The sequence below is a fragment of the Francisella salina genome (assembly GCF_000219045.1).
In the GTDB taxonomy this organism is placed as follows: Bacteria; Pseudomonadota; Gammaproteobacteria; order Francisellales; family Francisellaceae; genus Francisella; species Francisella salimarina.
In genome coordinates, this window is record NC_015696.1 from 1,153,433 (window position 1) to 1,211,103 (window position 57,671).

A 57,671-nucleotide genomic window follows, 5' to 3' on the forward strand; every position below is an offset into this window, starting at 1 on the left:
TTTTATTTGGGGTATTTAGTCATGAGGTTCTTGAACTGTGGGGATGGAGAGTGGGTTATGTTATTGGGCTTGTTCTAGCATTACTTGCTTTAGTAATGAGATTGCTTATACCCGAAAGTAATTCTTTTGAAGAGTTAGAGGCTCAAGGTGATATTTCAGTAAAGCCTGTTAGGGAAATGTTTAGTATTCAAAAGAAACCTCTCTTTTTTGCAATTGCTTTGTCTGCGTATGCGAACATTATGTATTACTTGGTTCTATCTTATTTGAGTAATTACTTTGTTGAATTAAATTATTCTGAATTTTTCTCTTTAGCTGTGGTAACCATATTTAGTTTGATATTCTCTTTTTCTGCACCTTTATGGGGATACTTGAGTGATCGTTTAGGCAGGAAGCCATTGGTCAAATTTTCTATTATAGTTTATTTATTTTTTTCATATCCTAGTTTCATGATTATGGGTACAGGAATTGCAGCACTTGTACTTTCAATGATTGTTTTGAGTGTACCGTTAATGGCTGTATGGGGAGCTTATGGTGCAGCGGCGCCAGAGTTATTTAGTACGAAGTATCGTTATAGTGGTAATGGTCTAAGTTACAATATTGGTAATTCATTTTTTGGAGGTACAATCCCATTTATTGCAACGTCGCTAGTTGTGTCTACAGGAAGTTTATTAGCTCCGGCATGGCTTTTGATTGTGGCTTCAATATGTATGATACCTGTAGTATATCTCATGCCTGAAACAAGGCATGTGGAAGTTTAGTGAAAAATAAATTTAGTTTTCTCGTGCTGTATATTTATTAATCATAGTGTTATAATTATTTTTGAATTTTGTTATATACGGAGTAAATGCTTTGGATTTTTGGTTAATTATAATAGTATTCATAATTTTATGTTTGTATCTGATAATAGAGAATATTGTACATAATGCTAGTATCAAAAGCATTCCAATTAGAATTCATGTGAATGGAACCAGAGGTAAATCAAGTGTTGCAAGGTTAATTGCTGCTGGAGTTAGGGCTGGAGGATATAGAACTGTAGCAAAAACTACCGGTACATTGGCTAGATATATAGATGTTGATGGATCTGAGACGCCAGTTTTTAGGATTGGTTTCAGTAATATTGCTGAACAGGTTAAAATTATGTTTAAAGCAAGACGTGCGAAAGCAGATGCTATAATAATTGAATGTATGGCTCTTCAACCATTACTTCAATCGTTATGTGAATTGAAATTGATTAAAGCAACTCATGGTGTTTTGACTAATGCTCGCCCAGATCATTTAGATGTTATGGGTCCAACTGAAAGAGATGTAGCGAAAGCTTTAGCTGGAACAGTTCCGGTAAAGTCTAAGTACTTTACAGCAGAAGACGTGCATATTGATTTTTTTGAGTATGCTTGTAAAGATAGAGATACAGAGCTTGTTGTAGCTACAGCAGATGATGCTGAGTTAATTTCAGAAGAAGAAATCAATAAGTTTGTTTATTCTGAATTTAAAATTAATGTTGCTTTAGCTTTAAAAATAACTGATGATCTAGGGATTCCTAGAGATGTCGCACTTAAAGGTATGTGGGAGGCTACTCCAGATCCTGGTGCTATGACGGAGTATAATTTTGATATTAAAGATTCCGAAATGAATTTTGCTAATGCTTTTGCTGCGAATGATCCTGTCTCAACTAAAATGCTTTGGGATAAACTTTATGAAAAGTATAAAGAGTGTGATAAAAAAGTTTTAGTTGTAAACTGTAGAGCTGATAGAGAAGATAGATCTAAGCAAATTGCAGAAGCTATACTAAATTGGGAAAAACCAGACTTAGTTACTCTTATAGGTACTGGTACAGATGTATTTGTTTCCTTTTATAAAAAATACTCTAAATCTTTGGGTATTAAGCCTGCTCAAGTTACTGTGTGTGAATATATGCAGCCTCTAGAGATTTTGGAAAAGATTAATGCCACACAACCAGCGGGCTCATATATGCTTGTGGGAGTTGGTAATATTAAAGATATTGGTATGAGCTTAGTTGATTATTGTGATCAGAGTCATAAGCAAAAGCATAATTTATAATTTTTTAAAATAAACAGGAGAAAATATGGATCCATTAACGCTCTCGATAGGTATTGGTCTTATTGTTGGTTTAGTTTTTGTATCGCTTTTAGGTTTATCTACAGGTGGTATGGTTGTACCAGGTTACTTTGCACTAGAGATGGGTGCTCCTGACAGAGTTATAGTAACTATTATTATATCAATCATAATCTTTGGTATAGTTAGATTTATGTCAAAATTCATGATTATTTATGGTAGAAGAAGAATTGCTATAACAGTCCTTTTATCATTTATACTGGGCACAATTTTTAATATATTGTTCTCACAATATCTGACAACGAGTTTTTATTCAAATCAGATTCAGGTTATAGGATATATTATTCCAGGACTTATAACTTTATCAATAGATAGACAGGGTCTTATCGAAACAATAGGATCTTTATTGATTGCTTCTATTATTATACGTTTGTTATTAATAGTTTTAATTGGACCTCAAATAGTAGGAATATAATATGAAAACGATGTATTGGCACCGTAAATTTTTATCTAGGTATATCATCTTATTTTTAAGTATTTTTATGATTATATCTTTATACATAGTTGAGAAAAACCTAGTTGTTGAAACTAAGGGTTACACTCAAAAATTGCAAGCAGCAGAATTGACAGAGAAAGCATTTAATTTGACTCAAAGATATTTTATGTCAAAAGGGTATCTATGTAGAACGATGGGTGATGTCTCTTGTACAGGACTTATAGGTTTGTCTATGACCGAGATTACTACAGATTCTGGTGATTTGTATGCAAAAAGATCTTCTGTCAATCCTAATATGGCTGCTATTTTTGTTAGTTGGTTAAGCCAGCTCAATCTAAAAGAAGGCGATACAGTTGCGTTACAAGAAACAGGATCGTACCCTGCATTAGATATAGCTATGTTATCAGCTATTAAGACATTGAAGCTTAAGCCTTTAATTATATTTTCAGCTGGAGCATCGCAGTTCGGTGCAAATAGACCAGGATTTACATGGCCTGACATATACAAGAACTTAGTTGAAAAAGGAGTTTTTGATTATGATGTTATAGGTATTACTTTGGGAGGTTCTCATGATAATGGTTATGGAATGACTCCTGGTGCTATACTTAAATTAAATGATGCGATAAAAAGAAATGACTTTAAGGTAATTAATATTCCATATAAAGATTCTACAAACACTTCTGTTGCAAAGCGTCTTGAAATGTACAAAGAAGCTGCAGGCGAGAATAGTATAAAAGCTTACGTAAATGTAGGTGGTAATATGGCTTCTATTGGTTTGAAGCAGCCAAAAGTAAAAGTTGAAGACTCTGATAAGAAGTCAAAGAAAGATAAAAAAGCGACTACTAAAAGTTCTGATGAGCAAATTATTAAACTACATAGTTTCCCTACAGGAGTAACTACTAAGCTTCCTCCTGAATATAATACAGTGAACTCTGTAGCTGTTAATTTTTTGAAAGATGATATACCTGTAGTAAATGTTAGAGATATAAACTCTAGTATCATTAAAACATATGGTATGACTTATAATCCAACTACTGTAGTTCCACCTGGACAGGGGGCTGTGTTCTCGCAGAAAAAATATAATACTACATTAGCAGCAGCATTACTTATTATTGATATTGCATTGATAGCCTTTATGGCATTTATTTCAAGAAAATATTTAATTTCTTTCAAATCAAAGTAGTTATAAATTGCTTTGGCCTTTAATTCAATTTATCATTTAATTAGATATTATTAAAAAATATTGGTTAAATATGTTTTCTTTTTATAGCCTAAACCATTTAATTTCTAAATATCTTCCTATTGAAGAAAGAGTTAAGATAGCTAGAGCATATATATTCGGTGCTGATGCTCATGAAACTCAAGTAAGAAGTTCAGGAGAGCCTTATTTTACTCACCCTGTAGCTGTAGCTTGTATACTTGCTGAACTTCATATGGATGTTGACACTATTATAGCCGCATTGCTACACGATGTAGTTGAAGATACTGATCATACAGCAGAGGATATTGCTAACTTATTTGGAGATAAAGTAGCAGAACTGGTTGAAGGAGTAACTAAGCTTACACAAATTAGGCATAAAAACAAAATAGAGCAGCAAGCAGAAAATTTTCGTAAAATGCTGCTTTCGGTCACTAAAGATGTAAGAGTCATTTTTATTAAACTTGCTGATAGATTGCATAATATGAGAACATTGGCTCCACTAAAGCCAGAGAAAAAGCGTAGGATATCTAAAGAGACTTTAGATGTATTCGCTCCTCTAGCTCATAGGCTAGGTATCAACACTCTTAAAGAGCAGTTAGAAACTCTTGCATTCGAAGGGATGAATCCATACCGTTACCATATATTAGAAGAAAAAGTAAAAAAAGTAGAAAAAAATAAGGAAAAAGTTTTTCAGCAAGTTAAGGATGCATTGGTTGATAAGCTAAGTGGTATTGTTATCGATGATGGTATCAAAGCACGTAAAAAAACCTTGTATAGCATTTATAATAAAATGCGTAAAAAAGGTATCTCATTTGATGAGATTATGGATATGTATGCTTATAAAGTTATTGTTCCTAATAGAATTGATTGTTATGTTGCTCTTGGTAAAGTTCATGAGCTATATAAGCCTATTCCTCAAAGGTTTAAAGATTATATTGCTACACCAAAAGCTAATGGCTATCGTTCTATACATACAGTTGTTTTAGGGCCATATAACATACCTTTAGAGATACAGATAAAAACAAATAATATGGATCGTCAAGCGGAGTACGGTATCGCAGCTCATTGGAGCTATAAAATAGGCGAGAAAACTGACAAAGCATTGCAAAGATGGCTTAAAAAGATATCAGATATAAATGTTTATACAGCTAGCTCAGTTGAATTCTTAGAAAATGTCAAATCGGATATATTTAGTAATGATGTGTTTGTATTTACTCCTCAAGGAGATATCGTTGAGTTACCTATTAATTCTACATGTATAGATTTCGCTTACTTTATTCATACAGATATTGGTAATAAATCTATATCTGCTAGAGTAAATAGAAAGCCAGTACCTCTAAATTATCGCTTAAAACAAGGTGACAATATTGAAATTGTAACCTCAGCTGTTGCTGATCCTAACCCTGCTTGGTTGGAGTTTGCAGAAACTAGTAGGGCGAAATCAGCTATAAAAGATTTCTTGAAGCAACAATATAAAAATATAGATTATATTCGAGGAAAAGATATTGTAGAAGGGGAGCTTAGATTACTTGGTGTAGACTTAAGAGAGGTTCCTAATGAAATTGTAGATGGAGCTTTATTTAATTATGAAGGAATAGATACTATAAATCGTTTTTATTTAGATACGGGGCTTGGCTTAATTGATCCTAATAATTTTATTGATTTTATTGTTAAAAACTTCAATGATATGCGTAGTGCTTATAAGAAATCATCTATGTCTAAAATACAAATTCGCTATGGAGATGATTCACGTATAGCAGATTGTTGCTTACCATTACCAAATGATGAAATAATCGGTATTGTTAACGATGATGGCAATGTTGAGGTGCATAGAAAAAGCTGTAATGAACTTTACTCTAAAACTAAAGATGGGCAAGTAAAACAAATCAATGCTGACTGGTTTACAAATGCTGATGATGATCCTAGTTTTAGAGCTAGACTTTCTATTACTCTCAAAAACATTCCAGGAGCTATAGCTAAGATAACGGCTACTTTTGCAAGAGAAGGAGTGAATATTAGAAGCTTTGATATGATGTTTGTTGACAAAAAGCATGCGAAACTTGCTTGTGTAGTAGTTGTCAGGAACAGAAGAGAGTTATATTTACTAATCCGTTTAGTAAGAAAAATAGATGTTTGTGCGGATATCGAGAGAATCTTGAATAAATAAATTTTATTTAAATGTTAGTCCTAGCATTAAAAGCATGGATTAATGTTTGTTGGTCTAAGTATTCTAATTCACCACCAAAAGGGACACCAAATCCAATTCTAGAGATTTTTATACTTTTATCAATCATTTGGGAAATAAAGTGAGCTGTTGTCTCTCCCTCTACGGTAGGACTAATTGCCAAGATGATTTCACTGATATCTCTATCGGTAATAATTTGCTCTAAGATATCAAGTTTGAGCTCGTTTGGTCCGATACCATCAAGAGGAGATATTCTACCATTTAGTACAAAGTACTTCCCTTTGAAAAAACCAGCTTCTTCGATAGCAATCAGGTCTAGCATACTCTCAATAATACATAATTTAGATTCATCTCTACTTTGGCTACTACAAATCTGACAAATGTCTTCTTCTGTAAGAGATTGGCAATATTTACATTTTTTGATGTTTTCAGCCGCATCTAAGAGTGAGTTAGCAATTGCAACAGCCGTTTCTGGAGACTTATCAAGCAGGTGTAAAGTGAGTCTTTGTGATGATTTTTTACCAATAGTTGGTAATTTACGTAAAGACTCCATTACAGCAGTGATTTTAGGAGAGAATATCTTACTGTCCATTATTTAAAAGGGAAGTTAAATCCATTAGGTAAATCTATACCGGCATCCTTTGCCATTTTACCAATATCTGCAGAAGATGAGTCACTTTCTACTTTTTTCACTGCACTATTTATCGCTGCTGCGATTAGGTCTTCTAGCATTTCTTTATCTTCCGACAGTAGAGAGTCATCTATAGCGACTTTTTTAACATCATACTTACCAGTCATTATTATGCTAACAAGTCCAGCTCCAGATTCACCAGTTACTTCCATATTTTCACGCTCTTCTTGAGCTTTTTTCATTTGTTCTTGCATTTTTTGAGCTTGCTGCATTAGCTTTGACATATCAAAGTTCATTTTTAATCCTTATTTTTTATTCAAAATTTCTTCTACAGATCTTAATATCTGTTCACTAGAGTCTTTTATCAATGTTTTTTTTGCTTTTTCTGATAATTCTTGGAGTTTATTTTTATCATCATAAAGTGGCTTTATTATATCTATTAAATTCTCTAAAGTCATTTGATCTTGTCTGAGACAGAATCCTGCGTGATTCTTTACCATAGTTTGAGCATTAAAAAACTGGTGATCATCTACAGCTGATGGTAATGGTATAAATATTGCGGGGACGCCAGCTATAGCAGATTCTGAAACAGTTAGGGCTCCTGCTCGACAAATTAGCATATCAGCCCACTCATAAGCTTCGGTCATATTTGTTATATATGCAGATATATCCTTAATATGACCTTGAGGTACTTTGTCATAGCTCTTTTTAGTTGCTTCAAAAGATAGCTTACCTGTTTGGTGCCATACATTTATGTTTATCTTTTGTTTAGCAGCATTTATAATTAGCTCTGGTATAATCTCATTTATACTTTTAGCTCCTTGACTGCCTCCTAAAATAAGAAGATTTAATTCACTGTTTTTAGTTATATTTTTTACTTTACTATTAAGATTAACAATATCGTCTCTAACAGGGTTACCAACAATCTTTGTTTTTGCCATCTGTTTAGAATTAAGTCGTTGATGTATATCCTGTATCTCGAAGGCTAAGCATATTTTTGTTGCAAGTTTAGCTAGTATTCTGTTGGTTAAGCCAATTTTTGCATTTTGTTCATGTATTATTATAGGAATATTTTTTTGTGCAGCAGCTAGGCATATAGGCCCAGATACATAACCTCCAAAACCTATAACTAAGTCTATTTTTAGTTTTTTGAGTATCTTACGTGCTTTTAGAGTGCTTGATATAAGTTTAAATGGAAAAGTTATTTTTCTTATAATCCCTTTGCCTCTCACTCCAGAAGATTTAATATGTTGCATGTTAAAGTGTGTAGGTACAATTTCTGCCTCCATACTATTAGGAGTTCCAACCCATATCACATTAGCTTCGTATTTTCTTAATAGTTCAGCTACTGCAAGAGCTGGATATATATGTCCACCGGTACCGCCAGCGGTAATAATTATGTTTTTGTTTTTCAAGCTCATAAATACCTACAAATTAACTTTTGATTTTCAAATTAATTTTAAAGGATTTTTATGTTATTATCATCTATTAGCTAAAATATAAAGATGTTTTGTTAAAGAGGAATTATGGCTGAAATAAATCAAAACTACTTATACACAGACTCTAACTTATGGGTTGAAATCAGGGGTAATACTGCAAGAGTAGGAATAGATGATTATTCTCAAAATGAGTTTGGAGAAATCGTTTATGTTGATTTGCCTAAATTAGGTAATCAATATTCAAAAGATGATGAAATTTGTGTAATAGAATCTGTTAAAACGGCATCAGATATTTATACACCTCTATCAGGGAAGATTATAAGTATAAATAAAGAGTTGATAGATAATCCAAAGTTGATTAACCAATCGTGCTATATAAAGGGATGGTTGTTTGAAATTGAGATGTCTCAACCTGGAGAGGCTGAAGAATTATTACTCCCTGAAGATTACAGGAGTCATGTTGAATAAACTCTTTTTATTTATTTCTATATTTTTACTTATATCATCTGGTCAAGCTAGTGATGAATACCTTAATTATTGCAAAATATATAATCCTAAAAAAGGTATAGAGTATGAAACTCATACCAAAATATCTTTAGACTTTTGTCTTTACTATTTAGATAAGTGTAACAAGAAATATAATAATAAGTGCAATGCAAAAATGAATGGTTATCAGGGTCTATATAATACGAATAATGCATTGGCAACAATGCACCTTATATATCGTGATAATCTAGATAATCATAATAGCTAATAAGAGCTATGTGAATATGAATAATTTTATATGTGGTTACAAAGATCTAAGAATTATTTTATTACACAAGATATGTTGTTTAAGTCACCACTGACCAGATATATAACACTTGTTTGGTTGTTTGTAGGTAATGGACATTTTATGTATGCAGAGCTGTCATTACCTTTAGATGCAGTAGTTTTATTCCAAGGGGTAATGGTTATCTGATTATTAGCTAGATTTATATTTCCTAGGCCGCTAGACCATGCTCGTGCAGTTACAGTATCATCTGAATTAACTTGATAGAAAGGAGTATTCGCGTTGATAGTGACATTTATTTCTTTGTCGACTACAGGAGGTGTATCTCCTGAGTCTTCTGAATTTGTTACTTTAATATCGAGATCTTTCTGCCAAGCTTCGGCCCCAGGTATTTCACTAGAAATAACAATTTTATAATTTCCAGCTTTAATATTGTCTATTTGTAGTGCTAAGTTATATGTATCCATTGGAGATATTTCAATATCTGATTTCCTATAAACTTGATTACCATTTTGATCTTGCAATACAACAGATACATTTGTATTAGTTGAACTGTGAGACATTATTTTGGCATTTATATATAGTTTATTGTCAGATCCAACGCTATATTCACTATTGAAGTCCATCAAATGCAGTTCATTTTTAACATTTTGATCTGCTTGCTGATAGTAGAAACTAATTTGACTATATGGCTTGTTAGCAGTTTGATAAACATAAACAGCGTTATTGTTTGGAACAACATCATTGTTTTCATTTTTAACACCTGCGATAACATGATTATCTAAGTCAGTAGCGCTAAGAGTATTTATCTTATTTGTTAGCTGTGTAAATAAATCACTTGTGCTCATAGCTTTTGGTACCGTTAGCAAAGGATATTCATACATAGTACCATCTTTGAACAGTTGTAAAGTGATCTTATCGCCTTCTTTAATATTTAAAGGGTTGATGGTGAATTTAGTTGCCTCTATTGGAAACTTATCTGTAGGATCATTTTGTTGTTCATGCTCTCTAACGTATTCCCATGGTCCCCACTGTCCAGCACCAGGCTTTTGCCCAGGATTTACATACCATTTGTTTTGATATATTTTATTTTCAAAGATGACCTCTGTTCCTGGTGTTGGATAAGATTTAGCAGGATCGTATATAGGAATACTAGATTCACCTGAATTATCATCAGGGTTGGTAGTATCACCATTTGGTAAGATAACAGATCCAGCAGGCTTGTCGTTTGTAAAGTCTAAGTCTAATAAATTGTAAAAACTCATTCTCGTGTCATCTACATCCCATTCAGCCATTATAATTTGATAACCTGATCTACTAGGTAGTGTACAAGTAAATGTTAGACCCTCCTGAGGTGGCTGGTTAGGAGCTATCCATGTTGGTTGTGGGTTGTAGCAATTTAGAGGTTGCTCTTCAAAACTGTCACGTGTAAGTAATTTGTCTGGATTCCAATTAGGCTTAGTTATATAGAATTTGAAATGCTTAGATTTGTGATTAGCTGTAAAGAACCATTTTATTTGTAGTGGTTGTCCTGGACGCACTACAGTTTTTGCCCAGCGACTTTGCTCTTGCTCATCTAATGGCTCAAAACCTGCCACATCAGCACTACCTATATTATTATCTAAAGCACCTAAGTTGAATAATCCATCTGCTTGTTCAATTGACTGAGGTTCGTACTGAGCACGAGCTCCACAATTTTTATTTTTCCCTTCTTTGCATAACAGCGCACGAGAAGCTGGACTTTCAACATATCCGTGTGAGTAAGCTTGTGTGCTTGCTAATAAAATTAGCCCGGTAGTCAAAGTGATTTTATTAAGTTTCATAATAAGACTCCTTATCTACATTATCTAATAACACAGATATCAATAAAATACCTGCATTTCTATATTATCAATTACTAAAAGTAAATTGAAATGCCTGTGTATTAATACTTTCGGGTTACAGAAAATTAATAAAAAGGACTTTTAAATTAAAAATTAATGAATATTGTGACTAGTTAATTTATAACTTTAATTTTTATTTAATAAAGTGGGATTTTATAAAATATCAATTGACTTGAGGTTAAAAAATTAAACTTTTTATAAATTTATATTATGGCTTTAGGTATGTTGATAATATTATTATATGTTGAAATTGTTAGAGTAGACTTGTGTCAAATTATATTCCATGAATTGATTATTAATTTACATAGCAAAGCCTATAACATATAATAAACGCTATAAAATTTTCGATAACTTTATTAAACAGATAAGACTTAGTAGATATGATAAATATTAAATTTCCTGATGGCTCGATAAGAGAGTTTGAAAAAGGCGTTAATTCATTACAAGTTGCAAAATCTATTTCTCCAGGTTTGGCTAAAGTAACTGTGGGAGTATACATAAATGGTCAGTTAACAGATGCTAAAGATATTATTGAGAATGATTGTGAATTAAGGCTTATCACAACAAAAGATTCTGAAGGCTTAGAAATTTTACGCCATTCATGTGCGCATCTTTTAGCTCATGCAGTCAAAGAGTTGTATCCAAATACAGAAGTTACGATTGGACCTGTTGTTGACAATGGATTTTATTATGATTTTTCTTTCAAAGAAGCTATTGGTGAGGCAGATTTGCCGAAGATCGAAAAGAAAATGAAAGAGCTTGCTAAGAAAGGGACCCCTGTAAGTTATAAAGTTGTTTCTAAAGACGCGGCTATAGAGTTTTTTAAAGCTCAAGGTGAGAATTATAAAGTTGATATAATAGATAGTATTCCAGCAGATCAACAAATTAAGATTTACACTCAAGGGGAGTTTAGTGATCTTTGTCGTGGTCCACATATACCAAGCACATCTGTTATCAAAGCTTTTAAGCTTACTAAGTTAGCAGGAGCATATTGGAGAGGTGATTCTAATAATGAAATGTTGACTCGTATCTATGGAACGTGTTGGGCGACTAAAGAAGATTTAGATCAGTACTTAAATATGTTAGAAGAAGCAGAAAAGCGCGATCATAGAAAAATTGGTAAAGCTTTGGATTTATTTCACTTTCAAGAAGATTCACCAGGCATTGCTTTTTGGCATGATAATGGTGTTAGAATTTGGCGTGAAGTAGAGGATTACATGCGTGCTTCAAATAAAAAATATGGGTGTAGTGAAATAAGGACTCCTTTGATAGCAGATTTTAGTCTGTGGGAAAAGTCAGGACATGCTTCAAAATATGCTGAGAATATGTTTGCAACAAAATCTGAAAATAGAGATTTTGCAATTAGACCGATGAACTGTCCAACTTGTGTACAAGTTTATAATACAAAGCTTCACAGTTATAGGGATCTGCCTATTAGAATGGCTGAGTTCGGAATAGTGCATAGGAATGAACCATCGGGGTCTTTGCATGGATTATTAAGGGTACGCAGTTTTACTCAAGATGATGGCCATGTCTTTTGTGCTCCAGAACAAGTTGAAGAAGAAGTGATCTTAATGGTTAAACAATGTTTTGAGGTTTATCAAGATTTTGGGTTCAATGATTTTACAGTCAAGATTGCACTTAGACCAGATAAGAGAATAGGTGATGATGAGACTTGGGATAAGTCTGAGCAAATGCTAAAAAATGCTCTTGATGCTCATAATGTGAATTATGAGCTATTGCCAGGTGAAGGTGCATTTTATGGCCCTAAGATTGAGTTTCATTTAAAAGATGCTATTGGTAGAAGTTGGCAGTGCGGAACAATACAGTTGGATTTCTCTATGCCTGATAGACTTGGAGCTACATATATTGACAAAAATGGTAATAAGCAAGTTCCTGTAATGTTACATAGAGCTATTGTGGGATCTTTAGAAAGATTTATTGGAATGTTGATAGAGCATTATGCAGGGAATATGCCGTTATGGTTAACACCTGTGCAAGTGGCTGTCATGGGTATCAGTAATCATCAAGATGAATATTGTCAAGAAGTCTTTGAAACCTTAGAAAAAAATGGTGTTCGAGCGAAATTAGACTTGAGAAATGAAAAAATAGGGTTTAAAATACGTGAGCATACTCTTTTGCGTGTTCCATACCTTGTTATATTGGGTAAAAACGAGCAAGAGCAAAAGATTGTTACTATAAGAAAGCATAACGGTGAAGATCTTGGGCAGATGTCTACAGGAGATTTTTGCACTTTCTTAAGTGAGCAAATTAAAGCAAAAAAATAATAATTTCTGTGGAGGAAAAAAGTTATTAAAACGGATAAAAAAGCACCTATAAATGAGCAAATCAGAGCAAAAGAGGTGCGTTTAGTTGGTGTTGATGGAGAGCAAATAGGAATTGTATCTATCAATGAGGCTTTAACATTAGCTGAAGAAGCTAATGTTGATTTGGTTGAAATGGTAGCTAATGCTAATCCACCAGTTTGTCGTTTGATGGACTATGGTAAGTACTTATTCGAACAGGGTAAGAAAAAAGCACAAGCTAAAAAGAACCAAAAGCAGACACAGGTAAAAGAAGTAAAGCTTAGACCTGTGACTGATGTAGGGGACTATCAGGTAAAACTACGCAACCTGATAAAGTTTCTAGAAAAGGGCGATAAAGTAAAAGTCACACTTAGATTCAGAGGTAGAGAAATGTCACATAAAGAGCTAGGCATGGAAATGCTTAAGCGTATGGCAAACGATGCTGCTGAATACGGTGCGGTGGAACACCAACCTAAAATGGAAGGTCGCCAAATGATTATGGTTTTAGGACCTAAGAAAAAGTAGTAAATCAATAATAACAATTAATACAATGCGGAGTATTTAAAATGCCTAAGTTAAAAACTAAGAGTGGTGCTGCTAAGCGCTTTAAAAAGACTGGTAAGGGTGGTTTCAAACACCGTTGTGCAAATCGTGCTCATATCAACACTAAGATGACTACTAAAAGAAAGCGTCATTTAAGAGGTATGAATCAAGTAGCTAAAGTTGATCAAGCTAGCCTAGTTCAACAGATGCCATACGCATAAGTTTGTTTATCAATTTTTAAAGTGGAGACTAAATAATGTCAAGAGTAAAAAGAGGCGTAACAGCACGCGCACGTCATAAGAAGATTTTAAATCAAGCTAAAGGTTACTATGGTGCTCGTTCAAGAGTATATAGAGTAGCTAAGCAAGCTGTAATTAAAGCTGGTCAATACGCTTATAGAGATCGCAAAGTTAAAAAAAGAACGTTCAGATCTCTTTGGATTGTTCGTATTAATGCTGCTGCTAGACAACACGATATTAGCTATAGCCAATTGATCAATGGCTTAAACAAAGCTGGTGTTGAGCTAGATAGAAAAGCATTGGCTGAATTAGCTGTATACAACAAAGATGCTTTCGCTGCTGTTGTTGAAAAAGCAAAAGCTGCTTTAGCTTAATTGAGTATTCTAATCAAATTTTTTCTTTATAAAATCTTGTGAAATTCATAAATCCCTTACTTGTTAAAAGGCTTATTTTAGTCTTTTTTTTAAGTATAGGTGTTTTTTTGTTCTTAATTTTCAATGGCTATAAATATTTAGATTTAGATAAGATCAACTTTGCTTACGAGAGAGCTAATTCTTACATAGATAATCATACAATACTAGCCTCTTTTAGTTATGCTTGCATATACATTTTGACAGTATTCTTTTCTGTTCCAATCAAACCATTCTTAAAAATACTTGCCGGACTTTTATTTGGGCTCGTGTTGGGTTTTTTTATTTGTTTATTCTCAGCCACGTTGGGAGCCATGTTAGCTTTTTTGATTATTAAATATAATTGGGGAGAGGTGCAAGCAAATCCAAGATTTAAGATCATTTCAAGATTTAAATTGTTGGTAGAAAATTATCCTGTGTCTATATTGTTGATTTCTAGAATTTTACCAATTCCTTTTTTTGTTCCAAATATTTTGGCAGGAATTTTAAAAGTTAAAAACAGTATCTTCTTTTTGACTACTTTGATTGGTATTATTCCTATAACATTTATATATGTATGGTTTGGTGTTCATTTTAAAAACTCTCAATTAGATTATACTAAATTGTTCGATTATAAGTTTGTATTAGCTGTTGTAATTCTGCTGTTGTTGACACTACTTCCTTTTATTTTCAAATTGATTTTGCGATGGAAGAAGAGTGCTTAGATAAGATTATATTTCTATAGACTTAAGCATGTTTCTTTAGGCCTTTTATTTTATAGACTTTAAGCTTAATATAGCGAACAAGTGAACGGTCCTGTATATGCAGAACCTCTTTAGCATTACGTGGATGAACTTTTTCGATATCAATAATTGACTTATTGAGCATTAGTCCGTGTGTATGGGTTAAAAGTTTATTTTTATTTGCAAAAGGATTGTGATACAACACGGATGATAGTTCTTGATTGATTTTCTCTAACTTTTTATCGTTTGGGTTGCTTACAACACCCATAATAGCAAAGTTTACATCGGTATCTTCATATTTTTTTTCATCATAGTAGTTTTGACTATTTGTGAAAATATTTTCTCTATTTATGGGTGCTTTAGTGATAGCTTCAGCATTTACTGCTGAAAACTGTACACATCCAACAATGGCAAAAGGAGATTTGATTTGATTGTAAATCTGTCGATATATATCAGCTAGTGTACTTTCTTTATCAAAAGAAAAATATTTAGCTATATAGTTTACAGGAGTGTTTTTAGGAATAAGAAATATCCCAGTTGTTACGAATTCTGGTCCCCACATCAGGGGATCTCTTTCTGTTCTGCTAACATCTGTTCTTGAAGAATAAATCATATCATTAAGCAAAATGCATTCACCAAGGTTATAAATACTTTGAGGTGAGCCTAATTCAAAACCATAATCAAAATTACTCGCAAGGAAACGTTTATATTTTAACTCTTCAGGAACTATGCCTTGGATGACATTATCAACATGGCCTATATATGATAGAGTTTCAGAATTATCATTTTGTTTTTCTAGAAAAATCATTAGGAGCGAGTCCTTATTTTGTAAAAGATGAAATTGTCAAAAATTATTATAAAGTTACAATGCTCCCATCATTCTTTGCCATAATTACTTGATTAGCAGGTTTTAATGCAAAAATTCCATTTGTTACAACTCCAGTGATTTGGTTTAGCTCTGTTTCAAGCTTTAGCGGATTATCTATTTTTAGGTTGTAGATATCTAGAATGACATTGCCATTATCAGTAGTCGTCTGCTCTCTATATACAGGTTGACCGCCTAATTTAATTATTTCTCTAGCTACATAACTTCTTGCCATTGGGATAACTTCTACAGGAAGAGGAAACTCTCCTAGAGTATTCACTTTTTTAGATTCATCAATAATACAAATAAATTTTTTTGCTGCTGCGACACATATTTTCTCACGTGTAAGTGCTGCACCACCACCTTTGATAAGTTCTTTATGGCTATTACACTCATCAGCACCATCAATATACAAGTCTATATTTCCAGCATAATTTAAATCTACTACTTCAAACCCTAGTGCTTTAAGTTTTTTTGTGGAGTCTTCTGAGCTTGACACTATAGCTTTTATTTTATCTCTATAGTTAGCTAGCTCTTCGATTAAAAAGGCTACTGTGCTACCAGTGCCAACACCTAAGGTTATTTCTGATGTAATATGTTTAGCAGCCTCGCTAGCGGCTAATTTTTTTAGCTCATCTTGTTTACTTTTTTTATTAAAAAACATTTTAAAACTTTCTCTTGTTAAATATTTTACTGAAAATACTTCCTTTGATTATATATATGGTAATCAATACTATTGTTGCTATAAATTGCCACATAATAGACATATGTATGAATATATAGCCAATAGCAATAATAATGCATATAAACGGTATAATTATTCTTAGGGCTATATTGAATATTGGTGATAGTTTAGTATTTGTGCTTTTAAGTATTTCATAACTAAGCTTTTGAGCATCATAAATCCAACCTATAATGAATACGTCAAATAAGAAGATAAATATGATGACTATATGAAGAGCGCTCATATTAGAGAAATCAACGTAAGCGATACCAGATTTGATAAAAAATATAGTTATAATAAAGGGAATTAATAGAGCTAGCAGTTTAGTATATAATTTCGTTCCAATTTGAAAAATATACTTCAATGATGTAACAAAAACTACTAGGTTTAGTGTTGTGAATATCACCTCAAGTAATAAGTAATACATTGGATAATTTGTTTTTACTATTTTAAAAATAGTTGTAATTTGTATACTCTCTGTTGGTTGTAGGTAGCTTCTGTAGTCACCTAATATGGCATATATAGTTATACAAATCATAAACGAAAAAATTATATTATAAAATATACTTTTAAATGCACTCGTCTTAAGCTTATTAAAGTTATTGTCACCAATATTTATAATGTTTTTATAAAATGCTATTGATATAAAATTGCTTAATATTGCGTAAACTAAAGCCAATCCAAACATACAACGAAGTTGTTCAGCCTTTTGATAGTTTATGCCAAAAAGGAAATCTTTTATTCCAATTATCCCTTGCGGGGTATATATGACTATTAACATTAATACAGTCACTAAATATAGAGATATGTGAGCTGTAGTCTTAAGCGTCTCATTTAAGTTTATTTTTTTCTTATCAGCAAGTATAAACATTAAAAGGATCGTAATGAATATTGCTAATAGAGATGTGTATATTGGGAAGTTGTTACTAAATTTTAAGCTTTGATTACTCAGTCTATCAATAGCTGGAATATTATCAAAAAAATCTAAAACATAAGTTGACATGTTAAACATAATAAGAGCAACAAAGATAATCATTATTCCAGTTAATAATATACTAACAGGTTTAAACTTATTGCTGCCTGTGATTCTATAGACTAATTTATTATGAGAATTTAAGTCAGGGAAAGCTTTTTGGAAATATATTGCTATGAGGTTCATTGGATAGCATAATAAAACCAGAAAAGCGATATAAGCGTAGAAAAATTCTAGTCCGTTATATTTGAAAACATTTGAAAAGAATCCGAAGCTAAAGCATATAGATGCAGACACTAGCCCTGTAATCAAAGGTGTCGAAGTTTGTTTAATATTCATTAAATTTCCCTGTCATGTACTAATTAATAGCGCAGTAATTACCGCGGAATGTTATGTTTACAATTAGCTTAGTACTTTTGTTGTATGAAACCCAAGTTGTACACATTAAAGCACCAAACTGTACAAAGTGAGGATTTCTATTTGCCATAATTAAGCTATTCATTGGATTGCCAGCAAAAGCAGGAGTATTTGGATTTACTGCTTTTCTGACATATACATAAGTTTCAATATTAGGATCTGGAGATACTTGTATAACATCGTTGGGCATACCGAACTCTTTAGTATAAGAATAGATGTTTTTGCCAATCCATGCTTTTTGTTGTTCTATATACTTTTGTTTAGTAGCACATGAAAAAAGTGCTAATGCTAGTACTATTAAAGCTATTATTTTAAAAGAGTTTTTTTTCATATATTTTCTTCCTATTTTATAAAGCCAGTTTTTTTCATGTATATAGTAAGTAATGATACTGCAGCAGGGGTTATGCCAGGTATACGAGATACTTCTCCTAATGTTGTGGGCTTTTGTTCAGTTAGTTTCTGAAGAACTTCATTTGAAAGGCCTTTGACTTGAGAGTAGTCAAAGTTCTCAGGTATTGCTTTTAGTTCAAGAGTCGATATTTTTTCGATATCTTTATTTTGACGCTCTATGTAACCAGAATATTTAGCAGAGATCTCTATCTGTTCAATCACAGCCTCATCATTCAGTTTTAAGTTAACATCAGGAATTTGTTGTAATTTTTTATAGTCTAACTCTGGACGTTTTAGTAAGTCAAAAAGAGTGCTTTCACGAGTCATTTTTTTATCTAAATACTTTTCTAAGTCACGAGCTTTTTGGGTTTGAGGACCAATCCAAGTATTTTTCATCATAGCTATATTTTCATCTATAGCAGTTTTTTTATTGATAAAAAACTCTTGATCTTGTTTGTTTAGCAATCCTAATTCACAGGCTTTATCGGATAGTCTTAAATCTGCATTATCTTCACGTAAAATTAGTCTATACTCTGCACGGGATGTAAACATGCGGTAAGGCTCTTTAGTACCTTTGGTTATCAAGTCATCTATCAATACACCCATATAGCTATTAGAACGAGTTGGATACCATGATTTATCACTGTCTAGACTAATGGCAGCATTTATACCAGCGACTAAACCTTGAGCTCCAGCTTCTTCATACCCTGTGGTTCCATTAATTTGTCCAGCAAAGAATAAATTTTTAATATGCTTAGTTTCAAGGGTTGGTTTAAGGTCTCTAGGATCAAAGAAGTCGTATTCAATTGCATAGCCTGGACGCATGATAAAAGCATTTTCAAAACCCTTAATTGAGCGTATATACTCACACTGTACTTCAAATGGTAAGCTAGTTGATAGACCATTAGGGTACAGCTCAATACTGTTTAAACCCTCAGGTTCAACAAAGATTTGATGTCTGTCTTTCTCTGCAAATCTTACAATCTTATCTTCAATAGAAGGGCAGTAACGTGGTCCTATACCTTCTATAAGTCCACTGTACATTGCTGATTTGTCAAGATTGTTTGTGATAATCTCATGAGTTTTTGTGTTAGTGTAAGTTATATGGCAAGGTATTTGTCTTGGATGTTCAATTTTTCCTTTTGAGAAAAATGAAAAGTGTGGTGTTGGGGTGTCACCGTGTTGTACATCCATAACACTAAAATCGACACTTCGACAATCTATACGTGGAGGAGTGCCTGTTTTGAGTCTATCCACTCTAAATGGTAATGCTCTTAAGCGAGCAGCTAATGCGTTTGATGGTTGATCTCCCGCTCGACCTCCAGCTTTAGAAACTTTGCCTATATGTATTTTACCTCCTAAAAATGTCCCAACTGTAAGAACAACTTTTTTTGACTTGAAAGTTATTCCTGTTTTTGTGATAGCTCCATATACAATTCCATTTTCGACTACTAAATCATCTACAGAATCTTGGAAAATATCTAAATTTTCTTGACCATTAAGTAAAGAATTAATAGCCTTTTTATATAAAACTCTATCTGCTTGAGCTCTTGTTGCTCTAACAGCTGGGCCTTTTCGAGAATTAAGGATTCTAAATTGAATACCTGCCATATCAATGGCTTTTGCCATAATACCGCCCATGGCATCTATTTCTTTGACCAAGTGACCCTTGCCAATTCCACCAATGGCTGGGTTACAGGACATTTGTCCAATTGTGTCAATATTGTGAGTAAGTAGTAGAGTTTTTGCGCCTATACGTGCTGAAGCAGCAGCAGCTTCAACGCCTGCATGACCGCCCCCAACAACAATAACATCATAAGTATTGTTATAAATCATAAAGATAAATGTGTATTTTATTTTAATGCTATTAAATTTTACTATATTTTAAAACAAAAATAACTATTCTAGTGATATTAATTAAGTAACTTTTGCAATATAATTCCTAAAATGTTTTTACTACTAAAAGTAGATTTGTAAATGCTTAGTATTAGTGAGATATATCATAAATATGTTGATCAAGACCCTATGAAAGTATTTCAAGATGGAGCTATCAAATCTGCAATTATACTTTTTTCATTTTTAGGTCTCGCAGCATTTTTAAATATTGATAAAAATCTTACTATTATAATTATATTATTTATGGCTAATTTGGCTGGAAGTATTCTGCTGGGGAGTATACAAGCTAAACGTTTGGCTTTTGCATTATATATGATTATAGCCATAATTATCGTTAATATATCTCCATATGTTCACCCTTTGTTTGAAACTAATTTTATGCTAATAGTGTTTGTCGCTTTTATAGCATTTTGGTTTAGAAGGTTTGGAGAGGCTTTTACTATATTTCCGATGATGATTGTAGTCATTACTTGTATTTGTTTTGTGCGCTATCCATTGGAGAAGGACAATCATTTACATTTTACTCTTACAGCTATTTTGATTGGTTTGATTGTTTATCTGGTGATTATTAGAAACTACAAACTAATGAAGGCTAATGATGTTAGTAAAGTATTTAATGAGTTTTTAAAAAATTTTGTGCGTAACTATATTGATACATTTGAAAAGGCAAAATATAGAAGGTTTACACAATCAAATGTTGTTGAAGTAAGTAATTTAAAGTACCAAAATATAAACTCGTTTAAAAATCATGGCTTAATGTTCTTACGTAAAAGCCATCAAGAGCAATGGCGATATTTAAGTCATAACTTAGTGGTTTTTAATCGCTTAACATCAAAATTTCTACTGGTTTATAAAAAACTTACTATTGATTATGTTCGTTTAGGTTTTGAAGAAAGTGAAGCAAAAAAATTATCACAAGATTTAGAAAAAATTTATAAAAACACAATGTTTTTGATGTTATATATACAAAAATCTGCTGAAGTTTTTGAAAAAAAATCTGAGGATATATCTCATTTGAAATATAAGTTTGAAATGAACTATATCCATAAATATCAAAGAGATAAACAAAAAAGAAAACTTTTATTTAGTAGTTTATTATTTTTGGATGATATGTTTATTGGTTTAGAAAATATCAGAGAGGCGTATTATGATCTTATTTAAGGATAGATATGTAGATAAGCTTTCTGATACTACATTATTAGCCATAAGGGTTCTTATAGCATCGATAGTTGGATTAGTAATTTGTTATTTGATATTTAGTTTAAGTGGTGATGATGACTTTAGAGATAGGATATATTGGGTGGTTATAGCAGTAGTTAGTGTTGCAGCTAGTACCAGTACAAGTGTTGTTTACACTAGAGCTAAAGCGATTGTTATTTTCTCATTGCTGGGTACTTCAATAGGGTCTATAGTATTGTTACTAATCCAAAAAAATATACCTCATAATTTTACATTGGTTGCTGCACTGTGTTGTTTTGCTTTAGCATTGTATGTATATACGATGTTTTTAAACTATGCAACTAGTGTTTTTTTTATACATGTATATTTAGTAATGTACTTTGGATTATTTATTGGTTGGGACAAAGAATTATTTTTTGTTAGGGTTACATGTGTAGCAATAGGAACATTAAGTATAGTTTTGATAACTTTCCTTACTAGAGGGCGAAAGAATAGAGTGCTTTTTAACAGAGATATGTATAGGATCTATTCTGAGCTTAAGGATCTTGTTAATAAAGTTGACTGTAGTGTTGAGAATAGGAAGATTATTTCATTGATAGAAAAAAGTATTAAGCTTAATGAAACTTTAGTAAATGCTAAATATGAGTTTTCTGATACAAAAAAATATTATGAATATAAGAAAGTATTGATACTTATAGATGAATTGTTGATTAATCTAAGGACATATAGAACTTTATTTATGCAACAAAAAAAACATGATGATGATCTATACAAAGAATTTGTGTATTTTACTAAAGAGCAAATACAAAGTAATTTTAAGAAAATAACAATTAGGTATGATAGATTATTAGCTCAAAAGTAGTTTAGTTTATCTCACTTTTGTTTTCGTATTCTTTATTGAAATTAGTTTTGAGATAATTTATTAAAGAGCTTATTCTTTTGAGTTGATATTTTACGGGTAGTGAAATGATAGAAAGCTTTGTTTCTTCTCTATATTGAGGTAGTATTTCGACTAATCTACCATTTTTGATATCCGCATCAACATAAATATCTACCAATCTGGTGACTCCTAATCCTAGAAGAGCTGCTTGTTTCATAACTCTGCCATTAGTTGCATGAAAACCATTGTTATGAATATGGAGGGTGTATTTATCATTTGTAGAGTTAAAATTCCATTGTTTGATACTACCGTAGATTAGAGGAACATCTTCAAGATGTCTTGGGTCGGATATCTCACTATATCTCTCAAAAAAGTCTTTACTCGTTACATACTTGGTAGTAACAGTTCTAAGCGGTGAAACTATCAAGTTTGAGTCAGGTAAGTTACCCATACGGATAACTAGATCATAATCGCTATCTATGAGATTGATTCTATTGCTAGAGAAATCAAGATGAAGATTGACTTTTGGATGTAGTCGCTGGAACTTCAAAATTACAGGGGCGATAACATCTTCACCAATTATTCCTCCAACACAGTTGATTTTTATATTACCACTTATTTCGTTGTGTTCTTGGCTAGTTAGTTGCGTTGCTATATCAAGGTCTTGGAGAGCTTGCTTACATTTCTTATAATAATCTTGTCCTATTTCGGTAAGACGAACATGTCTAGTGCTTCTATATAGTAGTTGAACTTTAAGGTGGCTTTCTAGATCTTTAATATTTTGGCTTAGGTTTGATTTGGCCATACCTAATATATCTGCTGCCTTTGTAAAGCTTTGCTGTTCTGCGACGTGGATGAAACATTGGATACCTCGCCAATAAATATTGTTCATTATTTAATAACAATGTTTTATGATTATTGGTATTTATCAGTTTAATAAGTTTGTATAAAATTTACAACCAATGAAACGGTGTAAATACTAAAACAAAAAATAAAGGAGAAATAGTATGTCTAAATCATTAGTTGTAATCACTGGGGCAAGTTCTGGAATCGGAGCAGCAATTGCAAAAAGATTTTCTGAAGCAGGCCATTCACTTTTGCTAATAGGTAGAAGAATAGAAAAAATAGAGGAATTAAATTTACCTAACACAATGATTCGTAAGGTAGATGTAACAGATGCTCAAGCTCTAAAAAAGGCTATAAAAGAAGCTGAAGCTGAATACGGTCCAGTTGAATTATTGGTTAATAATGCAGGTCTAATGTTGCTTGGTCAAATTGATACACAAGATCCTATTGAGTGGCAAAAGATGTACGAAGTGAATGTATTGGCATTATTAAATGGTATTCAATCTGTATTGGGTGATATGAAGGCAAGAAAAAGTGGAACGATTATAAATATCAGTTCAATTGCAGGCAAGAAGTCTTTCCCTAATCACGCTGCATATGTTGGTACAAAATTTGCAGTATCTTCAATGAGTGAGAATATACGTGAAGAAGTTGCTGATGATAATGTTAGAATAATGACAATTTGTCCAGGTGCTGTAGAAACTGAGCTTTTAAGTCATACTACATCTGATCAAATTAAATCAGATTATGAAAACTGGAAAGAGTCTATGGGTGGGGTTTTAGTAGCAGATGATATTGCTCGTACAGCTATGTTTATGTTTAGCCAACCACAAAATATAAATATACGAGAAGTTGTAATTGCTGCAACTAGACAGCCTGCATAATCTTACTTTATAAATATAAAAATTATTCTTTAGAGTTTCTATTGAGTCTTTAAATCAAGCTTATTTCTAATATTCAAAATTATTAATCATTATAAAGGTATGTTAAAATTCTAAGCTAATAATTTAATTAAATATGAGCTTATTCTTTAATGTTTCAAAATCAAACTTTTTTATTTTATGACTTAGAAACTACTGGTATTAACAATTCTTTTGACCAAGTATTACAATTTGCTGCGATTCGTACAGATTTGGACTTTAATGAAATTGAAAGGTTTAATTTTTTTGTGAAGCTAAATCCTGATACAACTCCATCTCCAATTGCAACGATAACGCATCATATTTCTATTGCTCAAGCAAATACTGGTGTGTCAGAATATCAGGCAATTAGAAAAATTCATAAAATCATAAATACACCAGGAACTATTAGTATAGGTTACAATACACTTGGATTTGATGATGAGTTTTTGAGATTTGCTTTTTATAAAAATATGCTACCTCCATATAGTCATCAATTCAAGAATGGTTGTTCAAGAGCTGATTTGTTTCCAATAGTTACTTGCTATTATTTATTTTGTAATGATGCTCTTAAGTGGCCTAAAGTTGTCGATGAAGAAGGACAGCAGAAAATATCTTTGAAGTTAGAAAATTTAAATACTGAAAATAATCTATATAGTGGTGGTAGAGCTCATGATGCTATTACAGATGTAATTGTCACAGTAGAGTTAGCTAAAAAGTTAAGAATAGCTAATCCTAAAATGTGGCAGTTTTTATTGGCAAAGTTTAATAAGCAAAATGATGAAAATACTCTAGCTCAACTAGATATCGGTATAGAGGTCGGCGGTATTGGGTATAGACAAGCAATTGCAGTAAGTGGAGTTTTTGGCTTTAAAAATAATTTTATGTCGGCCATATTAGATATTGGTCAGCATAGGCATTACAAAAATCAAGAGATATTTCTTCGCTTAGATAGTTATTTATTTAGTGAATTTATAGAAGAATTTGGCAGTTTAGAAGCAGAACATTGGCGACTGACTGTAAATAAGAAATGGGGTGATATTCCTCTAATATTACCTGCTAAAACTCGTTTTGTGGGGAGATTACCTCAAGATAGACTGGATTTGATAAAGGCAAATAAGGAATTTATAAGAAACAATCTAGAAATATTTACTAATTTTGTTGATTATGTATTGGAATATAAGTATCCAGAGATTGAAAATGTTGATATAGATGCAGCGATTTATCAAAGTGACTTTATGAGTGCCGCTGATGAAAGGGGTTGTGATAAATTTCATACTTCACAAATTTATCAAAAAGCGCAAATGCTTAATCAATTACCAAAATCTTATTATGACAGAGCTGTTAGGATAGTTGGTAGATTAGACTTTTCAAAACTACCTGATAAAGCACAGATGGAGTTTCAAGAGTATTTAAATAAGATTGTTAGCCTAGATAATGATGAGCTTCTGATTGACCATAAAGGCAAAACTCGCAAAACTTTGGAAGATATCTATCAAGAAATGCAAGATTTACGCATGAATCGTGATCTGACAGAAGAACAACAAGCTTTGCTATATGAGCTCGAAGAATATCTTTTTTAAAAAGACTTTTTATACTTTAGTTTTAGTCACTATTTTTTTTAAGAGTTATAGTGATCCAAAAACTGTAACCGATGATACTGACTTTAATAGATTTTTTGTGACAGCATCTGGAGGTTGGGGACATCTTAGTTCGTCTCCACATAATACAGGAGTTTTTACCACCACGGCAGGATATTTTTTCAATAAAAATATTACGGGCGAATTTAGATATCTTGGTTATTTTGCTAGCAAACAAGATACTGAGCTTAATGGTAATTCATACTTAGGGCTTGTTAAGTATAATTATGAGTTGTTTAGTGGGGTAAGAGCAGGTGCGGGTGTGGGCCTTGGTATTGGAAGTAGCTTTCAAAAAAATAAGCTTTTAGGGCTAAGTTCCAGTAAAGCCTCGGGTTTGTTCGCAGTTCCAGTAAGTTTATCAGTTCCAACAGGTTTTATTGATAATATGGATTTCTTAATTACATATCTATATGTAAAATCTTTTGATAAGGGAGAAGCAAACTTTATAACAACAGGACTAAGCTATAGTTTTTAATACAGATATAAAGCTATGTTATAATAAATTCTCAAGGCTTTAGCACAGCTTTTTTATAAAAAAATTAAGTTTGAAGAATGTCAGAATATAAGTTTAAATTAGTAACAAAATATAGCCCAGGTGGTGATCAGCCCAAGGCAATCAAATCGTTAGTTGACGGTGTTAATGGTGGGTTACAGCATCAGGTTTTACTAGGAGTTACAGGCTCAGGTAAAACATATACTATGGCAAATGTGATTCAACAAACACAAAAACCATGTTTGATTGTTGCACATAACAAAACTTTGGCAGCTCAATTATATTCTGAGTTTAAGCAATATTTCCCAGATAATGCAGTTGAGTATTTTGTGTCATATTATGATTATTATCAACCAGAAGCTTATGTTGCAGCTTCTGATACCTATATAGAAAAAGATTCATCTGTAAATGAGCATATTGAACAAATGCGTCTTTCAGCTACCAAAGCAATACTTGAGCGTAATGATGTAATTATAGTTGCAACCGTATCGGCTATTTATGGTCTAGGTGACCCTGAGCAGTATATGCAGATGCTTTTGCATCTAAAAGTAGGAGAAGAGCTAGGGCTAAAAAAAGCTCAAACTAAGTTAGTAGAGATGCAATATTCGCGTAATGATATGGATTTCAGTCGAGGTAGTTTTCGAGTTAGAGGAGAAATATTGGATATATTCCCAGCAGACTCTGAAAAAGATGCTATTCGAGTAGAATTTTTTGATGATGAGATTGAAGCGATAAGTATGATCGACTCATTAACTTCCAAAAAAATCAAAACATTACATAGAGCAACAATATTCCCAAGTACACATTATGTTGCATCAAAAGAGCGTAAAGATATAGTTATAGAAGAGATCAAAGCAGAACTTAAAGAAAGAGTTAAATATTTTGAAGAAGAAGGTAAATTACTTGAAGCTCAAAGAATAGAACAACGTACCAAGTATGATATTGAAATGATTCAAGAGCTAGGCTATTGCACGGGTATCGAAAATTATTCAAGATTGTTATCAGGTAGAGCTCCTGGTGATCCACCACCAACATTGATTGACTACCTACCAGAAAATGCCTTAGTCATAGTTGATGAGTCGCACGTCACACTACCACAGTTTGGTGGAATGTACAAAGGGGATTTGTCTCGTAAGTCTAATCTTGTTAATTATGGGTTTAGACTGCCTTCTGCTTTGGATAATAGACCTTTGAAATTTAATGAGTTTGAGAATTTGTTGCCTCAGACAATCTATGTATCTGCGACACCAGCTAATTATGAACTTGAAAAGTCTCAAAACACTGTAGAACAAGTGATCAGACCAACTGGTTTATTAGATCCTGAAGTTTCTGTAAGACCTGTTGCTATACAAGTAGAAGATGCGTTATCAGAGATAAATAAGGCTATAGCTAAAGAAGAAAGGATTTTAATAACGACTCTAACAAAAAAAATGGCAGAAAATTTAACAGAGTATCTATCTGAGCATGGTGTTAATGTCAGATATTTACACTCTGATATTGATACTGTTGAGAGAGTCCAAATTATTCATGATTTACGTCATGGTGTATTTGATGTGCTTGTGGGTATTAATCTTCTTAGAGAGGGTCTTGATATGCCAGAGGTTGGAGTTTTATTAATTTTTGATGCTGATAAAGAAGGGTTTTTGCGCTCTGAGAAATCTCTTATCCAAACTATTGGACGTGTAGCTAGGAATCAAAATGGTAGAGCTATTTTGTATGCAGATATTGTCACAAAATCTATGAAAAAAGCTATGGATGAAACTTTACGACGTCGTAATCTTCAAAACGAATATAATCAGAAAAATAATATAACTCCTAAAACAATCATCAAGAGCATAGATGATATGTTAGATAGCTCTCCAGAAATGCAAAAGCGTGCTTATAAAAATAATTCGCGCTTAAAGGTTGATGATGTTGATGTTTCGGCTATACTAGGTATGACTGAAGCTTCGAAGGTTATCAAAGCTCTAGAAAAACGAATGAGAGCTTATGCAAAAGAGCTTGAATTCGAGCAGGCAACGGCAGTTAGAGATAAAATAACGGAAATAAAGCAGAAGTTTATTAATTTATAATTTTACGTTTTTAAACAAAGTATATTGGTATTATGGCTATTGAAAGTAAATTAAAAAAAGACAGGCTCTTTTTGCGCTTTACATGGGCTAGGTTAAGGAACTACCTGATTAGAGCAAAAAAAAGTCTATATGCATCTATTATTCTATGTGGTTTGATAGTTGGTGTTGATCTATATCTAGGAGATGTTGAATTTGTTACTCAATCGCTAGAGGTTGGATTTACATTAGCGTTTATACTATTTGTATTTTTCTTTTTAATAACAAAAGATGATAATCCTGTAGATATAATCATTTCAGGTGCAGAAGGCGAAACTACGGTTTTAGATGAGTTAAAAAAATTAGACAATAATTTTGTACTATTTAATCGAGTGGTTTTACCAGATGAGAAATCCACAGTTGGCAATAGAGAAATTGATTTTATTGCAGTATCTCGTAAAGGTATATACATAATTGAGGTTAAGAATAATCGTGGCTATATCGAAGTAGAGAACATGGCCGAGAGATGGAATGTATCAAAGACTTCTCAGAACAACAAAGTCTATGCAAAAACAATAAAAAATCCAATTAGGCAAACATTTGCACAGAAAAAAGTACTACAAACATACCTTTATAAACAAAAAATATATATAAAAGGTATTCCTGTTGTGACTGTTGTTATTTTTGCAAACGATGATGCTCAGTTAAGTGAAAATTTCATTGCAGATGATGCTAATCAAGCAGTTTTGTCATTAGGAAATCTAATACCTTTTATTAAAGCAAAAGAAGAATATCTAGAGAAGATGCCTACGCGTTCACGTAGAAAAATAATTCGTAAAATAGAGAAAAAGTAATGCTTGACGATAGGCCTATAGGTGTTTTTGATTCAGGAATTGGTGGTTTAACTGTCGTCAAGAACTTGATGAATATATTGCCAAATGAGGATATTATATATTTTGGTGATATTGCTAGAATACCTTATGGGACTAAATCACGAGCGACTATTCAAAAGTTTGCAGCCCAAACGGCTAAATTTCTGATTGATCAAGAAGTTAAAGCAATAATTATTGCTTGTAATACTATATCGGCTATTGCAAAAGATATCGTTCAAGAAATTGCTAAAACAGTTCCTGTTATTGATGTGATAAGTGCTGGAGTTAGCTTAGTCGATAGTCTTAAAACAGTTGGTGTCATAGCAACCCCAGCTACTATCAATAGTAACGCATACGCACTACAAATACACAAAAATAATCCTAGCACAGAAGTTTATAGTAGTTCATGTGGTCTTTTTGTATCTATGATTGAAGAGGGATTTATAGAGGGAGAAGTTGTTGAATTAGTAGCTAAACAATATCTTGAGTATTTTAACGATAAAAACATTCAAGCTCTAATTTTGGGTTGTACACATTATCCTATTATCAAAGATAGTATCGCTAAAGCTCTTGATGTAAAGCTTATAGACCCATCATTACAAGCTAGTAAGATGCTTCAGCAACTGCTTGTTGAAAATAATCTTTTGAATAAAAACAATTCTAATCCAGAGTATAAATTTTATGTTACAGATATTCCTCTGAAGTTTAGATCTGTTGGCGAGATGTTTTTACAAACACAGATGCAACATCTTGAAATAGTTAGTTTAGATAGTTACTAATAGAAAATGCTGGTTACTGACTTGACTTTGATTTAGATATACTATTAACTTTATACCGAAAACACAGGGGTGCATGATTTTTTTCGAATCATGCTGAGAGGATTTTCCAACCCTTTGAACCTGATCTAGTTAGCACTAGTGTAGGAAGTGTAGTTTGGTTGTATTTGCTATAGTTGTGATTCTATTACTGTATCAATTATACCTTTAATTTCATCTGCCTATACTAGTTTGAATTGAAAATAGGAGATGAAATGACTAACTCTAGAAATCAAGATATTCAAACCAATACAGAAAGCTCAACAATAACGATTAAATATCCAAATTCGGAAAAATGTTATGTTGAATGTCTTAGTACAGCACTAAAAGTTCCTTTTAGAAAAATTGCTCAAACAAATACAAATATCGAAGGTAATATCAGTATAAATCCAGATGTTTTTGTCTATGATTCATCTGGAGAGTATTCTTCAGGTAACGCGGTTGATATAGAAAAGGGCTTGTCTAGACATAGATTAAGTTGGCTCAAAAAAAATGAAGATATACAAGGTTTGGGATGTTTCTCATCAGACTATACCAATGCTCAATTTAAAGAAGATAAATTGAATTTTAGAAATAGGCATGTACCTATCAAAGCAAAATATGGTAAAAATGTTTCGCAAATGCATTATGCAAGAAAAGGTATTATAACTCCAGAAATGTATTATGTAGCAATTAGAGAAAATATTCTAAGAGCTAATTTTCATTTAAATGCTGAGTATACAAATCAACATCAGGGTGTATCATTTGGAGCAAATATTCAAAGAGAAATTACTCCTGAGTTTGTAAGAGACGAAGTTGCTGCGGGTAGAGCTATTATTCCGGCTAATATTAATCATCCAGAATTAGAACCGATGATAATCGGTAGAAATTTCTTGGTTAAAGTTAATGCTAATATTGGGACATCGGCAGTTACATCTTCTACACTAGAAGAAGTTGAAAAAATGGTTATAGCAGTAAAGTGGGGAGCAGATACTGTTATGGATCTCTCTACAGGTAAGCATATTCATCAGACAAGAGAATGGATTATTAGAAATAGTCCCGTACCTATAGGCACAGTTCCTCTTTATCAGGCTTTAGAAAAAGTGAATGGTAAAGCTGAGGATTTAACTTGGGAGATCTATAAAGATACCTTAATTGAACAAGCTGAACAAGGCGTTAGTTATTTTACAATTCATGCTGGAGTTAGAAAAGTCTTTGTTACATTAGCAGCAAACAGAATTACAGGGATTGTTTCGCGCGGTGGATCAATAATGGCTAAGTGGTGTTTACATCATAATCAGGAAAATTTTCTTTATACTCATTTTGAGGAAATTTGTGAAATTATGAAAGCTTATGATATTAGTTTTTCACTTGGTGATGGGTTAAGACCAGGATCTATAAACGATGCTAATGATAGTGCACAATTGTCAGAATTAAGAACTCTGGGGGAGTTAACTAAAATAGCGTGGAAGCATGATGTACAGGTTATGATAGAGGGACCTGGCCATGTTCCAATGCAATTAATTAAAGAAAACATGGATTATGAGTTAAAAGACTGTTTTGAAGCACCTTTCTATACACTAGGTCCATTAGTTACAGATATTGCTCCTGGATATGATCATATTACATCAGCAATTGGGGCTGCTCAAATTGCTTGGTATGGTACTGCTATGTTATGTTATGTAACTCCAAAAGAGCATCTTGGTCTTCCTAATAAAGAAGATGTAAGAGAGGGAATTGTTACTTATAAGCTAGCAGCGCATGCTGCAGATTTAGCAAAAGGCTTTCCTGGCGCTCAAATAAGAGATAACGCTCTATCAAAAGCAAGATTTGAATTTAGATGGGAAGATCAGTTTAATTTAGGTTTGGATCCTGATAAAGCAAGATATTTTCATGATCAAACATTACCCAAAGAGGGGCATAAATTTGCTCATTTTTGTTCTATGTGTGGGCCTAGCTTTTGTTCTATGAAGCTTTCTCAAGATCTTAAGAAAATAGAATCTAAACATGAGTAAAGTCTCAATCCTAGGATCAGGGCTTATGGGTAGAGTTTTAGCACTTTATCTAGTTAAACGATATCCTAATTTAAAGATCGATATCTATACCGATAGTCTGAATTATAAGACTAGCTGTGGCTATTGTGCTGGAGGTATGCTTGCTCCAGTAACTGAGCTAATAAGTTGCCAAAAGCATGTGTATGATCTGGGATTTAATAGCTACGATCTTTGGTATGAATTAAATGTGTTTGTTAATGAAAGTCTAGGTATGGATGACAGCTTCGTAAAAAAGATTAATACCTGTGTTGTTGCACATAATCAAGATAAATATGAGTTGGATTTAGCTATTAGAAATATAGATTTAAGACTAAAAAACTTAGATACAAAGCCTCTTATAGATATATGTTCTACAGAAAAGGTACATACCCTTAATAAAGGACTGTTTTTATCAAGTACTCTTTGTGAAAAAGCTCTAATAGCAGATGAAGCATTAATTGATGTTCCAAAATTCTTTGTATTAACACAAGAGTTATTTCTTAACCTCGAAAATATAAAAATTATTGAAACTACTAAAGAACAATTCTATCGAGAGTGTTTTGATAAAGAGTATGAGCATATATTTGATTGTACAGGTATCTCAAGTGTTGATGATATCAAATTGTATGGTGTAAGAGGGGAGTCGATTATTTTAGAAAATAAAAGTATTAAGTTAGATTCTGTTATTAGGCTTTTACATCCGAGACACGCTATTTATTTGATTCCTAGAGAGAATGGTATTTTTTATCTTGGTGCAACAAGTATTGATAGTAGTGATTATTCTAAGATTTCTGTACAGAGTGCATTAGAGTTGCTAAGTATGTTAGTTACGCTAGATAAGCGTTTTTTAGAAGCAAGGATATTGAAAACTTTAACTAATGTGCGTCCGATGAGTATCGATGATAAGCCAATTATAAGTACTAAAGGGAATATAACATATCTAAATGGTTTATCACGACATGGATACTTGTTTTCACCAATGGTTGCACAAACTGTTATAAAGAATAATTATGATTTTGGAGGCTGAATATGCGTATTTTGTTTAATGAAAAAGAGCTAAATTTTGATAATAGTATAACAGTTACAGATTTATTAAAGAGCCAAAAATTTGAATACCCTTGTTTTGCTGTAATGCTTAATAATAGCTTTATAGCAAAAAGAAGTTATTCTGAAGTTTTTCTTAAAAATAATGATGTGGTTGTTACTGTTCAACCAATGCAAGGAGGATAGGTTATGCTTGAGTTGTATGGAGAGCAATTTAACTCAAGATTTATATTAGGAACAGCCTTGTATCCTAGTATTGAAATTATGCTTGAAGCTATAGATAAGTCAGAAACAGATCTTCTGACCGTATCCTTAAAAAGGTCTGCAAAAAATGTGAATGTTAAAAATCAATTTTGGGAGGAGTTAAAAAATACAGGGTGTAAGTTTTTACCGAATACTGCTGGTTGTAGAAACTCTCAAGAGGCAATAGAAATAGCAGAAATTTCACGTGAAATATTTGCTACTAATTTTATTAAAGTTGAAGTTATAGGAGATGACTACAATTTACAGCCTGATTCTGTCGAGCTAATAGACGCATGTGAGAAGTTAGTAAAAAGAGGGTTTAATGTTTTACCTTATACTATAGATGACTTAGTAATTGCTAAAAAATTAATTGACGTTGGTTGTGAGGTCTTAATGCCTTGGGCAGCGCCAATTGGTAGTGGTAAAGGATTGGTAAATCCATACGCTTTGAAAGTTCTAAGAGAACGATTTGATAAGATTAAACTAATTGTTGATGCAGGTATTGGCGTGCCTTCACAAGCATGTGAAATTATGCAGATGGGCTATGATGGTGTATTACTAAACAGTGCTGTAGCATTAGCTGGAAATCCCGCTAGTATGGCTAATGCTTTTAAATTAGCAATATATGCAGGAAGAGAAGCTTTTAAAGCGAAAAGGATGATTGAAAGAGAAATTGCTGTTCCATCAACTAATTTAGTAGATACACCATTTTGGCACCAGTACTAAGAGATAGTGTTATGCGTGATATATTTTTGACCATAGGTGGCTCAGACAGTTCATCAGGAGCGGGTATTCAAGCGGATATCAAAACTGCTAATAACATAGGTGTTCATGCTTGTACAATTATAAGCTGTGTTACTGCACAAAACTCAACCAATATCTTGAATATTGAAAAGGTTTCTAAAGGTATTTTCAAAGAACAAATACAAGCAATAAGTAAAGAGTTTAAGATTAAAGTCATCAAAACTTCAGTACTATCATCTACTGAGCAGATTGATATTGTTGTAGACTTGTTGAATGATTTAAAAGATGTGTTCTACATTTGTGACCCAGTGATGGTGAGTACCACAGGCTATAGCTTGGTTGATTATAGGGCTGTAGAATATTCTAAGCAAAAGCTTTATCCATTAGCTAATATTTTAGTACCAAACCTTGATGAAGCTAAGATGCTTCTTGATGAGCATGTTTCTCCTAATGTCGAAATTGCTGAAATAGCTAAAGCAATACAAGAAAAATACAACTGTAAAAGTGTACTTTTGAAAGGGGGGCATGATTCTGATAAAAATATATCTTTGGACTGCTATTATACTCCTGAAGTTAACTATACATTAACATCAAAAAGATATAAGTTAGATGAAAAAGTAAGAGGAACAGGTTGCACTTTTGCAAGTGCTATTGCTAGTTTTTTAACTTTAGGGTTTGATGTCAATAATTCTATTATTCTAGCTAAGTCATATATTTCTAACGCTATTAAAAGTAGCCAAAAAATAGCATCGCATGGATTCTTCATTGTAGATTCTAAATATATAAATAAACAAGGATTATTTCCTAAAGTAAGTGTGCATGGTAAAGATCTAAGTATAAAATTTAGATCAATTAATAAAACTGGCTTTTACCCGATAGTCGACAGTGCTGATAAGATACCTAGTTTAGCTAACTTAGGGGTTAAAACTATACAGCTTAGAATTAAATCAAATGATAGTGAGTATATACAAAAGCATATTGTAGAAGCTGTAGAGTATCAAAACAAATATGGTCTGCAATTATTTATAAATGACTACTATGAATTAGCAATTAAACATAAAGCTTTTGGTGTACATCTTGGGCATGAGGATTTATTAAGTATAGATAGGCAAACTTTATTAAAAATTAAAAATACAGATATAGCATTAGGCCTAAGTACACATGATTATTATGAGTTAGCAATAGCTTTGGGAGTTAATCCTAGTTATATAGCTTTAGGTCCTATATATACGACAAATACTAAAAAAATGAAATTTGCACCACAAGGTATCAATAAGATTCATGAGTGGTTAAATATCACTAATACGCGATTGGTTACAATTGGAGGTATAAAGAAGAGGCACATTCAGTCTATAGCGAATATAGGAGTCGATGGTATAGCTGTAGTCACACTAATAGACGAGATATCTAATTATGAAATACAAAATATAATAAAGTTATTGGAGAAGTAGATGATTTATCATCATAAAATATCAGAATCTGAACTTGAATATTATAAGCGACAAATTATTCTTGATGGTTTTGGTATTGATGCCCAAAAAAAATTAAAAAAGTTTAAAGTGTTGCTTATAGGTGTGGGTGGAGTGGGCTCACCTGTAGCCACTTACCTAACTGGTTTGGGTCTTGGAGAATTGAGTATAGTTGATGATGACTCGGTTTCAATATCAAATTTACATAGGCAGGTTTTATTTGATATTGATTACTTAGGGGAAAGTAAAGCAGTCATAGCTAAAAATAGGTTGCAAAAGCTTAATCCGTATATAAGTATAACTGCAATTACACAAAGGTTAACTAATCATAACTATACTAAACTAGATATGGAGAAGTATGATTTAATAATAGATACAAGTGATAATTATTTAACTAAAATACTAAGTAATAAAATTTCATTAGAATATTCTATACCCTTATTATCAGGAGGAGTTTTAGGGTTGGACTTTCAAGCAGGAATATTTAATATTAGCCATAGTTCGGCATGTTTAAATTGTTTATATCCTGATCTGGATAAAGTAGAGCACAAGAGTACTTTAGGAGTTATTGGCATGGTAGCTGGTCAGGCAGGCTTAACTCTGGCGAACTTAGCAATCAATTTTTTATTAAAAAAACAAGACTATCAGAGTTCTACTTTATATAGATATAACGCAACATCAATGCAACTAAATAAATTTGATTTGTCCAAAGACATTGATTGTAACCTATGTTAGTAATTTGTATTTTTTATAGATTTAAATTCTTCTAAATAAAGCTAAAAAAATGTATGATTTGCTAAACTCGATTATTAAAGTGAGTATTGTAAATGTACGATAAAGACAGTAGAAATGTTATTTTATTAGCTGGAATTGGTGCAATTCTTGAGTTTTATGATTTTGTTTTATATATGATTTTTTCTAAAGAAATCTCAGCAACTTTTTTTGCTCAAATTACAAATCCTACTATCAAGGCATTTTTGACAGTATTAATATTCTCCATAGCATACCTTGTTAGACCGTTTGCAGGAACTATATTAGGGATTGTTGGTGATTTGATAGGGCGAAGACGTCTACTATTATTTACAATATTATTAATGGGAAGTTGTTCATTGTGTATGGGATTGATGCCTGGATATGCTCAGTGGGGACTATATGCGAGCTTTGTGTTTGTGTTATTACGTATTTTGCAAGGTATTGCTTTGGGTGGAGAGTTGCCTGGGGCTTATGTTATTGTATATGAATCAGTTAAAGGTAAAATAGGTTTTGCCACCGCTATATTATTTACGTTTGTAACAGGTGGATTTTTATTTTCTGACTTTGTAGGTTTTGCTCTTGAGTATATATTTGGTGATTTTGCATGGAGAGCAGGATTCATTATTGGGGGGCTATTAGGATTTGTCGGTTATTATGTGCGTCGCAATCTTCATGAAACACCTGAATTCGAGAATATTGATAAACAAAAAAGACACTCTTTTGGCTCTTTAGTTTCAACTTATGGACCAAATTTGTTCGCTGGGATATGTATAGTAATTATAGTAGCTTTTGGCGGCGTAATGTTGACTCTGTATATACATAAATTTGTTGAAGATATTTTAACTGGATATAATTCTGGTCAAATCTCGTTGATTCTAACACCAAGTGTTTTAACACTTACTTGTTTTACTTTTATTTTTGGTTTTTTATCAGATAAAGTTGGCATTGCAAAAATGTTTATAGCTGGTGCTGGGCTTATTGTGATTTGTGCTTTACCAGTATTTTATTTGATGAGTTGTATTGGTAATGTATCGGCAATTGTTTTAGCATCTATAGTTATTATGTTGTGTTATGCATTAGTTGCGGCTACCTTTATATTTTTACTTTGTGATTTGTTTCCGACAGATGTTAGATTATCTGGAGTAGGTCTTAGCTATAACCTTGCTTTTGCTATAGTTGGAGGAATCGCTCCTTTAGTGAGTACAACAATAATTACAATGACAGCATATAATTTTCTAGGTCCATCTCTTGTTGGCATTGTTTGTGGTGTAATTGGGTTATTAGGAGTGTATGTTTATTCAAAAAGAGGTGGCTATCATAAAAACAACAAAGATATGATAGTTAAATTGTAAGTAGTTTTAGTGATGAAAGAAGATTTCAAAGTAGTATTAATTGCTGGCACAGGCGCAGTTTTAGAGGTTTATGACTTTTTGTTATATGTATTATTTTCGGCACAAATTGTAAATACATTTTTTGCTGGGATTGATGATTCATTAATTAAAAGTTTCATCACAATTGCTATATTTTCTCTAACATATATTGTTAGGCCTTTAGGAGCTGTTACTTTAGGAATCTTGGGTGATCGATATGGTAGGAAGAAAATATTTACATTTACAATAATTCTTATGGGGATATCTTCATTACTTATGGGTATTATGCCTTCATATGCAACTTTTGGGGTGTTTGTAAGTATAGCTTTTATAATGTTTAGGATATTACAGGGATTTGCTTTAAGCGGAGAGTTGCCTGCAGCGTATGTGATTGTTTATGAAACAAGTACAAAGAATATAGGATTTAAACTAAGTATTTTGTTTGCATTTGTTTTATCAGGGTTTTTATTTGCAACAACAGTATGTCTGATTCTTGAATATTTATTTGATGATTATGCTTGGAGAATTGGTTTTGTATTAGGTGGTTTCTTGGCTATATTCGGCTATTACGCAAGATTAAGATTAACAGAAACACCACTGTTTAGGAAAATTGCAAGTAGAGATAAAAAGAGTATTATTACTCTTTTTAAACAAAACTATATAAACATATTTATTGGTTTTTGTTTCGCAATGTTATTTGCTTTAGGTGCAATAATTTTGCTTCAGTATTCTAATTTTTATATTGCAAAATTATTAAATACTAGTAACACAAGTTTAATAATGATTCCAGTACAGATAATAGTTTTGATATCTGTGATAGTATTTGGCTATATATCTGATAAAGTTGGACTTAGTAAAATGTATATTGTTGGTTGTTTAATTTTATTGATAACCATTCCTGTAATATTCTATTTGATGTCAGATACTTTTAGTGTTTTTATGGGCATGATTTTTTTAATTATTTGCTATTCAGTTGGTGCATCGACAACATTATTTTTCTTATGTGATATTTTTCCAACAGAGTTTAGATTATCAGGTGTTGCTTTGAGCTATAGTTTAAAATCAGCCTTTGTTGGCGGTGTTTGTCCTATAGTTGCTGCAACGATAATAACAAAAACAGGCACTATTTGGCTTGGTCCTACTATTATTTGTATGATTTGTTTGATATTTGCTTTGTTTGCAATTTTTTTATATAAGAAATTAGGAATAAGTTTTTATAAAAAATCATCAAAAATAATATGATCTGAAAAGTTAGTGATATTTAATTTTTGATAATAGGTGTCAAAAACTGATAAAAGCAATAATATTCACCTATGTTATAATTTATTAAATTTAAGTATCTTGTAAATTTAATTATGAAAAATGCAGTTCTTGCTTTTTTGGGATTCTTTTTACTACAAAGTTCTCAAGCATATATTGTAAAAATTGTTAAAGACAATCATGTTTCTCAGCCTGGTTATATTGCAACTATTAAAGAAAAAAATACTCAGACAGCAAATGTAAATAAGGATGGAACAGAGTTATTTTCAGTCTTTAGGCCATACGGTAGTTACTGTCTTAATATTACAAAATTAGCGGCTTCGATAAATAATGCAAATTCATTTACTAGTTGCTTCGATAATCAATATATTGTAGGTAACAAAGTCAAAAAAATAATCCTAACAGATAATGGAAAAGCTTTTTATACATTATCTGATAGTGCAATCCTTGGATATACTATAAATAAGAATAAGAACATTGTTGGTCCAAAGTTTTATACTCAGAAATATCCGCAACAGATTATAGATGCCAAATTAGTAGATAAAGAAAAGTATTTTTATCTTGTGACAGCTAGCTACACAAATGAAAGTGGTAAGCTTTTTGTTTATGAAGTTAATCCTGTAGGGACTTTAAAGAAAATCAAAATAATACCACTGAGTTTTAAACCTAAGAAAATTATATTTGATGATAGCAATGATGTATATATTCAAAGTGATAAAAGTATCTATAATTATAATCTTATGTCGGATGGTAAGATCAAAAAGCAAGAAGAGATAATTACTATACCCTCTGGTGAAATAATTGATTTTTCAGTATTAAATGAAAATAGTACTGAAAGTAAAGTGATATTAGCGACACAAGATAATGAGTCAGGAGAGCAAGGTATAGTTGAGGTATATAAAGTTTTCAACGGTTCTTCAAGATTGCTATACCAGGAGAAATATGATGATATACCCCAGGCAATAGCACCATATATAGATAAGGGAAGTAGTCATGGGAAGGTATTAATAGCTTTTGACCATAAGTATATAGTGGCTAACCTTAATAATACATATTTTGAAGATGTTGATGAGTATAAAATAGACGGTAGCTTTTTGAAATTGTTGCAACATGATAATCTTGTCGAAGCTATCTTTTCTGGGTCTGTAGTAACTTATGATTTAAGACAAAATAGTTTACTCAGTGAGTTGTTCTTAAAGGATATTAATGAGAATAGTTCGTTTATATCCAAAGATTTCATAGGCTTTGGAGATGAGAATAATATTAATATTTCTCAAATATAGTTGTCTAAATAGAGCTAAATGATCATATCTATGTATCTATATATGCTCTACTTACTTTACTATCAAATATTCTATTATGGTATCCAAGAATGAAAAATATATTCGTTACTTTTGTGATTTTGTTTTTTTCACAATTTTCTGAAGCGTATTATGTAAAAATTGCTAAAGATAATCATATAGTTCAACCTGGATATATCACAACTCTAGCTGAGCCAAATATACAAGCAACAGCTATTACTAGTGATAGCACAAAACTATTCTCAATATTTAGACCAAGTGATAATTATTGTCTCAGTGTTACAAAGGTTTCATATTCAATTAATAATACTGGTTCAACAACAAGCTGTTTTGGTAATCAATATGTTGTTGGCAATAAAGTTAATAAAATAATTTTGGATAATTTCGGAAAAACTTTTTATATATTATCAAATTATAATATAGTTGCTTACAACATTTCTCCTATTACAGATCGAATAAAAGGACAAATTTTTAGAAAGCGATTTATACAAAAAATTGTAGATGCTAAATTAGTAGATGAAGGAAAATATTTATATTTGTTAACTGCAAGTGACAAAAGTCAAAAAGGTAAATTAATAATTTATAGAGTTAATACAGATGGATCATTAGATGAGCTTAATATTACCGTATTGAGGTATAAGCCTAAAAAAATAGTGTTTAACAGTATTGAAAGTGTATATATACAAAGTAATAAAAGCATTTATTTTTATAGTTTTTTAAGAAATGGAAAAGTAATTAAAGATGAAAAAATAATAACTATACCTTCTGGAGAAATATCTGATTTTTCTGTAATAACTGAAAGCTCTACTGAAAGCAAAGTGTTGCTAGTTGGTCATTCTGGTAACGAAGGTTTTGAAACAGGTTTTGCAAATACATATAATTTTTCAAGTGGTATGGTGAGACAAACAAACAATAGAGTTTATAAAGATTTACCTTTGAAAATAGTCACATACAAAGATAAGTTCAGTGGACAGAGTAAAATTTTAGTAGCTTTTAAATCTAAGCTCATTAATGGCACTGATGAAAGCGTAAAGTTGTTGGGTGATGAATATAAGGTTAATGGAAATTTTGCAGGTTTATTACAAAATAATAATCTTGTTGAGGTAGTATACTCAAGCTTGGTAGTCGTTTATGACTTAAAAGAGAGCCGCTTATTATCATACTTATTTTTAAATAAGACCTCTGATAGTAGTTTATTTTTATCAAATAAGTTTATAGGTGTTGGTGATCAAAACAATATTAATATTTTTCAATTATAAGGAGATATTGTTTTATAGAAACTAGGTAGTCTTTATAGTGGAAGTGCGCGAAAATTAGTTAAACTTTAATGTATTGTTTATACAAAAGTAATTTTTTTGTATACAAAAATAAGTATTTATTATACTATGAATTTGTTAGATTATTTTATTTGGAGGTCTCTCATATATGTCTAATGATAGTATTTTTTCAGGTTACGCTCCTTATTCTGGAGTGTATGATGAAATTTTTTCTAATGAAGGTCATGTGCGTGGTGATGTTTCTCAGGCAATTAAAACTATAGATGAGTTAAGTGTAGAATCTTTATACGAAAAGCAGAAATTTGTGGATGCTTCTTTTCTAAAAAATGGAATTACTTTTACGGTTTATAGTGATACTCAAGGTACAGAAAAGATCTTTCCATTTGATTTAATTCCCAGAATAATCTCTGAAAAAGAGTGGTCTGAGCTTGAGAAAGGATTAAAACAACGCCTTAAAGCACTAAATGCTTTTTTGAATGACATATATGACGAGCAAAAAATATTAAAAGATGGTGTGATACCAAGAGAGCTTGTAGAATCATCAGAAGAGTATCTACCCGAGATGAGAGGCGTGAAGCCTCCACATGGTGTATATTGCCATATTGCAGGACTTGATCTCATAAAAGATGAAAGTGGTTTTATGGTATTAGAAGATAATGTAAGAACTCCATCTGGTGTTTCTTATGTATTAGAAAATCGTAATTCTCTAATGAAAGTACTTCCTGAGGCGTTTGCAAATGCTAATATCAAAAAAGTAGTGGATTATCCAACTGAATTGAGAAAAGCATTATCTAGTATCTCTCCAGTTGTAGACGGTAAAAAAGGTTTAAGTGTAGTTTTAACGCCAGGACAATATAATTCAGCGTACTTTGAACATAGCTATCTGGCACGTAAAATGGGATGTAAGCTAGTACAAGGTTCAGATCTTTTTGTACATAATAACTATGTATATCTCAAGACAACTAAAGGACCTAAACTTGTAACTGTAATTTATAGAAGAATAGATGATAAGTTTTTAGATCCGGAATTCTTTAATCCTGAAAGTATGCTTGGAGTACCTGGCATAATAGAGGCATATAAGGCTGGTAATGTAGTTTTAGCAAATGCTGTAGGTAATGGTATTGCTGATGACAAAGCAATATACCCGTATGTTCACAAAATGATTGAATACTATCTTAACGAAAAGCCGATATTAGCCCAAGTTAAAACATATTTTTGTAGTGAAGAAGATGATAGAAATTACGTTTTGAGTAATCTTGATAAATTAGTTGTAAAAGAAGCTAATGGTTCTGGAGGCTATGGGATGCTTATTGGGCCACAGGCTAGTGCAGAGGAGTTACAAGAGTTTGCTACTAAAATAAAAGAAAAGCCGAGAGCATATATAGCTCAACCATTAGTAGAGTTATCTACAAGTCCTACATTTATCGATGGTAAGGTATTGCCAAGAAGGGTGGATTTGAGAGCGTTTTTAGTTACTGGTAAAGATACATGGATACTACCAGGAGGGCTTGCAAGAGTAGCTCTTAAAGAAGGGTCATATGTTGTGAATTCTAGTCAAGGTGGTGGTTCGAAAGATACATGGGTTTTAGGGAGAGATAAGAAATGATGATATCTCGTACAGCAGAAAATTGTTTTTGGTTAAGTAGAAATATCGAAAGAGTTCAGATGTTAACCAATGCTATTGAAGTGGCATATAACGTCGAACTTGAGATATATGGTGATGCTGAAGATATTTGGTATCCCTTGGTAGTGGTATTAGGCGGTAAAGAGGCATTTATTAAAAAATATGGTTACAGTGCAAAGTCTAACGCAAGAAAGATACAAGAGTTTTTGATTTGGGATAAAGAAAATCCATCTTCGATATATTCATCATTATCTTCTGCACGTGAAAATGCTCGGATAATTAGAGATCTGATAGCTGCAGATATGTGGGAGGAGATTAATGAGCTGTGGTTGTGGATTAATTCAGCTGAAACTCATAGATTTTCTGTAGTAAATCTAGATGAATTCTGTAAAAAAATCATTAAGTTTTGTTTCCTGTGGATAGGTTTTTATCATAATTTTATTCTAAGGAATGATACTTATAACTTTATGAAGTTAGGTATGCTTATTGAGAGAGTTGACTTTACATTGAGGTTAGGCGACATACATCATCATAGACATATAAGTCTCGCGTCAAAGAATGAAACTACAGATGAATCACAGTATTGGCAGGAGATGTTGTTAAATACAATGTCAAAAGACGCATTTATGCGTAAAGCAGATTTTGACGTTAACAGAAAAGATGTAGCGGAGTTCTTGTTGAAATCAGATGATTATCCTAGAACAGTTACTTTTTGTTTAAATGATTGTCTTGCTGTGTTAAAAAGGATGTCATACCATTCGACAGGTATAGGCATGCAATCTAGAACAAAAGTAGAGGAAATTATAAAATATTTTGAAAGTAATGCTACAGAGTCATTGCTAGAAAAAAATCATGAATTTATTACATATCTGATAAACTCAATGGCACAACTTACAACTATTATTTCAAAAGAATTCTTTATATCTGATGTAGATTTCTACGTAGCAATGTTAGAAGGGTAGAAATAAAAAGGAAAAATATTTAATGTTTAGTAATATCTTGGCTATATCTTCAGATTGCCCAATATCTCCACGAATTAACTTTTTAGCAGATGATACCGCAACCTTACAAGAATTTATGTGGGGTATAGGATGGTATCATGATAATCATAATGCTGTATCGATTATGAAAGATAATCATGTTGAAAATGTAGAAGCTTTACGTGCTTTGTTTGACAATAATCCAAACTTTTGTTCTAGCACTTTTATTGGACATATTTATAGTCATAGTTTGTTTGACAAAACTGATTTAAATCTTCAGCCATTTATGAAACCTCATGCAGGTAAAGAGTGGACTATTGTTCATAATGGCGATTTAAATAGGATGTATCAAAATACGTTATGCCTTAACTTTTCTGACTATGAACCTGTCGGTAAAACTGATTCAGAATATATATTATGCTGGATTCTTTCTCAACTTAGAAAAAAAAATATTAGAGAGCTAAATGACGATAATCTATTTTATGTTTATGACTTATTGAAGCAGATAAATGAGGTTGGTCAAGTAAACTTGGTTCTTTCTAATGGTGATATAACAGTAGTTTATCAAGATAAGGAGGATTTTAATCCAATTTATTATAAAAAGTTCTACCCACCGACAAATAGTAATAATTTAGATATTGGTTATGTGAATGTAGCAACAGGCTTGTATGGAGATGAGCTTAGAACTTATACAATATTTTCAAATAATACAAACGTTGACGGTACATGGAGAAAATTATTGCCAGGTCAAATGGTAGCTGTTTCTCATGGTCGTGTTGTATGGAATAGTGATAAAAGTAGTAGTAATTATGGAGGGCATACATACCAGCCTGAGCGATTAAATGTTCCTGTTGAGAATAAAGTTTTTGAAAGCTCAGAAAGAGTTTTAGACATTATTCATACTACAAAATACAGTTATGAGTTTCCAGTGAATTTAAGTAAACATGATATTCGTATGAAACCAATTGTAGATGCAAAACAGCGTATACTCAATTATGATCTTAAAATATCAGTTGCTTGCGAGAAAGAAGAATATACTGATGTTTTTGGTAATGACGTTGTGTTTCTCAAAACTAAAGAATCTTATAAAGAATTTACAATAGAAATGAAGACAAAAATCGCTGTGAGTAATGATCATAGTGTGCGTAAAAGGTCTATTAATTCTCGTACAACTATGCCAATCTCATGGATGCCATGGCAGAGGCAGATGATGACTCCATATCTATTGTCTGTAGAATTGCCACAAACTCAACTTGAAGAGTTGATGGATTATGCTGTATCTTTTGTCAAAAGGAATGATAGTGATATTATGGCGGTACTAGATGATATTAATAAAACAATCTATTACGAATATAAATACGTCTCAGGTTCTACTAACTTTGCCACAACTGCTTATGATGTATATATTACTAGGCAAGGTGTTTGTCAAGACTTCTCAAATCTGTTTATTTGTTTGGCAAGGCTTTTAGGTATACCTGCTCGATATCGATCAGGATATATATTTAATGGTGGTCACTATAATAATACTGAGATGAGTGACGCTACGCACGCATGGGTAGAAGTATATATACCGTGGATTGGCTGGATAGGATATGACCCTACAAATGGTTGTGAAGTTAATAGTGATCATGTACGGATTGCATGTGGTAGAACATATATTGATGCTACGCCGACAGCAGGAACAATTTACCGAGGAGGAGGTGGAGAGTCTTTGTCGATAAACGTTAAAGTTTTTGATGTAACTAGCACGTTATAAAATTTTGTCTAAAGGAGTGACTTGTGATAGATATTAAAGTCGCACTCTACAGCTAATAGATGGTATGTATCAGGGAATAAGCTTTTAAATGGCTCTATAGAGTGGTGTATGTACCCACATTTGGTGTACCATCTTTTCAAAACCTCTTTGCTTGGATTAATATAGTGTTTAGGGGTAAGTAGTTCAAGTTGCATTATTTTAAAGCCATTATTCTTTGCCCAATTTTCTGCAGCATTCACAAGCTTAGTGCCAACGCCAAGCCTCCTATGGTTAAAGGCAGTAGCAAGCATTCCAAGTTCAGCTATATTATCTGAGAGTCTTGTGACTTTTACAGAGCCGATCATCTGATTATTATTTGTTGCGATAATTATCTGATTATTATTAATTAGAGTTTTTAATTCATTAAAAGTTGTTCTTTTTGCAGAATCTATCCATAGATCTCCTTCAGCACTCCTATAGGCATCATTAATAATTTTGACAAGAGTATTTATTTCCTCTGTAGTTATATTATTTATACTTGCAAAGCCTATTTTTGTTTTATTCATAGTATTACTAACTTCATTATTTTTTATAAAATATTTTGCTTAATATAGCATTTTTTTGTTATTTTGGTCAAAGACGAGTTTGTCTACAATAGCTATCTAACTTCTAGCTTGATATATAACTTAGATAAACTTAAATATTTTTCATAGTCATGTATACTTGCAAATACTACTTAATAAAACTATGTAGATATTACAATTTATGAGTATGGCGAAAAAAATATTTTGTATAAGTATATTGTTAACATTTTTTAGTACTAATATTCAAGCTAGCTTTGTTCGTGCCAGTAAAGATAATCATAAGGCTCAGCCAGGTTATATAAGTACAGTATATGAGCCTAATGTTCAAACACTAGCTATGTCAGAAGGAAAAAACTCTAGACTATACTCGATATATCGTGAAGGAACACAGTACTGCAGTAGTGCTATAAAGCTAAACTATTCAATAAGTAATAGTGCTGTATCTTCTAGTTGTTTTGATAGTGAAACTAATATTGGTAGCAAAGTCTTAAAAGCGATTATCTCTGAAAATGGATCCCGATTGTATTTATTTTCAGAGCATATAATCTCTGAATATGGCGTGTCTCCTATATCAAGTAGAGTTAACTCACAGATATCAAGTGAACATATAACCCAGAATATTATAGCTGTTGAAAAGTTTAATAGTAAAATTTATGTTCTGACACACGAAGAAGATAGTAATAGAGGCTCCTTAATTATATTTAACATAGGGAATGATGGGAGTAGCTTTAAAAAATGGTGATTCTGGGCTTAGTCAAGGAGCCTTAAAAATGTATTTACTTAATGGTGTGGGAGTGAGACTTACATCAAGTGTTAATCTGGAGCTAGAGCCTTATCAAATATATGCATATGATGAAAAACAGATGTTTCTAGTAGCATATGAGTATAGCTTTGATATTAGAGAGATTAACGCTAAAACAAATGCGATAGAAGATAAACTTATTTTGCAAAGAGGTTTTGATGCTTCCCTTATTGATGTGGAGCATGTCGATAAAGTTACAGCCATAATGAGTGAATCGGCTATACAAGTATTTAATGGGTTTGTCTTATCTCAAGCATTTTATCTAAAAGATAAGCCTCTTCAGCTTATATTCAGTCCTGATACTCATTTTATTGGAGTAACTAATGAAGAGAGTGTTGATGTTTATGAAATTACGGCAACTTTTGATAGGCAATAAAAATATTTTAGATCTCGAGGTTAGCTAGTTTGATAACAGTTGTATAATAATTTCGTAAGTGTAGAATTTATCTCAATTAAACTTTCCAATTAATACTATTATGCAAGAATCATTGAAGTTAAGCGAGTTTCTTGAGCTTATAAAAAGTACTATTGAAATGAGTTTCGGCTATGAAGGTTTTTGGGTAGTTGCTGAGCTATCTGAATGGCGTAGATCTGGTAAACATTACTATGGTGAGCTTATAGAGCATGATGGTGTTAGTAAATTTCCTATAGCTAAAATTAGATGTAACTGTTGGGCAAATAAAGTTGATTATATCCATAGTAAATTTAGTCAAGCTACTGGAGAAACTCTAAAAACAGATATGAAAGTCTTATTTAGGGTAAGTGTAAATTATCATACTAGTTTTGGACTTAGTCTAAATATAATAGATATAGATCCTGCCTTTACACTTGGTGATAGGCAAGCTCGTAAAATTGAGATTCTACAAAGCTTGTCCGGAAAAGGTATTTTAGAGAGAAATAAAGTTCTTAATATGCCAGATGATTTTACCAATGTTGCAGTAATCACAAGTATAACGGCTGCAGGTAAAGGAGATTTCTTTGAAGAGGCTGATAAATTACAAGATTTAAGTTTATGTAACTTTGATATATATGAAGCAAAGATGCAAGGTGCAGAATGTGCGAAAAGTGTCTCAACAGCATTTGCTAAGATAGCAACAATGGCTGATAAATATGATGCGATAGTATTAATCCGAGGAGGGGGTTCTCAGGCTGATCTTGACTGGTTTAATAATATACTACCAGCTGAAAGTATTTGTAATAGTGAAATTCCCGTGCTAGTTGGTATAGGACATGAAAGAGATAGCACAGTTTTAGATGAGATATGTACAAAAAGATTTGATACGCCATCTAAGGTTATAAATTATATAGCGAATACAATTATTGATAATGCAATAAACGCTAAATATAATTATGAATCGATAGTAAGAATTACTAAAAATTTAGCTAAACAAAATAAACATCAATTAGATAATCTGTATCATAATTTTAAAACACGTATAGAACATTATCTCTATCAAATGAATCAAAGTGTTGATCATAACTATAAAGAATCTACTTCTATAGCAAGGGGAGTTACTAAGCTATATGATAAAACCGTGAATACTATGCATGAAAATATATTATCAAGCTCAAAAAGCTTGATAAGAAGTTATGAAAATAACATTTATAATTCATATAATCAGTCAACTAATACAGCTCGAAATATTTTAAAATACTATAATCAAACAAGCGAATCTCTTTATAAGCAGATATTATCTGTATCAATAGAGCCAACTCTTAAAAGAGGCTTTAGCTTGACAAAGACAACAGATGGCAAATATATAACAACTCAAAAACAAGCACAAGCATACTCAGATTTAGAGATAGTTTATGCCGATGGAAATATACAAGTAGAGGTGAAAGAAAATGGCAACTCAAAGTAAAAAATTTGCAAAAAATTATCAAATATTAGAAGAGATTAATGAGAAACTTCAAGAGCAACAAGATAATCCTGCTCTGTTAGATGAATTAGCACCAATGCTAGAACAAGCCTCAAAAAGTTATCAGTTATGTAAAGAAAGAATTGCTGCAGCTCAGAAGTTTATAGATGAATTTGAAGGTAATGACTAGAAAACCATACCTGGCATTTGCCATATTCCAGCTGTTCTAAGAGTATCTTTGATTATTAGTATTTTTTCTTGTTGCTGTGCTGGTTTATCAATATCATAATTTGTTCTAGCAGTTATATTAGACATTTTGATAGGTAGTTTAGCATTGTAAATTTCTTGCTCAAAAATAGAGTTTGCTCTACGAATGTGAGAGTCAGAGCTTATTAGTAGAATATTTTTAACAGGTCTATTTATTTTTTTGATTATATTTATCGTATTAATGGCATTGGTGACAGTGCTAGTTGATTGATCCTCTTGTATTATGCTTTGTGCAGAAACACCATACTTAATTAACCATTGTTTCATTTGATATGATTCTGTTACACCTTCGTGAGCAACTCCACCTGATACTATGATTATCGCATTAGGGTATTTTTTATATGCTGATAGAGTTATTTTTAGTCTATCAACTAATATATTGCTCATGGTGCCGTCATCATTTAATGAATATCCTAATGTAACTATTGCTAAAGAATTTTGATCAATGTCTTTTAACTGATCTAATTTTGAGTTTATGCCTAATTTGAAGTTAGTTTTAGCAGTTTGTATTGCTTGTATAAAGTGAGGCATTTTTGACCATTTAGATTCTTTAAGAATAGTAATATTTTGATCAAAATTATTAGGGTTCCAAATTAAAGAATATGCGGTTAAGAATATCTGTAATATCGGGTTATTATAAGATTTTATAGTGCCAAGAGAGCTTAATGTTTTTCTGGCATCATTTACTGAATTATTAGATATTTCTAAAGATGCTAATGCAAGGGTAAGCTGTGTATTGATATAACTATTGGGCTTAGATTCTTTAAGAGCACTTTTTAAAGAGTTAATTGAGCCTTGTAGGTCGCCTCTTTGAGTAATAGAGCCATCATTTTTATCATCAGTCGAAACACTCAAATCATACTGAATATTTGCTATTGCAGTTTGTTGGTTATTCAGGATATTAAGATTGAAGTTATTTGATCGATCTGCAAATGATAAGATAGGTGAAATTATAATTATTAAGCTTAGGATAATTTTTTTTGAGACTTTCATATTTAGGTTTTGTTAAAAAATATTACAAGATAATATAAAAAAATTACCATAAATTAAATCTCTTTATAAGATTTAAAAAATCATTCCTAGCATTTCCCATATTCCAGCGGCTCTAAGAGTATCTTTGATAATCATTACTTTTTCATAATCTGTAAGAGGATACATTATGTTATATCCTTTAGTCTCTGAGGCTAAATTATGAATCTTTATATCCAGCATATTGTTGTCAAATGCTTCCTGTTTAAATATAGCACTAGCTCTTCTAATATTCGCTGTTGAATCAACTAAAATAATATCAGTAGGTTTAGGGTTCATATTTTTTATTGTTGAAAAAGTATTGACTCCTTGCCAAACCATATTAAAAGATTGGTCTTCTAGTATGATTTTATCTAAGGGTACACCACTATTAACTAGCCATTGTCTCATTTGATAAGATTCTGTTTTACCTCCTGTAACTCGACCACCGCTGACTATAATTCTTGCATTTGAAAACCTATAGTATGCATCTAACCCTTTGAATAGCCTTCTTACTAAATATTCATTCATACTTGCATTAGAGTTTAACGGAGATCCTAAAATTACAATTACAGGTATAGAATTTCGTGTAAGTTGTATTTGGTTGGCGTTAGTATTTATATGTAAATTAAAGCTTCTTTTGATAATATCAAAGGCATTTATATATACTGGCATTTCAGGCCATTTAGATGTTTCTAGTTTAGCAAATGTTTTTCTAAAATTACTAAAATCAAAAATATATGAATATGCTGAGTCATATATTTGTACAATAGGGTTGTCAGGGAAATTTTCTACCAGCATATCCAGAGTTTCACCAGCTTGGTTATATTCTTTTGTTTCAATCTGAAGAGAAAACAATGATAAACCTAATTGTAGGAGCTCTTTGCTATCAGGATCAGTTTGCTTCATAGCTAATTCAAGAGCATTTATAGCATTATGCAAATATGTATCTGCGGCTTTTTGGTTAAAGATACTATATTGAACATTTTCAATAGCTTTTTGCTTTAGACTAATGCTTGCAATGCTTGAACTAGTACTTTTGTTAGCAAAGCCTGGACTCAATATACCGATTATAGCAAGTATAATAGTTGCAAGCTTTATATTTATATATCTCATTTTTATAGTAAATAAAAAAGTTTTTATAAAACAATGATATAAGAGTATTTTTGCAAATTAAATTATTATTCATCATAATAGTTAAAAATAAGTTTGAAATTATTGAAATGCAAAAAAAGGTATCTCCCAAAAATATAATATTTGCAGGTTTTGCAACAACTGTAGAGTATTTTGATTTTGCTTTATTTACGTATGTAACTATTTATATCTCTGCAACATTTTTTCCGGATAATAATTCTTCTGTTGCTATATTAAAAACATTTGGATTGTTTGCTGCTGGATATTTGATGAGACCCATAGGCGGGATTTTCTTTGGTAATCTCGGGGACAAAAAAGGGCGTAAGCATGTATTAATATTTACTGTGGCATTGATGTTTATATCTACAGCTATGATAGCATTTACTCCAGGTTATGGAAGTTTGGGAATTGCATCTGTGATAATTATTCTCCTGGCTAGAATGATTCAAGGTTTCTCAATAGGTGGTGAATATAATGGTGTACTTGCAGTATTAAGTGAAGGTGCACCCGATAGTAAGCGTGGGTTGATTACTGCTTTTGGTACGTTTTTCTCAGGCTTAGGTGTCTTTTTAGGTACATTTATAGTCTATATCTTAACAAGTTTTTTAAATTCTGATCAGATGCATGCTTATGGTTGGAGAATTTGCTTTATTGTTGGAGCGATACTAGCTATTGTTGTTTTGATACTTCAGTTTGCATCAGATGAGTCCCCTGAGTATCTTAAATCAAAAGAAGATGGGATGTTAGATGATACTCCTGTAGTCTCTGCAGTTAAAGAATATCCTTATCAAATCTTTATTGTGTTTGCTTTAGCAGGCTATTTAGGAATTGTATACTATATGGTTTCTGGCTTTATACCAACATTTCTAAAAAGTGATTTGGGTTATTCTGTACATACAGCAATGCTGATGTCTATGATTGCAGCGTTTTTCTATTTTACAACAGCTCCAATATGGGGTGGACTATCAGATAAAATTGGTAGAAAAAAAGTATTATTAATATCTTGTATTGGGATTGGGACTTTGATAATACCTGCGTTTTATATTATGACTAATACAGATTCACAAATTGTTATAACATTAATTATGACTGTGATAATGTTATTAATATCAGCAGCTACAGCGACATTTGTAGTCACAATCAATGAGCTATTTCCAACACATCTAAGATTTAGTGGTGTAGCAACTGGATATAATATAAGTAATGCATTGTTAGGAGGAACTGTACCAATGGTATCAGCAGCGTTAGTTATGTATTTCGGTAATGTTGCTCCTAGTTTTTATGCTCTAATAGCTTCTATAATTATAGTTATTATCATAGCAACTATGCCTGAGACTAAAGGCATCGAGTTAGAAGAGTAAAGCCCTTATTTCTGTAATATTTTTCTCTAATAAGTAAATATATTATATTAGCCAATATTTTTGTTTGTATTTGCTGTTCTTATGTACTACTATGATAGTACATTAATACATTGTTTAATTGAATAATAAATGTCTGAAATAAAAAATAATGAAGAAAATCTGCATGATCTTTATGAGGTCTTTACAAACTTTGATTCTGTCGAAGAAGCTAAGCTTTTTTTAGAAGATTTATGTACTCCTGTAGATTTGATGGCAATGGCTGCACGTTGGAGAGTAGTTAAAGAGCTAAAAAAAGATAAGCCTTATAGGCAGATACATGCTGAAACAGGAGTTAGCCTTACAACTATTAGCAGAGTTGCAAGATGTCTTAGTTACGGGACTAATGGTTACAATACTATCTATAATAAAACTAATAGAGAGAGCTAAAATGAGAGAAAGATTAAGAGTAGCTGTACAAAAAAAAGGCAGACTATATGACAATTCTATGGAATTATTCAACAAAATAGGTATCAAAGTAGAGTTCTCAAGTAAAAGTAACTTGTTATGCCATTCAATAAATGCTCCAATTGATTTTCTTTTTGTGAGAGATGATGATATTCCAACTTTAGTTAATGGTAATGTTTGTGATTTTGGAATAGTCGGTGAAAATGTTTTAGAAGAGTATTTATTAAGTATCAAAAATACCACTAAGAAAAATGACATTATCAAAACTAAGAAATTAGGATTTGGTTACTGTAGATTATCTATAGCAGTACCTAATGATGCAAGTGATGATATTAGTACACTTAAAAATACTCGTATAGCGACATCATATCCTCATTTAGTGCAGAAGTTTTCAGATGAAAATAATTTAAATCTAGATCCATTATCTATTTCAGGATCAGTTGAGATAGCTCCAAACTTACAAATGTCTAGCTCTATATGTGACTTGGTTTCTACTGGTCGAACATTAGAAGAGAATAATCTTAAAGAAATTCATACTATCATGAAAAGCCAAGCTATTTTAATTTGCTCAAATGAGAGTTTTGGAGCAGAACTTGAAGAGTATTACCAATTATTGCTTAGAAGGATTGAGGGTGTCAAACATGCTCAAGAGCGTAAGTATATTATGTTCCATATAGATAAAAATGCTGTTGATACAATTACCCATATTTTACCAGGACATGAAGGTCAAACAATTATGCCTATATATGGTGATAATAAAGTTGCGATACATTTAGTTACCAAAGAAGGTGTTTTTTGGGGAACTTTAGAAAAGCTAAAAGCAGCTGGTGCTAGTTCTATATTAGTTTTACCAATTGAGAAGATGTTGGAGTAAGTAACTACAATGATTGAAATATATAATTGGCAAGAACTTAGTCTAGCAAAGCAAGCAGAGCTTCTATCTCGTCCAGTTTCTGCTAATAAAGCAACCTTAGTTGCAGGTGTTAGAAATATTTTAAATGAAGTTAAGCAGAATGGTGACAAAGCTCTTTTAGAGTTTACTTCTAAGTTTGATGGTGTTGATTTAGATAATATTGAAGTCTCAGCAGATGAGATTAAAAAAGCTTATTCATTAGTTTCACAAGATGATATTGAGTTAGTTAAAAACTCTATTGCGCGTATATCTAACTATCATGAGGTAATGAAACCAAAAACAACTGTTTGTGATACTAATGATGATGTGGTTTGTAAAAAAATCTATAAGCCTATCGAAAAGGTTGGTCTGTATGTACCTGGTGGTTCAGCACCTTTAGTTTCTACGCTAATAATGTTAGCAGCTCCAGCGCAAATTGCAGGTTGTAAAGAGATTTATGTAACTACTCCTTGTGATAAAGAAGGCAATATCCATCCATTAATTTTAATAGCAGCTGATATTTGTAAGGTTTCAAAGATTTATAAATTAGGTGGCGCTCAAGCTATAGCTGCTCTAGCTTATGGTACAGAAACTGTATCCAAAGTTAATAAAATTTATGGCCCTGGAAATTCTTGGGTTACAGAGGCAAAACAACAAGTATCTAATGATAGCCAAGGTGCGGCTATTGATCTACCAGCTGGACCTTCAGAGGTTTTAGTAGTTGCTGATGAAGTTGCTGATCCTAGATTTGTTGCTGCAGATCTATTAGCTCAAGCTGAGCATGGCACAGACTCACAAGCCTTATTAATTACAACTAGTCAAATTTTAGCAGATAAGGTTAGAGATGAAGTTTCTAAGCAAACTAGTACAGCCCAAAGAAAAGCTATCATCGAAAAATCTTTAGAAAATAGCACAATTATTGTTGTAGACACACTTAGCCAAGCAATTAATATAGCTAATGAGTATGCTTCTGAGCACCTTATTTTAAATATTGAGAATGCAGATAATTATATTGATAGTATCGAAAATGCAGGAGCTGTATTTGTAGGTCCTTGGGCGGCTGAAGCATTAGGTGATTACATTACAGGATCTAATCATGTGTTACCTACTTATGGATATGCAAAAGCCTATAGCGGTTTAGCAACTATAGATTTTATGAAAGCTATAAGTATCCAAAATGTATCAAAACAAGGTATAAAAAATATAGGTCAAATAGCAATGAGATTAGCTGATATAGAAGGTCTCAAAGCTCATGAAAATGCAATAGCTATTCGTTTGGAGAGTTTATAACATTATGCAAAAGATTGTGCAAAATCAAACTACAGAAAGTCTTATTCGTAAAGATTTACAAAAATTTAGTGCATACTCATCTGCACGCTCTTTAAAAGTAGATGGAGATATTTGGTTAAATGCTAATGAATCACCATATAATGATGAGTATTTATATAATCGTTATCCTGAGCCACAATCAAAGAGATTGGTTGAGAAACTAGCAAAGATATATAATGTTGATGCAAGCAATCTATTAGTTACTAGAGGTAGTGATGAGGGGATTGATCTATTATTTAGATTATATTGTGAGTATCAAAAAGATTCAGCTTTTGCAGTCGAGCCTACTTTTGGGATGTATAAAATAGCTGCTCAATTACAAGGTGTTAATTATAAGACTCTTAAGCTAAAAGAAGAAAATGACTTTGAGATTAATGTTATAGAGCTTTTAGTAAGTATTCCTGATAATTGTAAGTTATTATTTTTATGTACTCCTAATAATCCTACTGGTAAATCTATACCCTTAGCTGATATTGAGCAAATTCTATCTGAATTAGCTGGCAATTGTGTAGTTGTGGTTGATGAGGCATATATTGAATTTAGTAATGAAAAGTCTGTTTCTAGCATCATTAATAAATATGAAAATTTAGTTGTACTAAGAACCTTGTCAAAATCTTTTGGTATGGCAGGTCTTAGGCTAGGGGTGGTAATTACTAATTCAGATAGAATAGTTTGGTTGAGAAAAATCTTAGCACCATATCCAATCCCAAAAACTACCGAAAGTACTATATTAGCAATGCTTGATGATGAGAATTTAGCAAATATAGCTAGTCAAATTATTGAAGTAAAAGAACAAAGGGAACATCTATATCAAGCATTATCGCAAATGAAGATTGTTGATAAATTGTGGTCATCAGATGCTAATTTTATATTAGTCAGATTTAGAGAAAGTATCTTTAATAAACTGATAGATAACAAAATAGTAGTTCGTTCTATGGCCCATTTTTTCAATGATGAAAAAGTTTTAAGAATTAGCATAGGAACAGTATCTGAAAATAAAAGATTAATCGAAGTATTACAAAAATTAAGTAGCGAATATGAAACAAAATAAATATTTATTCATTGATAGAGATGGTACTTTAATAGTTGAGCCACCTATAGATAAACAAGTTGACAGTATCGAAAAATTAGAGTTTTTTGAAGGTGTTTTTGATGCTCTTAAAAAATTACAAAAAGCAGATTTTAAACTTGTAATTGTATCAAATCAAGATGGATTAGGCACTGACTCTTTCCCTCAAGCAGACTTTGATGCACCACATGATTTGATGATTAAGATATTTAAATCACAAGGTATCGAGTTTGAGGATGTATTGATTTGTCCACATTTTGCTCATGAAAATTGTAACTGTCGTAAACCTAAAGTTGGCTTGTTGATGGATTATTTAGTTGAGCAAAAAATTTCTCTAAAAGATAGCTATGTGATTGGAGATAGAGAAACGGATGTACAGTTGGCTCATAATATTAAAGTCAATCCTATTCAATTTGGTGTTGGAAATTATCAATCTTGGGATGATATTACTACAGCTATATTAAATAAGCCTAGAGTAGCTGAAATCAAGCGTGTAACTAATGAGACTGATATTATTGTAAAAGTTAATCTAGATGTTCCTGGGACTAGAGAAATAGAGACAGGTCTTGGTTTCTTTGATCATATGCTTGATCAGATTGTAAAACATGCTGGGATAAGTGCAACAATTAAGGCAAAAGGTGATCTTCATATAGATGATCATCACTGTGTTGAAGATGTTGCAATTACTCTTTCTCAAGCAATAGCTCAAGCTCTTGGCGATAAATACGGTATTAATCGTTATGGTTTTTTATTACCTATGGATGAGGCTTTAGTTGAGATTGCTCTAGATTTAAGTGGCAGAAATTATTGCTCATTTGAAGCGAATTTTGATCGAGAGATGGTTGGGGATTTATCAGTAGAGTTGGTGAAGCATTTCTTTGTATCTTTTGCTGAAGGTCTAAAAGCAACACTACATATTAAAGTAACAGGTGAGAATACTCATCATATGATAGAAGCGTGTTTTAAAGGCTTAGGAAAAGTACTTAAACAAGCAATTGCCAAAAATGGTATAGATGAGATTCCTAGTTCAAAAGGAGTGTTATGATAGCGATAATAGATTGTTGTGGGAGTAATTTTGCTTCGATAAAATATGCTTTTGAGAAATTAGGGCAAGAAATAGTTCTAACACATGATGCTGAAGTTATTAAAGAAGCAGACTGCGTAATTTTACCTGGTGTAGGACATGCTAAATCAGCAATGGCAAATCTAAAAAAATATAATTTAGATAAGCTTATCCCACAACTAAAACAACCAGTATTAGGAATCTGCTTAG

At 32.0% G+C, this 57,671-nt stretch carries 57 protein-coding genes and 1 riboswitch (2 of these 58 running past the window's edge); of the genes, 44 read left to right on the top strand and 13 right to left on the bottom strand.

Annotation, left to right across the window (positions count from 1 at the left end):
* The 5 genes from F7308_RS05630 to F7308_RS05650 form a co-directional block, all read left to right on the top strand.
* Positions 1-758: the 3' portion of an MFS transporter gene (locus F7308_RS05630; RefSeq protein ID WP_013922885.1), read on the top strand. The gene continues 499 nt to the left of window position 1, outside the view; only the last 758 of its 1,257 coding nucleotides appear in the window; the start codon falls outside the window, past its left edge; the stop codon is at positions 756-758.
* A gap of 91 nt (positions 759-849) precedes the next feature.
* On the top strand, positions 850-2,058 hold the full coding sequence (pgsB, locus tag F7308_RS05635; RefSeq protein ID WP_041263923.1) for a poly-gamma-glutamate synthase PgsB: 1,209 nt from the start codon (positions 850-852) through the stop codon (positions 2,056-2,058).
* Positions 2,059-2,083: 25 nt separating this feature from the next.
* Positions 2,084-2,548 (top strand): poly-gamma-glutamate biosynthesis protein PgsC, encoded by a 465-nt coding sequence (gene pgsC, locus F7308_RS05640; protein ID WP_013922887.1) that lies wholly within the window; start codon positions 2,084-2,086, stop codon positions 2,546-2,548.
* 1 nt (position 2,549) lies between these two features.
* Positions 2,550-3,752 (top strand): poly-gamma-glutamate system protein, encoded by a 1,203-nt coding sequence (gene pgsW / locus F7308_RS05645; protein ID WP_013922888.1) that lies wholly within the window; start codon positions 2,550-2,552, stop codon positions 3,750-3,752.
* Positions 3,753-3,822: 70 nt separating this feature from the next.
* The gene (locus tag F7308_RS05650; RefSeq protein WP_013922889.1) at positions 3,823-5,937 is read left to right on the top strand and encodes a RelA/SpoT family protein; all 2,115 of its coding nucleotides are present in this window, start codon (positions 3,823-3,825) and stop codon (positions 5,935-5,937) included.
* Between the two features lie 7 nt (positions 5,938-5,944).
* Here the strand turns inward: F7308_RS05650 and recR are convergent, their stop codons facing one another.
* From recR to murG, 3 genes are read right to left on the bottom strand one after another with little or no spacing between them, the layout of a single operon-like run.
* Entirely contained in the window at positions 5,945-6,547 is a 603-nt protein-coding gene (recR, locus tag F7308_RS05655; protein ID WP_013922890.1) for a recombination mediator RecR, read from the bottom strand.
* A complete protein-coding gene (locus tag F7308_RS05660; RefSeq protein WP_013922891.1) occupies positions 6,547-6,882 on the bottom strand; it encodes a YbaB/EbfC family nucleoid-associated protein in 336 nt (111 codons plus the stop codon). Before F7308_RS05660 ends, recR begins: the two co-directional genes overlap by 1 nt.
* A 9-nt stretch (positions 6,883-6,891) precedes the next feature.
* Entirely contained in the window at positions 6,892-8,007 is a 1,116-nt protein-coding gene (gene murG, locus F7308_RS05665; protein ID WP_013922892.1) for an undecaprenyldiphospho-muramoylpentapeptide beta-N-acetylglucosaminyltransferase, read from the bottom strand.
* Between the two features lie 105 nt (positions 8,008-8,112).
* On the opposite strand from murG, the gene gcvH reads away from it, so the two are divergent.
* Together gcvH and F7308_RS05675 are read left to right on the top strand one after the other, a co-directional pair.
* Entirely contained in the window at positions 8,113-8,493 is a 381-nt protein-coding gene (gcvH, locus tag F7308_RS05670) for a glycine cleavage system protein GcvH (protein WP_013922893.1), read from the top strand.
* The gene (locus F7308_RS05675) at positions 8,483-8,779 is read left to right on the top strand and encodes a hypothetical protein (protein WP_041263714.1); all 297 of its coding nucleotides are present in this window, start codon (positions 8,483-8,485) and stop codon (positions 8,777-8,779) included. Before gcvH ends, F7308_RS05675 begins: the two co-directional genes overlap by 11 nt.
* A gap of 53 nt (positions 8,780-8,832) precedes the next feature.
* Here the strand turns inward: F7308_RS05675 and F7308_RS05680 are convergent, their stop codons facing one another.
* Positions 8,833-10,620, bottom strand: coding sequence for a lytic polysaccharide monooxygenase (locus F7308_RS05680; RefSeq protein ID WP_013922895.1), 1,788 nt, complete (start codon positions 10,618-10,620; stop codon positions 8,833-8,835).
* 440 nt (positions 10,621-11,060) lie between these two features.
* On the opposite strand from F7308_RS05680, the gene thrS reads away from it, so the two are divergent.
* The 5 genes from thrS to F7308_RS05705 are packed head-to-tail and all read left to right on the top strand — an operon-like array spanning position 11,061 to position 14,882.
* Complete coding sequence (gene thrS, locus F7308_RS05685; RefSeq protein ID WP_013922896.1) at positions 11,061-12,968, top strand: threonine--tRNA ligase; 1,908 nt, start codon at positions 11,061-11,063, stop codon at positions 12,966-12,968.
* 6 nt (positions 12,969-12,974) lie between these two features.
* Positions 12,975-13,511, top strand: coding sequence for a translation initiation factor IF-3 (gene infC, locus F7308_RS05690; protein WP_041263716.1), 537 nt, complete (start codon positions 12,975-12,977; stop codon positions 13,509-13,511).
* A gap of 41 nt (positions 13,512-13,552) precedes the next feature.
* Complete coding sequence (gene rpmI, locus F7308_RS05695; protein ID WP_013922898.1) at positions 13,553-13,750, top strand: 50S ribosomal protein L35; 198 nt, start codon at positions 13,553-13,555, stop codon at positions 13,748-13,750.
* Positions 13,751-13,785: 35 nt separating this feature from the next.
* The gene (gene rplT, locus F7308_RS05700) at positions 13,786-14,142 is read left to right on the top strand and encodes a 50S ribosomal protein L20 (protein WP_013922899.1); all 357 of its coding nucleotides are present in this window, start codon (positions 13,786-13,788) and stop codon (positions 14,140-14,142) included.
* A 38-nt stretch (positions 14,143-14,180) separates the two neighbouring features.
* Positions 14,181-14,882 (top strand): TVP38/TMEM64 family protein, encoded by a 702-nt coding sequence (locus tag F7308_RS05705; RefSeq protein WP_198006042.1) that lies wholly within the window; start codon positions 14,181-14,183, stop codon positions 14,880-14,882.
* 22 nt (positions 14,883-14,904) lie between these two features.
* Here the strand turns inward: F7308_RS05705 and F7308_RS05710 are convergent, their stop codons facing one another.
* From F7308_RS05710 to mnmG, 5 genes are read right to left on the bottom strand one after another with little or no spacing between them, the layout of a single operon-like run.
* Positions 14,905-15,708, bottom strand: a complete 804-nt coding sequence (locus F7308_RS05710; RefSeq protein WP_013922901.1) for a hypothetical protein — start codon at positions 15,706-15,708, stop codon at positions 14,905-14,907.
* Between the two features lie 46 nt (positions 15,709-15,754).
* A complete protein-coding gene (rpiA, locus tag F7308_RS05715) occupies positions 15,755-16,429 on the bottom strand; it encodes a ribose-5-phosphate isomerase RpiA (RefSeq protein WP_013922903.1) in 675 nt (224 codons plus the stop codon).
* A 1-nt stretch (position 16,430) separates the two neighbouring features.
* Positions 16,431-17,801 carry a hypothetical protein gene (locus F7308_RS05720; RefSeq protein WP_013922904.1) on the bottom strand — a complete coding sequence of 457 codons (1,371 nt, stop codon included), beginning with the start codon at positions 17,799-17,801 and terminating at the stop codon, positions 16,431-16,433.
* Between the two features lie 19 nt (positions 17,802-17,820).
* Positions 17,821-18,210, bottom strand: a complete 390-nt coding sequence (locus F7308_RS05725) for a hypothetical protein (RefSeq protein ID WP_013922905.1) — start codon at positions 18,208-18,210, stop codon at positions 17,821-17,823.
* Between the two features lie 11 nt (positions 18,211-18,221).
* The gene (mnmG, locus tag F7308_RS05730) at positions 18,222-20,105 is read right to left on the bottom strand and encodes a tRNA uridine-5-carboxymethylaminomethyl(34) synthesis enzyme MnmG (protein WP_013922906.1); all 1,884 of its coding nucleotides are present in this window, start codon (positions 20,103-20,105) and stop codon (positions 18,222-18,224) included.
* 141 nt (positions 20,106-20,246) lie between these two features.
* Here mnmG and F7308_RS05735 point away from each other — a divergent pair, with 141 nt between their 5' ends.
* Both F7308_RS05735 and F7308_RS05740 read left to right on the top strand, forming a co-directional pair.
* Entirely contained in the window at positions 20,247-21,326 is a 1,080-nt protein-coding gene (locus F7308_RS05735; RefSeq protein ID WP_013922907.1) for a hypothetical protein, read from the top strand.
* A complete protein-coding gene (locus F7308_RS05740) occupies positions 21,313-22,206 on the top strand; it encodes an FUSC family protein (protein WP_013922908.1) in 894 nt (297 codons plus the stop codon). Before F7308_RS05735 ends, F7308_RS05740 begins: the two co-directional genes overlap by 14 nt.
* A 1-nt stretch (position 22,207) precedes the next feature.
* On the opposite strand, the gene F7308_RS05745 is transcribed toward F7308_RS05740, so the two are convergent.
* The gene (locus F7308_RS05745; RefSeq protein ID WP_041263718.1) at positions 22,208-23,116 is read right to left on the bottom strand and encodes a LysR family transcriptional regulator; all 909 of its coding nucleotides are present in this window, start codon (positions 23,114-23,116) and stop codon (positions 22,208-22,210) included.
* Positions 23,117-23,231: 115 nt separating this feature from the next.
* Between F7308_RS05745 and F7308_RS05750 the strand changes: the two genes are divergently transcribed.
* From F7308_RS05750 to F7308_RS05840, 19 genes are all read left to right on the top strand, one after another.
* Positions 23,232-23,954, top strand: coding sequence for an SDR family oxidoreductase (locus F7308_RS05750; RefSeq protein WP_013922910.1), 723 nt, complete (start codon positions 23,232-23,234; stop codon positions 23,952-23,954).
* A gap of 149 nt (positions 23,955-24,103) precedes the next feature.
* A complete protein-coding gene (locus tag F7308_RS05755; protein WP_013922911.1) occupies positions 24,104-25,552 on the top strand; it encodes an exodeoxyribonuclease I in 1,449 nt (482 codons plus the stop codon).
* Positions 25,527-26,084, top strand: coding sequence for a hypothetical protein (locus tag F7308_RS05760; RefSeq protein WP_013922912.1), 558 nt, complete (start codon positions 25,527-25,529; stop codon positions 26,082-26,084). Before F7308_RS05755 ends, F7308_RS05760 begins: the two co-directional genes overlap by 26 nt.
* A 77-nt stretch (positions 26,085-26,161) precedes the next feature.
* A complete protein-coding gene (gene uvrB, locus F7308_RS05765) occupies positions 26,162-28,174 on the top strand; it encodes an excinuclease ABC subunit UvrB (protein ID WP_013922913.1) in 2,013 nt (670 codons plus the stop codon).
* 32 nt (positions 28,175-28,206) lie between these two features.
* On the top strand, positions 28,207-29,004 hold the full coding sequence (locus F7308_RS05770; protein ID WP_013922914.1) for a nuclease-related domain-containing protein: 798 nt from the start codon (positions 28,207-28,209) through the stop codon (positions 29,002-29,004).
* Positions 29,004-29,801: a glutamate racemase gene (murI, locus tag F7308_RS05775; RefSeq protein ID WP_013922915.1), complete on the top strand. Its 798-nt coding sequence runs from the start codon at positions 29,004-29,006 to the stop codon at positions 29,799-29,801. Before F7308_RS05770 ends, murI begins: the two co-directional genes overlap by 1 nt.
* Before the next feature lie 55 nt (positions 29,802-29,856).
* Positions 29,857-29,965, top strand: a riboswitch (TPP riboswitch).
* A gap of 87 nt (positions 29,966-30,052) precedes the next feature.
* Positions 30,053-31,831 (top strand): phosphomethylpyrimidine synthase ThiC, encoded by a 1,779-nt coding sequence (gene thiC, locus F7308_RS05780; RefSeq protein WP_013922916.1) that lies wholly within the window; start codon positions 30,053-30,055, stop codon positions 31,829-31,831.
* A complete protein-coding gene (locus F7308_RS05785) occupies positions 31,824-32,876 on the top strand; it encodes an FAD-dependent oxidoreductase (protein WP_083817028.1) in 1,053 nt (350 codons plus the stop codon). Before thiC ends, F7308_RS05785 begins: the two co-directional genes overlap by 8 nt.
* A 2-nt stretch (positions 32,877-32,878) precedes the next feature.
* Positions 32,879-33,079: a sulfur carrier protein ThiS gene (gene thiS / locus F7308_RS05790; protein ID WP_013922918.1), complete on the top strand. Its 201-nt coding sequence runs from the start codon at positions 32,879-32,881 to the stop codon at positions 33,077-33,079.
* Between the two features lie 3 nt (positions 33,080-33,082).
* On the top strand, positions 33,083-33,862 hold the full coding sequence (locus F7308_RS05795; protein ID WP_013922919.1) for a thiazole synthase: 780 nt from the start codon (positions 33,083-33,085) through the stop codon (positions 33,860-33,862).
* Between the two features lie 11 nt (positions 33,863-33,873).
* Positions 33,874-35,331 (top strand): bifunctional hydroxymethylpyrimidine kinase/phosphomethylpyrimidine kinase, encoded by a 1,458-nt coding sequence (gene thiD, locus F7308_RS05800; protein WP_013922920.1) that lies wholly within the window; start codon positions 33,874-33,876, stop codon positions 35,329-35,331.
* A complete protein-coding gene (locus F7308_RS05805; RefSeq protein WP_013922921.1) occupies positions 35,332-36,084 on the top strand; it encodes a HesA/MoeB/ThiF family protein in 753 nt (250 codons plus the stop codon).
* Between the two features lie 92 nt (positions 36,085-36,176).
* The gene (locus F7308_RS05810) at positions 36,177-37,454 is read left to right on the top strand and encodes an MFS transporter (protein WP_013922922.1); all 1,278 of its coding nucleotides are present in this window, start codon (positions 36,177-36,179) and stop codon (positions 37,452-37,454) included.
* Between the two features lie 12 nt (positions 37,455-37,466).
* Positions 37,467-38,714: an MFS transporter gene (locus F7308_RS05815; protein ID WP_013922923.1), complete on the top strand. Its 1,248-nt coding sequence runs from the start codon at positions 37,467-37,469 to the stop codon at positions 38,712-38,714.
* 113 nt (positions 38,715-38,827) lie between these two features.
* Positions 38,828-40,015, top strand: a complete 1,188-nt coding sequence (locus F7308_RS05820) for a hypothetical protein (RefSeq protein WP_013922924.1) — start codon at positions 38,828-38,830, stop codon at positions 40,013-40,015.
* Between the two features lie 89 nt (positions 40,016-40,104).
* Positions 40,105-41,292, top strand: a complete 1,188-nt coding sequence (locus F7308_RS05825) for a hypothetical protein (RefSeq protein WP_013922925.1) — start codon at positions 40,105-40,107, stop codon at positions 41,290-41,292.
* Positions 41,293-41,458: 166 nt separating this feature from the next.
* Entirely contained in the window at positions 41,459-42,916 is a 1,458-nt protein-coding gene (locus F7308_RS05830; protein ID WP_013922926.1) for a circularly permuted type 2 ATP-grasp protein, read from the top strand.
* Positions 42,916-43,896 carry an alpha-E domain-containing protein gene (locus F7308_RS05835; protein WP_146422123.1) on the top strand — a complete coding sequence of 327 codons (981 nt, stop codon included), beginning with the start codon at positions 42,916-42,918 and terminating at the stop codon, positions 43,894-43,896. The genes F7308_RS05830 and F7308_RS05835 overlap by 1 nt, the downstream gene beginning before the upstream one ends.
* 22 nt (positions 43,897-43,918) lie before the next feature.
* A complete protein-coding gene (locus F7308_RS05840; protein WP_013922928.1) occupies positions 43,919-45,670 on the top strand; it encodes a class II glutamine amidotransferase in 1,752 nt (583 codons plus the stop codon).
* Between the two features lie 8 nt (positions 45,671-45,678).
* Here F7308_RS05840 and F7308_RS05845 read toward each other — a convergent pair whose 3' ends face one another.
* Positions 45,679-46,215 (bottom strand): GNAT family N-acetyltransferase, encoded by a 537-nt coding sequence (locus F7308_RS05845; RefSeq protein WP_013922929.1) that lies wholly within the window; start codon positions 46,213-46,215, stop codon positions 45,679-45,681.
* A 205-nt stretch (positions 46,216-46,420) separates the two neighbouring features.
* Between F7308_RS05845 and F7308_RS10300 the strand changes: the two genes are divergently transcribed.
* The 4 genes from F7308_RS10300 (at position 46,421) to xseB (ending at position 49,084) form a co-directional block, all read left to right on the top strand.
* Entirely contained in the window at positions 46,421-46,975 is a 555-nt protein-coding gene (locus F7308_RS10300) for a hypothetical protein (protein ID WP_232215339.1), read from the top strand.
* A 28-nt stretch (positions 46,976-47,003) separates the two neighbouring features.
* The gene (locus F7308_RS10305; RefSeq protein WP_013922931.1) at positions 47,004-47,411 is read left to right on the top strand and encodes a hypothetical protein; all 408 of its coding nucleotides are present in this window, start codon (positions 47,004-47,006) and stop codon (positions 47,409-47,411) included.
* 100 nt (positions 47,412-47,511) lie between these two features.
* The gene (gene xseA / locus F7308_RS05855; RefSeq protein WP_013922932.1) at positions 47,512-48,897 is read left to right on the top strand and encodes an exodeoxyribonuclease VII large subunit; all 1,386 of its coding nucleotides are present in this window, start codon (positions 47,512-47,514) and stop codon (positions 48,895-48,897) included.
* Positions 48,881-49,084 (top strand): exodeoxyribonuclease VII small subunit, encoded by a 204-nt coding sequence (gene xseB / locus F7308_RS05860; RefSeq protein WP_004287964.1) that lies wholly within the window; start codon positions 48,881-48,883, stop codon positions 49,082-49,084. Before xseA ends, xseB begins: the two co-directional genes overlap by 17 nt.
* Here the strand turns inward: xseB and F7308_RS05865 are convergent.
* Both F7308_RS05865 and F7308_RS05870 read right to left on the bottom strand, forming a co-directional pair.
* Entirely contained in the window at positions 49,081-50,154 is a 1,074-nt protein-coding gene (locus F7308_RS05865; RefSeq protein WP_013922933.1) for a YdcF family protein, read from the bottom strand. The two genes, xseB and F7308_RS05865, sit on opposite strands and share 4 nt — an antisense overlap.
* 72 nt (positions 50,155-50,226) lie before the next feature.
* Positions 50,227-51,285 carry an ElyC/SanA/YdcF family protein gene (locus tag F7308_RS05870; RefSeq protein ID WP_013922934.1) on the bottom strand — a complete coding sequence of 353 codons (1,059 nt, stop codon included), beginning with the start codon at positions 51,283-51,285 and terminating at the stop codon, positions 50,227-50,229.
* A gap of 107 nt (positions 51,286-51,392) precedes the next feature.
* Here F7308_RS05870 and F7308_RS05875 point away from each other — a divergent pair, with 107 nt between their 5' ends.
* The 7 genes from F7308_RS05875 to hisH form a co-directional block, all read left to right on the top strand.
* Positions 51,393-52,664 carry an MFS transporter gene (locus tag F7308_RS05875; RefSeq protein WP_041263927.1) on the top strand — a complete coding sequence of 424 codons (1,272 nt, stop codon included), beginning with the start codon at positions 51,393-51,395 and terminating at the stop codon, positions 52,662-52,664.
* Between the two features lie 129 nt (positions 52,665-52,793).
* Positions 52,794-53,090: a YerC/YecD family TrpR-related protein gene (locus F7308_RS05880; protein ID WP_013922936.1), complete on the top strand. Its 297-nt coding sequence runs from the start codon at positions 52,794-52,796 to the stop codon at positions 53,088-53,090.
* Between the two features lies 1 nt (position 53,091).
* The gene (gene hisG / locus F7308_RS05885) at positions 53,092-53,982 is read left to right on the top strand and encodes an ATP phosphoribosyltransferase (RefSeq protein ID WP_013922937.1); all 891 of its coding nucleotides are present in this window, start codon (positions 53,092-53,094) and stop codon (positions 53,980-53,982) included.
* A gap of 9 nt (positions 53,983-53,991) precedes the next feature.
* On the top strand, positions 53,992-55,290 hold the full coding sequence (gene hisD / locus F7308_RS05890) for a histidinol dehydrogenase (RefSeq protein ID WP_013922938.1): 1,299 nt from the start codon (positions 53,992-53,994) through the stop codon (positions 55,288-55,290).
* 4 nt (positions 55,291-55,294) lie between these two features.
* Entirely contained in the window at positions 55,295-56,380 is a 1,086-nt protein-coding gene (gene hisC, locus F7308_RS05895; RefSeq protein WP_013922939.1) for a histidinol-phosphate transaminase, read from the top strand.
* Entirely contained in the window at positions 56,367-57,443 is a 1,077-nt protein-coding gene (gene hisB, locus F7308_RS05900) for a bifunctional histidinol-phosphatase/imidazoleglycerol-phosphate dehydratase HisB (RefSeq protein ID WP_013922940.1), read from the top strand. Before hisC ends, hisB begins: the two co-directional genes overlap by 14 nt.
* Positions 57,440-57,671: the beginning of an imidazole glycerol phosphate synthase subunit HisH gene (gene hisH / locus F7308_RS05905; protein WP_013922941.1), read on the top strand. The gene runs 365 nt beyond the window's last position; only the first 232 of its 597 coding nucleotides appear in the window; its start codon is at positions 57,440-57,442; its stop codon lies beyond the right edge, outside the window. Before hisB ends, hisH begins: the two co-directional genes overlap by 4 nt.

What these genes read in the sequence shown, in the direction of transcription:
- F7308_RS05825 (WP_013922925.1), top strand. Translation starts at nt 40,105, where the DNA reads ATGAAAAATATATTCGTTACTTTTGTGATTTTGTTTTTTTCACAATTT.
- F7308_RS05820 (WP_013922924.1), top strand. Translation starts at nt 38,828, where the DNA reads ATGAAAAATGCAGTTCTTGCTTTTTTGGGATTCTTTTTACTACAAAGT.
- hisC (WP_013922939.1), top strand. Translation starts at nt 55,295, where the DNA reads ATGCAAAAGATTGTGCAAAATCAAACTACAGAAAGTCTTATTCGTAAA.
- F7308_RS05880 (WP_013922936.1), top strand. Translation starts at nt 52,794, where the DNA reads ATGTCTGAAATAAAAAATAATGAAGAAAATCTGCATGATCTTTATGAG.
- F7308_RS10305 (WP_013922931.1), top strand. Translation starts at nt 47,004, where the DNA reads ATGTATTTACTTAATGGTGTGGGAGTGAGACTTACATCAAGTGTTAAT.
- hisB (WP_013922940.1), top strand. Translation starts at nt 56,367, where the DNA reads ATGAAACAAAATAAATATTTATTCATTGATAGAGATGGTACTTTAATA.
- recR (WP_013922890.1), bottom strand. Translation starts at nt 6,547, where the DNA reads ATGGACAGTAAGATATTCTCTCCTAAAATCACTGCTGTAATGGAGTCT.
- xseA (WP_013922932.1), top strand. Translation starts at nt 47,512, where the DNA reads ATGCAAGAATCATTGAAGTTAAGCGAGTTTCTTGAGCTTATAAAAAGT.
- F7308_RS05725 (WP_013922905.1), bottom strand. Translation starts at nt 18,210, where the DNA reads ATGAAAAAAAACTCTTTTAAAATAATAGCTTTAATAGTACTAGCATTA.
- murI (WP_013922915.1), top strand. Translation starts at nt 29,004, where the DNA reads ATGCTTGACGATAGGCCTATAGGTGTTTTTGATTCAGGAATTGGTGGT.
- F7308_RS05845 (WP_013922929.1), bottom strand. Translation starts at nt 46,215, where the DNA reads ATGAATAAAACAAAAATAGGCTTTGCAAGTATAAATAATATAACTACA.
- thiS (WP_013922918.1), top strand. Translation starts at nt 32,879, where the DNA reads ATGCGTATTTTGTTTAATGAAAAAGAGCTAAATTTTGATAATAGTATA.
- murG (WP_013922892.1), bottom strand. Translation starts at nt 8,007, where the DNA reads ATGAGCTTGAAAAACAAAAACATAATTATTACCGCTGGCGGTACCGGT.
- F7308_RS05785 (WP_083817028.1), top strand. Translation starts at nt 31,824, where the DNA reads ATGAGTAAAGTCTCAATCCTAGGATCAGGGCTTATGGGTAGAGTTTTA.
- F7308_RS05770 (WP_013922914.1), top strand. Translation starts at nt 28,207, where the DNA reads ATGGCTATTGAAAGTAAATTAAAAAAAGACAGGCTCTTTTTGCGCTTT.
- F7308_RS05710 (WP_013922901.1), bottom strand. Translation starts at nt 15,708, where the DNA reads ATGATTTTTCTAGAAAAACAAAATGATAATTCTGAAACTCTATCATAT.
- thiC (WP_013922916.1), top strand. Translation starts at nt 30,053, where the DNA reads ATGACTAACTCTAGAAATCAAGATATTCAAACCAATACAGAAAGCTCA.
- F7308_RS05720 (WP_013922904.1), bottom strand. Translation starts at nt 17,801, where the DNA reads ATGAATATTAAACAAACTTCGACACCTTTGATTACAGGGCTAGTGTCT.
- F7308_RS05760 (WP_013922912.1), top strand. Translation starts at nt 25,527, where the DNA reads ATGAGCTCGAAGAATATCTTTTTTAAAAAGACTTTTTATACTTTAGTT.
- pgsW (WP_013922888.1), top strand. Translation starts at nt 2,550, where the DNA reads ATGAAAACGATGTATTGGCACCGTAAATTTTTATCTAGGTATATCATC.
- uvrB (WP_013922913.1), top strand. Translation starts at nt 26,162, where the DNA reads ATGTCAGAATATAAGTTTAAATTAGTAACAAAATATAGCCCAGGTGGT.
- F7308_RS05870 (WP_013922934.1), bottom strand. Translation starts at nt 51,285, where the DNA reads ATGAGATATATAAATATAAAGCTTGCAACTATTATACTTGCTATAATC.
- hisG (WP_013922937.1), top strand. Translation starts at nt 53,092, where the DNA reads ATGAGAGAAAGATTAAGAGTAGCTGTACAAAAAAAAGGCAGACTATAT.
- F7308_RS05745 (WP_041263718.1), bottom strand. Translation starts at nt 23,116, where the DNA reads ATGAACAATATTTATTGGCGAGGTATCCAATGTTTCATCCACGTCGCA.
- gcvH (WP_013922893.1), top strand. Translation starts at nt 8,113, where the DNA reads ATGGCTGAAATAAATCAAAACTACTTATACACAGACTCTAACTTATGG.
- F7308_RS05835 (WP_146422123.1), top strand. Translation starts at nt 42,916, where the DNA reads ATGATATCTCGTACAGCAGAAAATTGTTTTTGGTTAAGTAGAAATATC.
- F7308_RS05875 (WP_041263927.1), top strand. Translation starts at nt 51,393, where the DNA reads ATGCAAAAAAAGGTATCTCCCAAAAATATAATATTTGCAGGTTTTGCA.
- F7308_RS05750 (WP_013922910.1), top strand. Translation starts at nt 23,232, where the DNA reads ATGTCTAAATCATTAGTTGTAATCACTGGGGCAAGTTCTGGAATCGGA.
- F7308_RS05680 (WP_013922895.1), bottom strand. Translation starts at nt 10,620, where the DNA reads ATGAAACTTAATAAAATCACTTTGACTACCGGGCTAATTTTATTAGCA.
- F7308_RS05740 (WP_013922908.1), top strand. Translation starts at nt 21,313, where the DNA reads ATGATCTTATTTAAGGATAGATATGTAGATAAGCTTTCTGATACTACA.
- xseB (WP_004287964.1), top strand. Translation starts at nt 48,881, where the DNA reads ATGGCAACTCAAAGTAAAAAATTTGCAAAAAATTATCAAATATTAGAA.
- F7308_RS05805 (WP_013922921.1), top strand. Translation starts at nt 35,332, where the DNA reads ATGATTTATCATCATAAAATATCAGAATCTGAACTTGAATATTATAAG.
- F7308_RS05735 (WP_013922907.1), top strand. Translation starts at nt 20,247, where the DNA reads ATGCTTAGTATTAGTGAGATATATCATAAATATGTTGATCAAGACCCT.
- rplT (WP_013922899.1), top strand. Translation starts at nt 13,786, where the DNA reads ATGTCAAGAGTAAAAAGAGGCGTAACAGCACGCGCACGTCATAAGAAG.
- F7308_RS05755 (WP_013922911.1), top strand. Translation starts at nt 24,104, where the DNA reads ATGTTTCAAAATCAAACTTTTTTATTTTATGACTTAGAAACTACTGGT.
- thiD (WP_013922920.1), top strand. Translation starts at nt 33,874, where the DNA reads ATGCGTGATATATTTTTGACCATAGGTGGCTCAGACAGTTCATCAGGA.
- F7308_RS05660 (WP_013922891.1), bottom strand. Translation starts at nt 6,882, where the DNA reads ATGAACTTTGATATGTCAAAGCTAATGCAGCAAGCTCAAAAAATGCAA.
- F7308_RS05795 (WP_013922919.1), top strand. Translation starts at nt 33,083, where the DNA reads ATGCTTGAGTTGTATGGAGAGCAATTTAACTCAAGATTTATATTAGGA.
- F7308_RS10300 (WP_232215339.1), top strand. Translation starts at nt 46,421, where the DNA reads ATGGCGAAAAAAATATTTTGTATAAGTATATTGTTAACATTTTTTAGT.
- F7308_RS05675 (WP_041263714.1), top strand. Translation starts at nt 8,483, where the DNA reads ATGTTGAATAAACTCTTTTTATTTATTTCTATATTTTTACTTATATCA.
- mnmG (WP_013922906.1), bottom strand. Translation starts at nt 20,105, where the DNA reads ATGATTTATAACAATACTTATGATGTTATTGTTGTTGGGGGCGGTCAT.
- F7308_RS05830 (WP_013922926.1), top strand. Translation starts at nt 41,459, where the DNA reads ATGTCTAATGATAGTATTTTTTCAGGTTACGCTCCTTATTCTGGAGTG.
- rpiA (WP_013922903.1), bottom strand. Translation starts at nt 16,429, where the DNA reads ATGTTTTTTAATAAAAAAAGTAAACAAGATGAGCTAAAAAAATTAGCC.
- rpmI (WP_013922898.1), top strand. Translation starts at nt 13,553, where the DNA reads ATGCCTAAGTTAAAAACTAAGAGTGGTGCTGCTAAGCGCTTTAAAAAG.
- F7308_RS05810 (WP_013922922.1), top strand. Translation starts at nt 36,177, where the DNA reads ATGTACGATAAAGACAGTAGAAATGTTATTTTATTAGCTGGAATTGGT.
- pgsC (WP_013922887.1), top strand. Translation starts at nt 2,084, where the DNA reads ATGGATCCATTAACGCTCTCGATAGGTATTGGTCTTATTGTTGGTTTA.
- F7308_RS05840 (WP_013922928.1), top strand. Translation starts at nt 43,919, where the DNA reads ATGTTTAGTAATATCTTGGCTATATCTTCAGATTGCCCAATATCTCCA.
- hisD (WP_013922938.1), top strand. Translation starts at nt 53,992, where the DNA reads ATGATTGAAATATATAATTGGCAAGAACTTAGTCTAGCAAAGCAAGCA.
- F7308_RS05815 (WP_013922923.1), top strand. Translation starts at nt 37,467, where the DNA reads ATGAAAGAAGATTTCAAAGTAGTATTAATTGCTGGCACAGGCGCAGTT.
- thrS (WP_013922896.1), top strand. Translation starts at nt 11,061, where the DNA reads ATGATAAATATTAAATTTCCTGATGGCTCGATAAGAGAGTTTGAAAAA.
- F7308_RS05650 (WP_013922889.1), top strand. Translation starts at nt 3,823, where the DNA reads ATGTTTTCTTTTTATAGCCTAAACCATTTAATTTCTAAATATCTTCCT.
- F7308_RS05865 (WP_013922933.1), bottom strand. Translation starts at nt 50,154, where the DNA reads ATGAAAGTCTCAAAAAAAATTATCCTAAGCTTAATAATTATAATTTCA.